Source organism: Spirosoma gilvum, assembly GCF_054776815.1.
In genome coordinates this window covers 634,386-692,056 of sequence record NZ_BAAHBH010000001.1, presented here as the reverse complement: position 1 = coordinate 692,056, position 57,671 = coordinate 634,386, and the positions used below count along the sequence as shown (strand labels likewise).

Sequence of the window (57,671 nt, the reverse complement as noted above, 5' to 3'; positions counted from 1 at the left end):
ATCGGATCTGCGGGATGATTTACGCCGGAAAGGATTACAACGGGCAACTCTCTTCTCCTGGGAAGCCACAGCGGGAAAATTACTCGATGTATATGCCGATTCAGTCAATAAGTACAGTTTAGTGTCATAAACAGCATCATTCTTTTTTCTGTTACCCTATATATATTGGCTTACTCAACTTAATCCTTTCTACGCAGCCTGTGTGGATTGGAAATCACGAAAAATCTCCTTCCCTTACAGATCATGAACGTTTTATCTAACCCTAACTGGATTAAACCTTACGAGTACCCGTTCGAAACCATCGACCAGGTGCCACAGACAGTATTTGATGAGATCAATGCCCGTTTAGATAAACGCATCAGTCGTACACCGCTGGTTTCGGTTGTCATTGCCGCTTTTAACGAAGAGATCAATTTGATCCGTACCATCAGCAGTTTATCAGCAATGGAAACAGCTATTCCATTTGATATCATTGTTGTTAATAATAATTCGTCGGACCGTACCCAGGAGACCATGGAAAAACTGCACATCCAGCGGCTCTTTCAACCCATTCAAGGATGCGGTCCGGCTCGTCAGCTAGGTCAGGAAAAGTCTACCAGTCAGTATATTCTTCTGGCCGATGCAGACTGCTTATATCCTAAAAACTGGCTCAACGAGATGATGAAAAAACTGCAGCAGCCGGGCGTAGTCTGTGTGTATGGCCGGTATTCGTTTATCGCTCCACCCGATATTCCCCGCTGGCAGTTCTCGCTTCACGAAACACTAAAAGATATGATGGCCGAAATTCGTCATATCAAACGCCCATACCTGAATGCTTATGGTATTAGCATGGGCTATGTACGCGAAGCGGGGTTAAAAGCTGGCTATATTATGCATAACACTCGTGGCGACGATGGACGGCTGTGCTTCGATATGATGCAATACGGTCGGGTTGTACAGATGAAAACGAACTCGGCCAGAGTGTGGACAGGTCCCCGAACTATCCTTCAGGAAGGCACGCTCATACATGGGTTAAAAACCCGAATCGGCAAAGAGCTAAAACGGGCATTTTCTTACTTAATGCCCCACCCTCCACACGACACAAAAACATCACAGAATTAAGTACAATTGCTCAATTGGCCAATTTGACTAACACGATGCTTAATAAAGCTTAATTTTATTTAATCTAACACACCTATCAACTGCAACGTACTATTCGTCCACAGCGTACCTAGTAATAATTACCATTCACCATAAGGGCGTTCCGCTTGCATACATGCAACAATTTGACAGCATAGTCTGCCTGGGTCAGACAACCTGGGAAGGAGATTTCCAGAAGGCAGTTGTGCAACTCATGACCGAATTATCTGTTCGGCATAAGATACTGTATGTCGATTATCAATACACATTGAAGGATTGGGCGATGGGCCTTGCCGGACGACACGGAATGCCTATTCGTGAGCTTATTCGGCTGAAAGATCCGCTTACCAAAAAGACATTCGCCAATGGACATGAAGTACATGTCTGGACTCCGCCCCTGATGCTGCCCGTCAACTGGATGCTGCCCAAAGCACACGATTTACTGGTTCAGCAAAATGTAAGTCGTTTGGTGGCGGGCCTTCGCCGGGTCATGCGGCAACTGGACATGAAACACCCGTTGGTTATCAACGGGTTGAACCCAGTCTTTGGCTTACCTATGCTAAAGAAGCTGGATGAGTGTGCTACGATTTATTACTGTTTTGACGAAATCACCATCATCAACTGGATGCGTCGGCATGGTAGTCGCTACGAACCTGACTATCTTCGGCAGGTTGATGCGGTCGTGACAACTTCGGAAACCCTTCGCCGGTCGAAGTCGGGCTTACAGCCCAATGCTTTTTGTGTGAAGAATGGGGTCAACTTCGAGTTGTTCAATCAGGCATTTCAGTTAGCTCAGCAATCGCCACCGACTACCCCAATTGTGGGTTACCTGGGTACGGCCGATAACCGGATCAATATCGACATTGTTGACTACTGTGTGCAGACGATGCCCGATGTCACGTTTCAGTTCATTGGAGAAATACAGGAGCCTGCCATAACCAAACGCCTGTGCACATACCCCAACGTACTTTTTACACCATCACGACAACCTGGAGAGCTTCCGCCCTTACTGGCGCAGATGAGTGCGGCTATGATTCCATTTGTATGTAATGAACACACCTATACTATATATCCGCTAAAAATCAATGAGTACCTGGCGGCCGGTTTGCCGGTTGTGTCAACTCCATTTTCCTTATTAAATGATTTCGATGGCGTAATCGAATTAGCAAACAGTCCGGAAGAGTTTGCCAGAGCATTACGAAAAGCGCTAAGCGATACAACTCCCGCACGAGTAGCTGATCGGGTGACCATGGCAAAAGCCAATTCGTGGGCGCATCGGGCAGAAGAGTTCGAAGCCGTTATTCGTCAGATTCCAGCCGCCTGGCAAGAAGAATCGCTGGCAGGTCAACTATAATTATTTGATTGCTTGTCTGGAGCATCTCAGATAAACAATTCAGCCGCATTACTGCACAGCTATGTACAATAATGCGGCTGAACGATTTTCCACAGAACGGGGAATCCTGATGCAGTTGATCGCTTACAAAAGCCCCTTTCGCATTTCTTTCACCGCGTGGTCGGCAGCCCGTGCCGTAATGGCCATGAACGTTAGCGATGGATTCTGCGTCGATGTGGAGGTCATGCAGGCCCCATCAGTCACAAAGACGTTCTTGCAGGCATGCAACTGGTTCCATTTATTGAGCATTGATGTTTTGGGGTCTTTACCCATCCGTACGCCACCCATTTCGTGGATGTCAAGGCCGGGGGCTTTGTCAGGAACGTCGTGTGTCTGAATATTGGTAAACCCGGCAACCGTCAGCATTTCAGTCATTTGCTCGTGAAAATCCCGAATCATTTTTTCATCGTTATCATCGTAGGCAACGGATATGCGAAGCAGTGGAATACCCCACTGGTCGGTCTGATTCTGATCGAGGGCGACGTAACTGCTTTCTTTCGGAATGGTTTCGCCCATCATGTGCGAGCCCACGCGCCAGTTACCGTATTTGGGCTGCATCAGGCTCGATTTCAGGCTCTCGCCCATTCCTGACGTATCGATATTCGTCATGCGGGATGACCCAAACCCGGCGGCATAACCCCGCAAAAAGTCGGTTTCCTGTTTGAAGACGTTACGGAATCGGGGAATATAACTGCTGTTGGGCCGAATACCTTCGGTTTTGGTATCCTGAAATCCTTCGTGTTCAGCCGATATGGTTGTACGGAAGTTATGAAAGGCGATGTATTTCCCTAACAACCCATTGTCGTTACCAAGTCCATTCGGAAAACGAGTCGAGGTCGAGTTCAGCAGAATCAGGTTTGAGTTCAGGCAGGCAGCATTGACAAAGATGATGCGGGCATAATACTCCGTCATCTGCTTGGTATGCGCATCGATCACCCGAACGCCTGTTGCCTTATTTTTTTTCTCATCGAAAATTATCGAATGCACAACCGAGTCAGGGCGCAGGGTCATTTTACCGGTTTTGGCTGCCCAGGGCAAGGTCGATGAGTTACTGCTGAAATAGCCACCATACGGACAACCGCGCTGGCAAAGAGACCGGTTCTGGCACTGGGCTCTCCCCTGCTGATAATGAATCGGTTGTGGCTTGGTCAGGTGTGCACAGCGACCGATAATGATGGGGCGGGTGCCGTTGTAATGCTTGGCCATCTGATCGGTGAAGTGCTTCTCCACGCACGACTGTTCATGTGGGGGTAAAAACTCGCCATCGGGCAATTGGGGCAGGCCATCCTTGTTGCCCGAGATACCCGCAAACTTCTCTACGTGACTATACCAGGGGGCAATATCGGCATAGCGAATGGGCCAGTCGACGGCAAAACCATCACGGGCAGGGCCGTCAAAATCGTAATCCGACCAGCGTTGCGTTCCCCGCGCCCACATGAGCGATTTACCGCCTACCTGATAGCCACGAATCCAGTCGAAGGGTTTTTCCTGTACATAGGGATGCTCGGCATCTTTCACAAAAAAATGGGTAGCATCTTCCCGGAACGCATAGCACCGACTGGCTATGGGATTGGTCTCCCGCATTTCCCGTGTCAATTGACCCAGATGTTGAAATTCCCAGGGCTGCATCATCGTGGTGGGGTAATCCGTAATGTGTTTGACATCCCGGCCCCGCTCCAGCACCAGTGTTCGTAAACCTTTGCCGGTCAGCTCCTTGGCCGCCCAGCCTCCGCTAATTCCAGAACCAATGACAATAGCATCGAAGCTACGCTCTTTAACCGAATCTATATTGAAGTAAGACATGATAACGAATGAAAAGAAATGATCTGAAACCGGCCTTTATCGGCTGGCATTTTCAATTGGCTTCTGGACAGGCACGCAACCGTGATAAAAACCGGGAGCCATGTTGAACTTTTCCACATTGACCAGGTAATACTCCGAATTCATGTATCCCTGAATGGTCAACCGCTTGGCCATATCGACAAAGAGTTTACCAGCCGGGTCAGTAGAGGTAGACAATTGAGTTAGAATTGCCAGCCGCTGAGTTGGGTCACAATCGACAAATGACCTGGTGTAAGTTTGCTGGGCTGTTGTATCGACCAGCGCCAACCCTTGCTGAAGCGTTGTTTGAGCAGGTAAGCCATAACAATCCCGAATCATCCGTAAGGCAAACTGATGGACTTTTAGCGTCTTAGCCCCCGGCGTTGTAGTTTGGGGAATGAACGTCTCTACGATCTCGCCCAGGAGCGTCTCTTCATCGACCGACACGATGGCTACGGATCCTAGTGATTCGGGTGTCCAGCCAGATGCCCAGGCCGGAAGACTCACCAACCCGCCAACCGTTACGGCTAAGTTTTTTAAGACAGAACGTCGTTGCATAGGTAATTAATTGGTTAATTCTATAGTATCAGGAAACCCGTTGACCGATCCGGTCAAGCAGGAGTTTGGTGGCACGAATACCTTCGTCTTCACTAAGCCGGTTGCCCGAATATTCGATGCCGATATAGCCTTTAAAGGCGGATGTTTTTTCTTTCTTCACAATCTGAAGCAGCCGTTCATAGTCGATCGTTACTTCGTTGCCCTGCTCGTCAAAATCCCGCGATTTTGCACTGACGCCTTTGGCAAAGGGCATCATTTCCTGCACGCCCAGGTAGCGATCATAAACCTCCGTGTCGGACAGTTTAAAATTGTCGAAATCGGGCAAGGTACCGGCATAGGGGTTATTGATCTGCTTCATCACCTGCATGAGCCACTTCCCATCGGACGAGTAGCCGCCGTGATTTTCAACAATAACACCGATCCCTGCTTTGGCTCCGTACTCGGCCAGTCGTCCCAAACCATCGACACTACTTTTAGCGATTTCATCGGCGGTTCCTTTGCCGCGCAGATTAACCCGGATGGAATGACAACCCAGAAACTTAGCTGCATCGATCCACTGATAATGGGATTCAACAGCCTGCTTCCGTTTGGCCTCATCCAGATCAGCCAGTGGCCCGGCCGTATCGATCATGATCAGCACATTTCGAACGCCCAGGTCCTCGGCCCGTTTCTTCAATTCACTCAGGTAAGTCTGGTCCTTGGCTTTGTCCTTGAAAAACTGATCTACATATTCAACGGCACTGATGCCAAAATCCGTCTTCGCTTTCGCCGGAAATTCCATATTCGTCAGCTTACCGGCCTGTAAGGTTCGGTGCAGCGACCATTCGGCCAGTGAAACCTCGAAGAACATCTTTTTGGCCGGAGCCGCCATAAGACTGTCTACCCAAACCGAGTTCAGCAAACCGGCTCCGGCCGATGCCACTCCAAACTGTTTAAGAAACTCACGTCGTGTTGAAAGCATTTGGTTAAGGATTGGAAGGAACAGCGTTTGTTATGTTGATGGTTCTACGCTCCGTATCAGCTATTATCGGGTACAAATTGAATGGCGGAGACACGCATCAGAATCTGGTTGTTTCGGGCGTTGGCATTCCTAAAAACAAAGTAGAGTTTGTGGATGCCTTCAACGCTAGAAATAGTGGCTTTAGCAGGTGCCGGTCTCGTAATCGGTACTGCTTGTGAACCCGCTGGGCGTGTTGGGTCACGAACCACAACAAAGGGCGTTTCACCAATTAGTTTGCCCGAGGGCGAGTCCAGCCGAACCTCAATGGTTCCACCAGCCGCATCCACTTTGGGCGAAGCCTGTACAGCAAAATCTATTTGATGGATTCCTGACAGATCAATGTCGTGATACCCCAGATAGGCTCCTGGTCCAACCACATAAAAGGCTTTCCCCTGAGCGGTAATCAACTCTGTACTTTTCGATTCGTCGGCGGTTTCGGGAGCCACTGTCGGACTTCGCAGGAAAATCAGGCTTTCCGACATGCTGGATGGGATTAGGGATGAGCCTTTATCGGTATAAGCCGCTCGCAGTACAAATGATCCTTTTGCCCGTTCTCCATCTGGAATGCTGGTGGTGTAACTTCCCCTGGTTGGCAGCATTTTCACGGTAGCTTTCTCGTCCGATAGGCTCAGAATATAGTTTACGATCTGGGTTGCGTTGTCCAGCGAAAGACCCGGATGCGGGCTCATGCTCGATTCCCCCCAAACACCCTTTCCTCCAGCTATTACTTTCTTCGCCAGTCGATCTGAGGCACTCTTGTCGCCTTTGTATTTCGCAGCGATCTCTTTGTAAGCAGGCCCAACCGACCGTGTTTCCAGGGAATGACAAGCCTGGCAATCGCTGCCCGCCATTAACTGTTTTGCCGTTGACGCCAGCATGGCCGCAGCATCGGCATACCGGTGACCAGCCGCCAGTTCGACTTTATCGAAGCTTTCAGGCATGTACTGGATATTGACCGCCACTTGACTGGGCGAAATACGACCATCCATCAGGCTCCCATCTTCCTTATCACTCACATCGACAGCATATTCAATCGTTTTGCCCGGAAAGAAGAACGTCTTATTTCCCTTTGTAATGGAAAACGTTACGACAGGCGATTCATTACCCGCCTTCAATTCCAGCGACTTACTGTTTTTAGCCCCTTTTGTATCCGTTACGGTTAGTGTGGCGGTATATAGGCCGGGCTGCTCAAGTGTAAACGTCGGATTGGCTTCAGTCGATGTTTTGGCGACGCCATTTGATGACTTAACTTCCCACTGATATGCCAAGGCATCGCCATCGTAATCCGTTGACCCTTTGGCTGAAAGAGCCACCTGAAATGGAACCGCACCTCCGATTTTATCGGCCGATGCCTGTACGACCGGTTTGCGATTACCCCCATTGTATTCGATGCGTACCAAACGGGCGTTGTCATTTCCGCGAAACCAGTTGCTACCATATTCGAGCAGGTATAGGTCACCAGTGGCACCAAATTTCATATCGATGGGGCTGTCGAATCGTTCGCTGGGTAGAAACCGCTCCATCGACACGTAATTACTCTGCTGATCCATTGTTACGGCCATGATCCAGCCCCGGATAAAATCGGTGATGAACCATTTTCCTTCGTAATAGTCGGGGAAAAGACGCTCAGCATTTTTAAAATCGGCCTTGTGAAAGATTGGTCCGCCTACGGCACTACGTCCTCCGCTACCCATAAGCGGAAACTTCTCAGAAGCCCCGTATGAATACCAGATAAACGCACCCTGTGCGGGCGGAAGCTGATTCAGACCGGTATTGTTGGGCGAATTATTAATGGGTTTAGCCGGATTAAATCGCTCGCCCGATGCTCCGGTAGCAAAGTCCCGATCCCAGTAAGCCGCATTGTCGCCCACGAAGTAGGGCCAGCCAAAATTGCCAGCTTTACGAGCCTGATTGAAATCGTCATATCCATTCGGGCCAATGCCCACCGAATCGCGCATGTCAGGGCCTACTTCGCCCCAGTACAGATACCCCGTCCGGCTATCGATCGACAATCGCCAGGGGTTGCGCAAGCCCATCACGTAAATTTCGGGGCGGGTTTTCGCCAGTCCTTTTCTAAACAGATTACCCGATGGAATGGTATAGGAACCGTTCGGAGTGGGGTGGATGCGGATAATTTTACCCCGAAGATCATTCGAATTAGCCGACGATTTCTGCGCATCCCAGGGCGACCGACCAGATCGTTCGTCGATGGGCGTATAGCCCGTAACGCGCGGGCTGGTATTGTCGCCGGTTGCCAGGTAAAGATTTCCGGAACGATCGAATACCATCCCTCCGCCGGTATGGCAACACTGTTCGCGCTGGGTGGGAATTTCGAGCAACACTTTCCGCGACGACATGATCAGTTCATCCCCACGAAGTTCATAGCGGGCCAGAATGTTTTTAGGCTCATTACCCGCCGGTGAATAATAGAGATAAAGCCAGTGGTTGGTCTCATACTGCGGGTCCTGAACGACGCCCAGAAGTCCATCTTCGGCTTCGGATACGGCCCCCTCACTACTGGTGTATTTGGTACTGACGGGTATGGTAGCGATCAGGTTGATTTTTCCGGTAGCCGGATTGTAACAATGAATTTGCCCCTTCCGCTCGATAAACAGCACCCGCCCATCGTTGAACATCGTCATGGCCATTGGCTCATCTAGCTTATCCGCTAAAACAACCCTGGTAAACCGGTTTTCTTCAGGTGGCTGGCCTGTCTCCATCTGATTTACCCATTGGCCATGATCTACCGACGAGAATGACAATAGGGCAACCAACATGATGAAAGCCAGTAGTGCAGAAGGGAGCTTATGCATGAGGAAGAGTCCAGGTAAAAGCTAATATTTACGTTGAATAGTAAAATTTACCACCCCTCAAAGGTACCTATTTTTGAGAACTGATCTTGCGTAATTTACGTAATCTTATCCTCGTTTTACGTTGACCGCTGGCTGTTTCGCCTTACTGAAGCGTTAACATTTTACGATATTCCTGCGGAGTGCATCCTTTAAGCTCCCGAAACTGACGAGCGAGATTTTTGGCATCCGGGAAGCCACACTCGACAGCTAATTCGTAGATCGATTTATCAGTTTCAAGCAGTTGTCGGGCCAGTTTTTCGATTCGAAGCCGGAGAATGTACTGATAAACGGGCAGGCCAGTCGTGTGCTGAAACCGGATCTCAAATGCACGTCGGGAAAGGGGAACCTGAGTCAGTACGTCGGTAACGCCCATTGGCCGGTCGATATGCTGATGAATATACCGCAGCGCCTGTTGAACATAAACATCAGTTGTTGCAAAAATTGCCGTCGACTCGCGCTCGATAACCTGAACCGGGCGCACCACAATATCAGGTCCAGTGAGGGTTTTGGTGGTGATGAGTTGGTCCAGTAGCGCTGCGGCCTGATACCCTCCCCGCATGGCGTCCAGACTGATACTAGATAAGGAAGGATCGGCAATATTGCAGATAACCTCGTCATTATCAACGCCTAAAACAGCCACCTCTTCGGGAATGCGAATACCGGCCAGTTTGCAGGCTTCGGTAATGTGCTGCCCCTGGTCGTCGTCGCAGGCCATGAGGGCAACGGGCTTGGGAAGCGATTTGAGCCATTGACTAAGCGATGAGGGCTTGTAATACCACAGTTCGCCGGAGCGGGCTTTTTCATGCTCAAAATAATAAACACTATACTTATGCTGCCGGAGCGTTTCTTCAAAGCCCATCGCCCGTTCTCTTGACCAGACAAACGTATTGAAGCCGTAAAATGCAAACTGCGTATAGCCTTTTTGCAGAAAATAGGTTGCGCCTATCTTTCCGGTTTCGTAGTAGTCGCCTGTAATGTTGGGAACGTTGCCGAAGCGTTCTTTTAAATCCTGGGCAATCAGTGGAATGCCTGCCTGGATGATCTGTTCGGCATCATCTTCTTCATAGAGTTGGGCAATTATGCCATCGGCTCCCCACTCGTTTGCCCAGTCGACAATACCCTGTACGCCAACTGTTTCCCGAAAAAAAATAGGCATCCGACAAAATACCCAGGGACCGTGTTCTTTGGCATAAGCCGTTATGCCCCGGAGCAGGCTTTTGCCATAATCTTCTGAGAAATCGGATAATAACATCACTTTAGGCATACAGACATTCGCTTCCGGTTGTTGAAACCCAGTAGCTCAGAGAACGCACAGACGTAATTATTATACCCACCAATGACTTGCTTTTAACTGAAAGCCAGTTCTCAAAGCCCCTGTTTTATACGTCCGTATTTATAAAGAAACGATTATCAAGGTTGTAAAATTGAGGCATTCCAACCGTTGCTGGATAAGCCACTGCCGCCGGATAGCCCTCATCAACCGAAAAACTGTTTATCAACCAGTTATTCGAAGCACCAATTACTGAGCTATCAATCCTATGCGTGCCATCTAGTGAGGGGACCCGAGCAAAATCCTCATCGACTCCTTTGGCTGTTGCTTTGACCAGCGCTTCTTTCCGCGTCCAGAGTTGGTAGAACGTTTCGCCGGGATTGTGGCTTTTGCCAATAAACTGCTGTTCTGGTTGGCTAAAGCTCTGAGCGATAATATCCTGAAAGACGAAACTCGAAACGACCTTTTCCAGATCGACGCCAACCAATTCTCTACCAACAGCTACCAGAATCCAGTTTCCTGAGTGGGACATGTTAAAATGCCAGTCCGCCGAATGGGCTAGTACCGGCTTTCGATTAGTTCCAATCGTCAGGGTAACATCGGCAGGGGGCAGCCCTACATAGGCCCCAAGCAATCGTCGAATGATTCGTCGGCCGTAAACGAACCGATGCCGATCGTCTGCTTGTCGAAATCGCTGCGCCCGGATGATTTCATGGGATTCCAGTTCGGCAGGTTCATCGCAAATCTCGGTTAGCGTTGCCAGGTTAAACCGAAAAACGGCCAAATCATCCGTGTACGAACAAGTAGTCCAATCCTGCCAAGAAAACGCCGGAATCGTTGTACACGAAATGACAGCGGTTGCATCGATTCGGTTAGACATGAATCTAAAAGAGCAACATTAATTAACAAAATAACAAATTTGACACACAAGTAAACAATCCAAACGACCAAATGGTGACCGATCTTGTAGAACCTTGTCTTAATAGATAGGTATGAGATGTGCGGCACGTAAAGTTATCAGAAATAGTCTTCTGCTATCTAATAAGTTACGTTTAGTAATCAGTCTGATTACCTGTTTTTACTATGCCTGTTTCCAGTCGGTAACGGCCCAACAGTGCGCAAATCCCTCCGGCGAGTTACTGGTCAATCAAACTTTTGGCCTGGCTGGGGCTCCCGTTTCGCTTTCGAATCAGACCTCCTATGAATTTGAACCTATCGATTGCCCTGGCGATGGGCAATATGCGGTTTTAGCCTCACTGGATGGCTCCTGCTTTAATTCGACCTGGCATGCCGTCGACCGGGACCATACTTCCAGCAGTGTCCGTGGCAATATGCTGGTGGTCAATGGCGGCAACAAAGCAGGTGTTTTCTATCAGCAGCCTGTTTCGGGCTTATGCAATGGAACCAGTTACGAAATTTCGTTCTGGGTTATGAACCTGCTTCGGACCGAAACCTGCCTGAACGCCCTGATTCCTAACTTATCCATCAGCGTTGAAACCTCCGAAGGATTGGTTTTTCAAACCCTGTCAATCGGGCAGATTCTCCAGACAGATACGCCCACCTGGCGCCGTTGTTCGCTGCTTTTTACAGCCCCGACATCGACCGAAGACGTTGTGATTAAATTGATAAACAATCAGGGCGATTACGGCTGTGGCAACGATATGGCCCTCGACGATTTTCAGGTACGGCAATGTGGCGAATGCCCCGATCAGCCCGAAACCGTTTATGTACCCGATGCATTTACACCGAATAATGATGGACTGAACGACCGACTCACCTTTTTTACGCGGCTCAAAACGACGGGAACGTTTACGATGAAAGTCCTTAACCGGTGGGGAAACCTGATCTTTGCCAGCCAAAACTCAGCCGATACCTGGGATGGAACGTTCAATGGAGCGCCCTGTCCGCCCGACACCTATACCTGGATAGTCACTTACCAGGCTGCGACACCGTCCAAACGGGAGTTTAGCCGGACTGGTCACGTTTTACTCGTTCGCTGATCTATTTTTTCGACTATCTGTGGTACTCCATATGAACCAATAACTCAAAGTAGGACCACTAAGTGTAACGAATTGACGAAAACGAAGTCTTAAGTAAAAAGCCTTATAAGTAGTGAAATTCCGCACCAGCAGTTGTTGCCTTAACCGGTAAGAACTGGATGTAGAAAATTCATCAACCTATACGATTTGCTAACCCATAAGTTTTAAATGAGTAATACACAAAAGGCAATGAACGGGGGCAAGTGGATTACCGTTTCGACGGGCATCGCTACCCTTTTTCAATTCATACAAGTGGCCGTTCTGGCTCGCGTATTAGCGCCTTCCGATTTCGGCATAGTCAGCGTCAGCAACCTGATTCTTGCCTTTTTTCAGGTCTTTGCGAACCTTGGCTTTGCGAACTCCATCATTTATAAGCAGGAGAGCGACCGAAACGTTTTATCGACGCTCTACTACCTGAATCTGCTGGTGGGCTTCGTGATTTTCATTGTTATTCACCTTTCTAGCCCGTCCATTATTGCTTTTTATCACGAGCCCAAGCTGGCCCAGGTTTTAAACTTATCGTCGTATTATTTCGTGATCGTCTATTTCGGGCAAATCTATATGTTCCTGCTCGAAAAAGAACTCCGGTTCAAATCCGTTGCCATTATTGACATCACGGGTTCGGTATTAGGCACAGCGGTTACCGTCACGCTGGCATATAATGGTTACCATGAGTTATCGCTCATAATCGGTTCGCTCGTATCACAAACGACCCGCTCCATTTTGCAGATTGTGTTTGGCTTTCAGTTCTTTACCCCTAAGCTGTATTTCAACATCCGTACCATAAAAGAACACCTGCGATTTGGTTTGTATAACATGGGTGATGGCTTCCTGGGTTACGTTCAATCGAATACGGATAATATTTTTCTGGGCGGTATGCTCGGGGTTAAAATGTTGGGCTATTACACGGTGGCGTACCAGCTTTGTGTGTTTCCGATCATGAAGCTCAACCCGATCATTTTGCAGGTCGCCTACCCGATTCTGGCCCGAATGAAAGAAAATACCAGTGAGCTACGGAAGTCGTATCTGAAGATTCTGGACTTTATCAGCTATTGCAATCTGCCCCTTCTGGCGGGTCTGTTCATTACGGCCGATACCGTTGTTCCGCTAATCTATGGGCCGGGCTGGGAGAAAAGTATTGAGTTGATCCAGATATTCGTGTTCGTCGGTATTTTCATTTGCCTGAGCCACCCATTGTATACCGTCGCCTTTACAAAAGGCAAGCCGAGTCTATTATTTTATCTCAATCTAGGCACCTTGATTGTCAAAATTCCTTTGGTTTACCTGTTCGGTACCTATTGGGGGGTTACGGGAATTGCAATGGCCTTTCTGCTGACGACTTTTCTGAACATGGTCGTGAATTTTGGTATGGTCAACTACCTGATCGGCGACTTTTTCGGCGACTTCCTGAAAAATATTGTCAAACCCATAACGTTTTGCCTGATTATGGTGGCCATTATCAGCCTGTACAAACTACTTATCGGGTACACTGGCCCTGTCAATGCATTCGCCGAAATTGCCATTGGAGGAGCAATTTATGCCGTACTGACACTGGCCTATAAGCTTTCTCTCGACCAGATAAAATCCTACCGCCAGGGCCTTTTATAGCTGTACAACGGAGTGGTACGCTGTTAAATCTATGAGTTGTGAGTGAAGACAGGTTCCTAAACCTGCCTGGTGAGGTCTCTCAAAACCGAACTAAGGACAGATTCTCAAATCTGTCCTCACAAAAGCGTTCTGGTTATAGCCGCTGTAGCTTTACTGATTCGTGTTGCCTGCTGTTACCAGGAAAGGCACGTTGGCCGTAGCTACGTGATGATGGGTGTCGTAGACAAACACAAACAACCGATACGTTCCTGGTTTGAGGGGGAGTGAAAACCCTATCGAATTTGCTCCCTTCGGCCGAATCAACCCATCAACGGACTGAATAGGCGTATCGATGTAGTCGGCCGTTCGTCGGGCAGCAGGCTTGATTTCCCAATAATAGGCTAGCGAATCGGAATCGGGGTCAGTGGCTAAAACCTGAGCCTGATGAATTCCGCTTTTATCGGACCAGCTAGTAGTTAATTTGATTGACCCATCAATGCGTAGTTGTTGAACGATCGGAGCCTGATTAGCGGGAGGTTGTTTGGTCCATAGTTCCTGCATCAGTCCCACTAGCGAGGTTTCCCGGCCCTGTTCATCAAACATGCTGAACCAGGTATGCGTATCCTCCTGCTTGGCACCCCAATAAAACATGTACGATCCAAGGCAATTGGTTGGACGGGAACCGATGTACTGCGTGTATGTTTGCCTGATAAATTCATACTTCTGCTGGCTTGTCGGCTCAATAGTCGTCTCCCAGGGCGTATGTGGCTCTTCCCAGTAGCCTTTGGCCCCAAACTCCGAAATTAGATAGGGTTTCGTCCAGCCGCCTTCTTTCAGGTATTGACTTACCGATGAAATAGTGCCGTACACATTAAACGAAAGGATGTCAATTTCCGGGCAACGCTCGCGCACGAGCCAGATAGCCCGACCACTATCGGGGGCAATGGCTGTTGTGACCGGATGATTGGGATCGAGTTCATGAATCATGGCCGCGATGCGGTTGACTTCATCAAAAACACCGAAATTGTTGGCATCCTGCGCCCACTCGTTCCCTACGCACCACATCAGTAAGGCCGGGTGGTTGCGGTATTTCAGCACCGTTTTTCGGATCTGCTCAAACTGTTGGTCAACCGCCTGTCGGTCATGATAATCGAATCCGTCTGCCTCCTTTCCTACCCAGATACCAAACAACACCGTTAAATCCAGTTGCTGAGCCTGAGCCAACATCTGGTCGGCATCCAGATCGTCCCAGATTCGGATCGAGTTACCCCCGCAGGCTTTCAGACGCTCAAAATGGCTCTTGCCGCCCGCTCCCTGAATAAAATAAGGCTGCCCATTTCGTACTAACTCATACGATTGCCCAGTCCAGCGAATGGCAGTCGGTTTATGAGTCGATGAAGTTTCTGCCTTCGAAGCTGTTGAACTATGGCACCCGGACAGCAGATAGCCCGCCAGCAGCGTGAATATTAGTAGACCAGTTCGTATCAACACAGAGTCAAAATTTATCCTTCATCAATTTTGACTCTGAATATTTTTTAAAGTCATAAAAGATAGGAATTACGCTGTACATTTAACGAATCACGGTTTGCTATACTTCTGACTTTCAAATCGTTGATAAAGGTCAAATCGTACAGCGCAGTTCGGATCTAACCCATATGAACTGGCTTACTTATCTTCACCGTTCACCGAACGCTGACTACAACTTTGCCTATAAAAAAAGTGACAGGCAACCCATTCAGATTCTGATCATCGCGGGTCTGTTGTTTATTGCCGCTTTTTTAGGTGTGTATTTGCAACCAGACACTCGCGGCTATAGCTGGCTGTTTGCCCTGTTGACCGTATCGGTGTGCTTCAAGCTCTTTCGTCTGCTCCACGAATGGTACCATTACTGGCACGTTAAGCCTTCTGTTCCTCCCTCCGTTACCCGAACCTGGCGAGTCGATGTGCTGACGACCTACTGCCCCGGCGAACCGCCCGAGATGGTGATCAATACGCTACGTGCCATCCAGGCAATGGACTATCCGCATACGACCTACCTCTGCGACGAAGCCGATGATCCTTACCTGCGCCGAGTGTGTGCCGAAATGGGCGTGCGGCATGTTACACGAACGGATAAAAAGGATGCGAAAGCGGGTAATATCAACAATGCGCTCCGGCAGGCCACCGGCGAAATCTGCCTGGTCATTGATCCTGACCACGTACCAGCCCCCGACTTTCTGGATCATGTATTACCTCATTTTGAAGATCCAGCCGTAGGCTTTGTTCAGTGTGTACAAGGGTATTACAATCACAAGGAAAGCCTGGTTGCCTATGGGGCCGCCGAACAAACCTATACGTTTTATGGCCCCATGATGACCTGCATGGGCAATTACGGAACAGCACAGGCCATTGGGGCCAACTGTACATTTCGACGGGCTGCGCTAGACTCCATTGGGGGCCATGCCCCAGGCCTGTCGGAAGATATGCACACGGCTATGCTTCTACACGCCAACGGGTGGAAATCTGCGTATGTGCCGCTGCCCCTTTCCTACGGTTTGGTACCCAGTACCTTATCGGCTTATTTTAAGCAGCAGCTCAAATGGGCGCGGGGTACGTTTGAGTTGCTGGTTACGACCTACCCGCGAATCGTTGGGAAGTTATCGTGGCGGCAACGGCTTCATTATCTGACCATGCCCTTGTATTATCTGCTGGGTATGGTGCAACTGCTTGATCTTCTAATTCCAATAATTTCGCTGGTAACGATGCGGCTGCCGCTTCATCTGGACCTCCTGCTGTTTGCTACTGCCTATCTGCCCTTGCTGCTCACCGCGTTTCTGATCCGTCAGTATTCGCAACGATGGCTTATTGAAAAACACGAAGCGGGTTTTCATATTTTCGGGGGCATTTTAAGCAGTGGCACCTGGTGGGTCTATGTTCTGGGGCTGATCTATACCATTTTCCGCGTTGAAGTGCCCTATCTGCCTACGCCCAAACAGGACCAGCCACGAAATAATCTGGTACTTTGCTTACCCAACCTGGTGATGATTGTGCTAACGCTGGGTGCTATTGGCTATAGTATTTACCACTACGGCCGATTTGCGGTCAGCAACATTTATTCACAGCTCATGATTGGTTTCGGGCTGCTCAACGTCGTCATTCTGAGTCTGAATGTGCTGATTGGCCAGGAGGTCTGGCTGGCACGGGTAAAAGCATGGATAGCACCCCGAATTTCGTTTCAGCGTCCGGTTTTCTGGCCCTTACGGATTGCATTCTGGCACCTGCGTTATGGATTTTATCGCTGGCTTCGGCTTTCGGCAGTACCCTTATTTGTCGTATTACTGGTGGGCACAACCGGTTTGGTAGCTTATACCAGTCATAAAAAAACGGCGAAACTTCCGTATGACCTTCGGTATGCAACCACGCAGTCGTTTTATTACGGGCTGGAACCTGCCAACGAACCTGTTCGTAACTCCATTCCAGTACCGGACAAAATCATTGTTCCGCAGCATCTGGCCTGGACCTTCGACGGAAATGGCTCATTGAGCCTACCAGGCTGGCCGACCTCATCCAGTCAATTACCGTTAATTTATCTGGAACCAACCTTTACCCAGGCTCCAGTACACTCGGTTCAGTCGGAGACGGCATTACAGGTCTTTTTGCGTAACCTCTGCCGGGGTAAGTACAACGACAGGTTGACAGGATTTACCAATGCGCTGAAAAATTATAAGCAACCTTTGCTTCTTTGCTTTGCTCCCGAATTTGACGACACTACGCACCATTGGGGTACCCGACAGGAAGAGACGCTGAAATTATACCGGCAAGCCTGGCAGTATCTGGCTCGATATTGTCGCGAACAGCAGCTAACCAATGTAACCTGGGTCTGGTGTCCGACAAAGCCCTCGACCGTTGTAGATTATTATCCAGGAGGGGATTCGATTGATTGGATAGGACTCAATATTACCAATAAGCCCTTTTCGAACGACGATCAGCAGATCCACTCCTTTGCTGCTCTTTATCAGTTAATGCACAATACCATTCGGCTACACATAGCCTACAGCATCCGGCAAAAACCTATTCTGGTTACGCACACGGGCACAAATGCATCAGGATTGGTGGAGCGCAGATGGTTACATGATGCCCTGGCGATGATTAATGAGCGCTATCCCGAAATACGTGGACTGATTCTCAATCCGCAACAGGCCGACGAGTTAAAGCGGAGCCATTACAACGAATGATAGAACCGCACCGGTGCGGTTCTATTTGTTATGCATTATCGAGCGCCTTTTGTAGCGCTTCGGCAAAGGCTTTATCATTAGGCGGCAGGAGCATGAGTTGATGGTCGCCCGGAACACTATGGACGCGTACTCCTTTTCTGGCATATTTTTTCCAGCCCAGGTACTTACTGTCATCTACAAAATAGAGTCGTATCTGCGCTTTAAACAGGTCCACGATACCGTCATAGGGCTTCATGGTGTAATTGGCAAACGCATACTCGTGTTTTTCAATGATCTTATTCAGATGCTCCATACCCACTACTTCAGGTTCGGGCTCCTGACGTTTACCCATTGCTTTTAACAGGTAATCGATTTTCCCTTCTACGTACCCCTGCTGATACTTGAGTGTCTGAACGGGGTTTTGAATCAGTGACCTGGTAAACCAGATAAACTTGGGAAACTGTCGCAATACCTTCCGCACCAACCAGTCGCCAAATGACCGATTCATGTCTGATTCCTGGGCATTGGTATCGAACATAGCCAGCATTTTCACCTCTTTTCCCATGGCTTTCAATTGTCGGGCCATCTCCAGCGCCACGTACCCCCCAAACGAGTAGCCAGCAATAGCATAGGGTCCATCAGGATTTTGTTCCAGTACTTCGCTTAGGTAGAAAGCAGCAATATCGTCCATGTTGTCCAGCGGTTCATCCTTACCATCCAGACCCTTTGCCTGAAGTCCGTAAATAGGCTGCTCCGGGTCCAGATAACTAATCAAACTACTGAAATTCAAGAGATTCAACCCAATTCCATGAATGATATAGAGCGGTACTTTATTGCCTTCGGGCCGAATAGGTACCAGCGATTTCCAGGTAGTCGGCTGATCGTTCGTTTGCAGCAACTGGCCCAGTTTCCGAACTGTCGGATACGTCAGCAATATCGATAAAGGCAGCCGTTTTCCGGTTTCTTTCTCCAGTTGGGTCATTACCTGAACGGCAATCATCGAGTGGCCGCCCAACTCAAAAAAGTCGGTATCAATATCAATCTGGTCGAGCATCAACGCTTCCTGCCAGATAGCGGCAATCACTTTTTCGGTTTCAGTTGACGGAGCCGTGTATTTTCTGTGCTCCACTGCCAACATAGAGACCGGTTTGGGCAGCGCATTTTTATCAATTTTACCATTCGGGGTAATGGGCAACTGGTCTAGACTGACAAAATCCGTCGGAACCATATACGATGGCAAACTTTCCTGTAACTGCGACCGCCAGACCAGAATATGGCTTCGGAAAGCTTCCTCGTTCAATGGCGGATTTGTAACCAGATAGGCAATCAATCGCTGATCGCCGGGTCGGTCTTCGCGAGCTACCACTACCGCTTCGCGAATACCCGGTTGGGTCACCAGCGCATGTTCAATTTCGCCCAATTCGATCCGGTAGCCCCGCACCTTCACCTGCTGGTCGATACGACCCATGCAATGGATTTCGCCACTGGCCATGAACTTACCTAAGTCACCCGTCCGATACATCGTCCCCTTTCCTGACTTATTGAACGGGTTCGGTACGAATTTTTCCTGCGTAAGTTCGGGCCGGTTCAAATAGCCCCGTGCTACACCATCTCCCGCGATATAAAGTTCGCCAACGCTCCCTTCGGGCAACAGATTTAGGTGTTCATCCAGAATATAAACCTGGGTATTCTGAATCGGTCGGCCAATGGTAATGATTTCGTCGCTGGCCAGAATTTGCTTCCCGGTCGAATAGATGGTCGTTTCGGTTGGGCCATACATATTCCAGAGCGACCCGCAACGGGCTGTTACTTTTTGAGCCAGATCTTTCGACATAGGCTCACCACAGCAGAGTATTTTCAACGACAGGGGCTCTTCCCAGCCAGCCGCCAGCATCATTTTATAGGTGATAGGGGTAGCCTGAATGATGCTTACATCAAAAGTTGTAACCGCTTCCAGCAGCGCCCTTCCATCTTTTGCTGTTTCGGAATCGGCCAGCACCAGCGTCGCTCCTACCAGAATGGGCAGATACAACTCCAGCCCGGCAATGTCGAACGAAACTGTGGTCACGGCCAGCAGATTATCGGCCTTCGTAATACCCGGCCAGGCAATCATGCTATAGAGCAGATTCACCAGATTATGATGCTCGATCAAAACCCCTTTGGGCTTCCCGGTCGAACCAGACGTATACAGAATGTAGGCCAGATCCTTCCCCGTCACATCGATAGCCGGAGCCTCCTTTGGATACTGATCCCGTTCGGCCAGTAGATTTTCCAGCAAAACTACCTTCGTACGGCTCCCTTGATTCTCGGCGCTCGGGTAGGTCGTCTGGCCCGCCGAATGGTATTTTTTCGACGTAATCAGCATCGTAGCCGACGAGTCGGCCAGCATAAAGGCAATTCGGTCGTGCGGATATTCGGGGTCGATGGGCACATAAGCAGCCCCGGCTTTCAGGACGGCCAGCAGGGTAATTACCAAATGGGGTGAACGGTCCAGTAAAACACCCACTACAGGGGTACTTCCATTGCCTGTTGCCCCTAGCCCTTGTTTTCGGATCGCATGGGCAATCTGATTCGCCCGTTCGTGCAGTTCACGGTAGGTAACGGATTGCAGTTCTGCCTGCTTTGTAAAAATGAGGGCTGTTTTATCCGAAAACTCCCTGGCCGTTTGCTCCAGCAACTGATGCAGCGAAGCCGTGCGCGGATAGTCGGCGACGGTATTATTCCAGGCTGCCAGTTTCCGAATCTGATCGCCCTCATCAGCTAATAATATGTCTTCAATCTGAATGGAGGGATTGTCGACGATTGTTTTCAGAAGACGCTCAAATTCAGCCATCATCCGGTCGATGGTCGCTTCTTTGAACAATTGGGTATTATACGACCACTCAAAGACTAAAGACGATTTGCCGGTGGCCGCGTCACTTATGTTCAGGAATAGATCAACAGCGCCGAAATCACGGGGGTTGCTAATGAACTGGTAGTCGAGTCCATAAAAGTCCACCCCATTATCGAGCCCCATATCGACGTTGAAAATGACCGGTACCAGCGGAACACGCGAAGGATCACGAGCGATGGGAAGTTTTTTCAGAAGACCTCCAAACGTCAGCCGCTGGTGTTCGTATGCATCGAGTACAGCTTCTTTTCGCTGTTTTAGAAAATCCAGAAAGCTCAGTTCGGGTCGGGGGAAACTTCGTAGGGGCAACAGATTGACGCAATGCCCCACCAACCCCAGATAGCCCGTTGCCGACTGGCCAGACGTTGGCAAGCCCACCACCAGATCGTCCTGACCGGTTACGCGGTGCAAAAACACCTCAAAAGCTGCCATCAATGTCGTGACAAAACTGGCTCCAGCCTGGGTACCCATTTTTTTTACAGCACCCGCAAGGGCATCATTCAAAAGGTGGTCGCGCCGGTCAATGGAATACGTGCGAAGGGATGGACGCGCGAAATCGGTTGGCAAATCAAGAACCGGCACCGTGTCGCTGTACTGATTGAGCCAGAATTCCTCAATCTGACGATACTCATCACTTTGCTCAAATGCAAGCTGTTCCAGCGCATACTGGCTATAGGCGGGTGCCTCTGGCAGTTCAGGAACACGATGCCGGGCATAAGCCGAATATAAAACACTCAAATCCTGGAGCAGAATTCCCAGCGACCAGCCATCGCATACGATATGATGTCCCGTTAGGGTAAAATGATGGTCGGTATCCGATAGTTTAATCAAGCAGACCTTAACCAGAGGGCCCGTCAACAGGTCAAACACATACCGGGCATCCTGCTTCACATAGTCCGCTATGATTTGCTCCTGATCGACCTTGGATTTGCTCGAACAATCCTGATAAACCAGATCGACGGCTACCTCATCGAAAATACAAATCTGTCTGCCATCTGCACTAAAGGCCGAATGCAGTGCCTCATGACGACGCACCAATGCGTGCCAGGCTTTCTCGAAAGCGGCCCGGTCCAATAGCCCATGAAACCGTAACGAAATCGACTCGTTGAATGCCCGACTGGCATCATCGCCACCGAGTTTGCAGGTTGCCCAGATTTCGGTTTGAGGTTCCGTTGCCGGAGCCAGGCTCGCAATTTGAGGTCCCTCAAACGGATCAAAATCAACAGCAATCAGATTGATATTCGTAATGCTTTCCACCATCCGTCATTGATTTAATTCAACCTGAAGGTATTTTCCAGGCTGATCGGGGTTAGGAATAAACCAGGCAGGATTGCCTTGCTGATCCCGGCCAAGTCTGGCACCAGGGGCTGGCGGTGTATTTCTAACAACAGGTTTGCCAATTGTTTCGCTACTGTCAATACGTACTCGATCACTTTTGAAAATACCGACTTCAATCAGTTCCCTGATGCTTTCGGCAAACCGATCTATAATGGTATCGATTTCCTGTTCGGTATGGGCTTCGGTCAAAAAACAGGGAAAACCATCCCAGATGTGAATACCCTTGTTACGCATTAGCGTAAACAGTAATTCACCGTATGGAACCTCTTCCTTAAACTTTATTTTCCATAGCGAACCAAAGTTAACTACAAAGAGAGGCAGTTTCCAGTTGGCGAGGGCGGCATTCAGGCCGTCGGCAAGCCGGTTTGTTTTCCGGGTTAATTGCTGCTGTAAAGCCGGTCCCTGCGCTTTCATATACGTTAACGAGGCTTTGGCAGCCGCTAATGCCAGCGGATGTCGGACAAACGTACCGGCAAAATAGGTCACGCCCACCTCCGGTACTGACGTATCGCCATACTGCCAGAAGCCACCATCGAGCGCGTCCATAAAGGCACGTTTCCCGGCAATAACCCCAATCGGCAAGCCAGCGCCTACCACTTTCCCATAAGTTGCCAGGTCCGCTTTAATCCCAAATAGTGCCTGTGTACCGCCGGGATGGGTACGGAATCCAGTAATCACTTCGTCGAAAATAAGGGCGGTGCCGGATTTTTCGGTAATAGCCCGGACTTGTTTCAGAAACTCAACCGGCACAAACTCGGGGCGACGACTCTGAACAGGCTCAACCAATACAGCCGCTAACTCATGCGCTCGTTCGCGAATGATTTTCAGGCTTTCGTCGGTACCGTACTCCAGAATCAGCATATTCTGCACCGCTTCGGGCATGATACCAGGAGCGGCCGGGAATGATTTCATTTTCCTGGTCCCCCGAACTAGCACTTCATCAGCAATACCGTGGTATGATCCTGTAAAGGCTACAATCAGGGAACGCCCGGTGACGGTTCGGGCAATCCGCATGGCTCCGAGGACTGCCTCCGAACCGGTATTACACAGCGCCGAGCGATCCGTTCCGGTCAGCTCACAAAGTAGCTGCGCAACTTCACCGGCCAGTTCATGCTGCGGCCCTACTTCAAAACCAGCTTCGATCTGGTCGTGCAGCACCTGTTTGAGCCAGTCGGGTTGATAGCCAAACATGTTCGATCCAAACCCATTCAGTGCATCGATATACTCGTTTCCATCGATATCCCAAACCCGACTGCCCACCGACCGATTGACCACCAGCGGATAAACGATCTCTTTGGTAAGCGGTCGGAAACCGGTCACCACCCGAGGGTCGGCCATGTGAGCACGATTTTGCTGGGCGTAAGCCTTACTTTTAGCCGTTTTCAGGTTATACTGTGCTGTAACCTGCGTTAAAAACTGCCGCTGTTTAGGACTTAACTCGGAAGCCTGCCGTTCAATCCGGGCGGTTGCGCCAAAAGGTTTCTTGAGTTCTACTTTCTCCTCAGGGGTTAGATCGGCCGTCTCCATGATCGGATGCCCATTCCTGGCAGAGCTACCGTTAACGGATGATGGTGCAGGCATAACTGGAGGAGTTGGCGGAGCAATAGGCGGTGGTGCCGGTGCATAGCCTGCCTGAAGCAGTTCAATCTGCCTGGCAAATAATTGCAATTGCTGCGCAATGAGGTCCAGCGCTGGATTGGCCGACGGTGCGCCCTGATGTCCGTTTACCGCGATTGGTGCTGTCGGCACCGAAATCGGGGCCGGAGCAGGAGCAGCCTGTTGAGGTTCGGGTGGTAGTTGCTGATCGATATAGTTTGCCAACTGCTCCGGGGATGTGTATTGGCTTGTCAGTTGACGGAAGGTAATGGGTAAGCCAAACTCCTTTTTCAGGGTTAGGGATACCTGAGTCAGTAACAGCGAATCCAGGCCGATTTCCAGGAAACTGGTTTCGGGCGCAATTCCATCCATATCAATACCGGAAGCGTCTTCCAGCAATTGATTGATCCGGTTAATCAGCGTATCTTTTCTCATAGTTTTTGGTGTGGTTGTCGGCAAAACAATTGGTTGTGCTTCTGACAAGCCCTGTTGAGGTTCTTTAAGCACAGCTAACTGACCAACTAAACCTACTTGCTTATTCGTATCAATAGAGGAATGATTCGTTTGTGCAACTGGATCAAGCCAGTACCGTTTCTTCTCAAAGGCGTACGTTGGTGCATTGACCCTTACCCGCCTTTGTCCATTATAAAAAGCTTTCCAGTTGGGCTCTATACCGTTCTGATATACTTGCCCTAAGGTGGTCATCAACGACTGGCAGGCCGACGGCCAGTCGGGTAAGTTGGGCAAACCGGCTAAAACTGGGATTGGCTTCTTCCCGACCTGCTGACGAGCCAGCGTAGCCATCACATGGCCGGGACCTACTTCGAGTAGTAGTGGACTTCCTAACGCGATGATGGTATCCAGCGCATCGGAAAAGCGTACGGTCGCCCGGAGGTGGTTAGCCCAATACATTGAGTCGGTAGCCTGCGCATCGGTTAGCCACGTACCGCTCACCGTCGACACAATCGGTTTTTGCGGCCGATTCAAGGCAACCTGGGTGACGACTTTTGCAAACTCACCCACAATAGGGTCCATCATCATCGAATGAAACGCATGGCTTGTTGCCAGTGGCTGATTCGGAATTTCCTGTTCATCCAGTAGGCGGGCGAAATCGGCAATGTCCTCGTCCGGTCCTGCAACCACACAGAGCGTATGGCTGTTTATGGCAGCTATCGAAATGGTTGCTGGCAGCAATCCGACAATTGTTTCGGCCGATTTGCGTACCGAAAGCATGCTTCCACGCGGCATTTCGCTCACCAGTCGCCCACGAGCGGCTATGAGCTTTAGTGCATCAGGTAACGAAAAAACACCCGCCAGATGGGCCGCTACAAACTCGCCAATGCTATGCCCACAGAATACGGACGGCTCAATTCCCCAACTCATCCATAATTGAGCCAGGGCATATTCAGTCACAAACAGTGCCGGTTGGGTGTAGCGGGTATTCCGAAGCCGTTGCTCAGCCTCCGAATCAGGAGTTTCGGGATACATCACCTGACGAATGTCAAATTCCAGGTACGAACTCAATAGCTCCGCACAGGTATCGACAGCCGTTCTGAAAACCGCTTCGTGCTCATACAGCCCACGGCCCATGTTGATGTATTGTGACCCTTGGCCCGGAAAAAGGAAAACCAGTTCATCGGGTCGCTGGACGGCCTTCGAAACGAAGGGTTTTGCCAGTTCGGCCTGTAGCTTCTTTCCAAATTCCGACGCTGTAGCTGCTACAATAAACCGGCGATGGCCAAAGTCGGCCCGGGTTGTTTGTAAGGTAAATGCCAGATCGGCCAACGTTTGATCGTCAAATTGATCAGCAACTTCAGCCAGCTTTTGCGTATAGGCGTCCAGACTTGCCGACGTTTTTGCCGACCAGCTAATCAGTTGGGCCGGTCGACCTTCGGCCGATACGGGCCGTTCTCCATCAAATTCTTCGAGAACTACGTGGACATTGGTTCCGCCCACACCGAACGAACTGACGCCCGCCCGACGCGGTGAGAGACCATCAGACGCCCAATCGCTCAACTGGGTATTTACAAAAAAGGGCGTGCTGGCGAAGTCGATGGCTGGATTGGGTCTGCTAAAATTGATCGATGCCGGAATCTGCTTATGGTACAATCCCAGCGCCGTTTTGATAAGCCCGGCCACCCCAGCCGCCTGGGTTAAGTGCCCCATATTACTTTTGATTGAGCCGATCGCACAAAACTGCCGTTGGCTCTGCTCGCCAAACGCCTGCGTGAGTCCTTCAATCTCAATCGGGTCGCCTAATGGTGTAGCGGTTCCATGCGCTTCCACATAACTAATGGTGGCTGGATCGATAGCCGCATCCGCAATGGCCATGGCAATAGCACCCGCCTGACCTTCCGAGCTGGGAGCCGTAAAACTCCCTTTACCTCCACCGTCATTGTTTACGCCAACTCCTTTAATGACCGCATAAATCGTATCGCCGTCGCGGAGGGCGGCTTCCCGGCTCTTCAATAATACCACACCTGCGCCATCACTGAATACAGTGCCCTGGGCATCTGCATCGAACGATCGACAATGCCCATCCCGACTTAGCATGGCACCTTCCTGATACAGATGCCCGCTGTTGATAGGCGTTGTAATGCTGGCTCCGCCTGCTAAAGCCACATCACACTGGCCATTGCGAATGCTTTGCACAGCCTGCGTAATGGCCAGCAACGAAGTTGAGCAGGCTGAATACACACTAACAGCGGGGCCTTTCAGATTAAGCTGATAGGCTGTTCGTGAGGCTATATAATCTTTTTCATTCAGGGTCATTACCTGAAACGCTCCCACCTGATCAATAAGGTCTTTATGACCCGGTATATTATTCAGGTAATACGTATTATTGCCACAGCCAGCAAATACACCTACCCGACCGTCGTAATGACGCGGTAAGTATCCTGTCTGTTCCAGCGTTTCCCAGGCAATCTCCAGAAAAATACGCTGCTGCGGGTCCATCAACTGAGCCACTTTGGGCGATAGTCCAAAGAAATTCGCATCGAACTCCTCGGCGCCGTCAATAACACCCCGAGCTTTCACATAAAGCGGATCGGCCTTCAGGCTAGCCGGAATGCTGGCATCCAGTTCCCTCTCAGTAAAGAATCGGGTGGTTTCTTTACCGGCTTTGAGCAATTCCCATAGGGCGTCAATCGTACTGGCACCAGGGAACCGTCCTGCCATACCAATCACGGCAATATCCGAGTCACGAGTCGCATCGCTCCCACTTTGACGCTGCCTTGTAGGTAATCCAATTGCCGAAGCTGATTCCTCCTTAGGCTGTAAATAGGTGGCTATACCAACTATGGTTGGGTATTGATACAGTTTAGTAATCGGCAAGGTAAACTGTTTTTCTTTCAGGAGCGCTACCGTTTTTTGAGCCAGCAGGGAGTTGCCGCCCAGCTCAAAAAAGTTATCGTCTATACCTAGCTGATCAATATCCAGTAGCTCTTCCCAGATTTTGGCAATGGCCTGTTCCAGTGCGGTTTTTGGTTTCCGATAGGCGACCATCAACTCAGGCCGTTTTCGCTCTGGTGCCGGTAATTGCTTTTTATCGACCTTGCCACTTGTTGTTTTCGGCAGTTCATCTAACCACACAAAAGCCGAAGGCATCATGTACTCAGGCAGTTTTTGCGTAAGCAGCGACCGAACCTCTGACGTATTTGTCTGTCCATTGGCCGAGACCAGATAGGCAATAAGCTGCTTTTGCCCTCCCCGGCCCTCGCGAGCGACCACTACCGCCTGCTTAATATCCGGTACCTGGTTAACGACGACCTCTACCTCGCCTAATTCGACCCGGTGTCCGCGAATCTTTACCTGATCATCGCGACGCCCCAGAAAGTCAATAGAGCCATCGGGTAAAAGCCTTCCTAAATCGCCAGTTCGATACACGCGTACCGGCCCATTCTCTGGAACCTCCAGTTGGATAAACTTTTCATTGGTCAGGTCAGGCTGGTTCAGATACCCTTCGGCCACGCAGGCTCCCCCAAAACATAGCTCGCCCGTTTCGCCAATCGGACGGATATTGAGCTTATCGTCAACAACAAACAAACTGACATTATCTATCGGATACCCAATACCGGGCAACGGTGGCCATGCAGCAGGGTTTCCAGTTAGAGCTAACTGGGTAACGACGTGGCATTCGGTAGGGCCATATTGATTGAATAAAACGCAGTTGGGTAAGCCCGAAAAGAACTGAGCTACCTGTGGAGTAATTTTCAACTGCTCACCGGCCGTCATCACCTCCCGAAGCTGGGCTGGGAACACCTGCGTACTGACAGCCGCTTCGGCCAGGTATTGAAGCGCCACGAAGGGCAGAAACAACCGATTAATTGCCTGTTCATCAATAAATCGGAGCAGTGCGTTCAGGTCCAGTCGAAGCGACTCATCGATCAGCATGAGCGTGCCACCGGTAGTCAGCGTGGCAAAAATTTCCTGAAACGAAACGTCGAAACTTAGCGGTGCCAGTTGCAGTGTACGCGTACCAATACCAGCCTGTGAGTGCTTTCCTTGCCATTGCAGGAGGTTTATGAGTGGCCCATGCCCCATGCAAACTCCTTTCGGCTTACCAGTCGAACCGGAGGTATATAACACGTAAGCCATACCCAGTTGCTGTGCCGACACGGCTGGTACGGCAGGCTCACCACCCTCGTATGAAACAACCTGTAAACCTAATCGATCAAAGCGAGTTTTATCAGCCGACGTTGCCAGACACGTCTGTAATCCAGAATCTGCAATGATTTGTTGCAACCGATCATCAGGATAAGCAGGATCGAGCGGCAGATAAGCTTTACCAGCTTTTAAAATAGCCAGTACTCCGATCACCATATCCAGGTTACGGGTAGTGCTTATGCCAATAACGCTGGTCGTTGGGTCAGACTGTACGATAAGCTGGCACAGCGATTCCGCCCGTTCATTAAGCTGACGATAAGTCAGTCGATCGTCGCCAAAGAGTACGGCCACGCGATCCTGATTCGCCTGAGCAACCTGCTCAACAAGCTGTTGAATAAATGACGGGGCAATGACACTCCGACTTATGATAATATCCTTATGAGCACTCATAACTACTCAGTCAATTTCAGATTATTGGGACTCTACAGCTATATAAGGCTACTGAGTGCCCCATACGCTGAAGAATTAAACCGAAACAGATTATGCGCTTTGATTAGAGCGGATTCGTACCGAATGAGCCACTGCTAATCGTACTCCATGATCGTTTGCCCAACCATGGATTCATGAACGACTGATCTGGAATTGATGCTTACATCGCATTACGCTGAGAATACATCGAATTCTCCTGAGCAGGCGGCAATGGCTGAATGGTATCAGCCCGACGCGGCACATCGACATAATCGCCCTCGACCCGGTTCAATACCGTCAGAATAGGTTGATGGGTAACGCGTACATACATGCTCAGGAGTTGTTTCTCAGCCCTTCCCCAAGGGCTGTTGGCATCAATCACTAATAAGGATAAAGCGCTGCTTTTGAGCAGATAAACTGGAATCTGATTATTGATCAGAGCGGGTAATTCAAGAATAATTCGGTCAAACTGCGAGGGTTCGAAGCCGTGGGTATAATCGAGCAGGTAGTCAACCCCTGTAACATTCATGAAATCAGGGCGAATCGTATACGGGAAATAGGTAATTCCCCGCTGCTGGGTACGCTGTTCTTTGCCGGTCACTCGTGGATAACAATAGGCAATCCGTTGGTCGGCATTTTCGTAGAGCTGGTTCAAACCATTGGCGACCCAGGTTTTTCCCTGTTTCGATCGAATGCTAAAAAGGGTAATGATAGGTGGGTACGGCTTGGACGTGTTTTGAGAAACCTCAATGTTGATCGCATTGAAAAGCTGCTCAAACATGCTCCGGGCTGCCATGGTGGCTTTTGTAAAGACATTTGGTTTGCGAACCGTGGGGAACAGGGCCGACACGGGCATACCGATCATCGCTTCGGCCTGCTCCGGCGACTTAATCCGTTTGTCCAGCCAGAACCGTAAGGCCGTGAGCAGCAGTGCAATGAACAGCCCCACGCCGAAACCGATGGCAATCAATTGCCAACGTTTAGAGGGCAGTGGAAGCAATGGAAAATCGGGCGCATCCAGTATTTCCAGCGTTCCGCCAATAGCTACGTCCTGTCGGCGGGTTTTTGACTGATCTACATTTTGTAACAGATCAAAGTATTCTTTTTCGGCTACGGCTAAATCCCGGTTGAGCTGGCGGAGCTGCGAACCCAACGGGCCATACTCATTGGTTTTAGTGTCGTATTCGCTCATCCGCTTCTTATACAACTCCAGCCGTGCCGACGACTCTTCGTACTCCAGCGATTTGACCAGCCGGTCGTTGGCAATCGTTTGAGCCGGAATGGCATCGGTAGAGTTGGTGGCCGCATCGTATTTCTGAGCACTCGCTTTCAGGTCGTCCGATGCTTTATTAACCTGTGCCTGCAACTGGTCGATGGTTGCTTTCGACTGCCCGTATGCTCTGGCATTCGCCAGCTTGTTTTCGGCTTCGGTCAGTTTCTTTTGCTTTTCATTCAGATCATTGTTCGCCGAACGAATACTTCCCTGCTGCCCCATCCGCTGGTTGAGCGCATCCAACGACGCTTTAGCCGCATTTCTGCGCATTAGCTCCTGATTGTATTCTGTTTGCAGAGCTTCTCGTGAGGCAGCTACGTTTTTAGCTTCTTCGTCGTAATCAAGTACCTGATGGCTTTCGCTGAAGTTACGAAGAGCCGTTTCAGCCTGAGCCAGTCTCTCTTTCGCTTTTTCTAACTTCGATTCGTAATACCCGATAACCGAGTTGGTCTCAGAGGTTTTAAGTGTGGCGTAGCGTTGGTTCAAAAACTCAATCGCATACCGCAATGTACGCTGAGCTACCCCTGGGTCATTGGTTTCGTACTCCATCTGGAGCACATCATTGGTATTCTTACGAGGTGTTGCTTTAATGCCTTCGCCCAGGTGCTGGATCGAATAGTACGAATCCGACTTCATCAACAGGCTTTTGATCGGATTATCGTACTGGGATTTGGCCAGACTGTCGACCGTTCGGCGTAACAAGGCTGAATCAGCAGCGATGAAAAACAAGTTTTCCCAACCGGGCGTAATGGCTTTATGTAATTCCTGAAAACCGGCATCACGCAGTACAAGTGTATCGGGATGCTGTAGGCGAAGGTGATCGGTAAGCAAGCTAACGGCCACCTGAATCAGTGTTTCCCGCGAGTTAAGGGTCGTCAGAATATTATCAATGGCGCTGGCCGATCGATCCTGAAAGCCACTTTGCCGATCTGATAAAAGTGAGTAACGAGAAACTAACCCGGTATAAAGTGTGGCCTGAGATCGATAGACTTTAGGCTGATTTCGGGTAACAATAAAAGCCGTTCCTGCTGCTACTACCGGAAGCAGAATGAACCAGAGCAAATACTGTTTCAGCAGGCGTAGAAATACTTCGATTGTCATACCCTTTCCCTTAATTGCGTTTCAAACGTTGAATTGGCATTCCCATTAACGCTTCAAAATAGCGTACATTCTTAATAAAACTACCTTTTGCCTGTTCCGATGCCGTTTTAGCCTGAACGTATCGGCTGGTAGTGGCCGCCATCACATCGGCCGTGATTCGTCCCTTCTGAATATCCGACTCACCTACCCGTAGGGCCGTCAGCGAAGCCTGCTCATCAATCAATAGGATTTTCAATAACTGCTGCGACGTGATCATGTCCTGATAAACGCCGATTAGCTCACGCTTCAACTGCAATTCGATGGTTTCTTTCTGAACTACAGCGGCTTTGTAATTGGAATAAGCCTGCCGAACCTGGTGTTTACGCCCAAATAGTTCATAAAGTGGGAGTCGAAGATCTACGCCTACCCGGTAGCCATTTGCAATCTGTCCGAGGGTACTTGCTCCCTTCGGATCGCCCGAGGAAACCAATATTTGATTACCGCCTGAATAGTTGGCAAATCCTGACACATTTTGTAGTATCTGTAGCTTAGCCACTTCGTGCGCTTCGCTGAGTGAATTGGCCACTTCGTTCTGATACTTAATCAGGGGATAGTGCGCTACAGCAATTTTTATCAGATCTTCAAATGGCAGCAGTTGTCCCGCTACATCCTGATTAATATCGAGATACAACGTATCATCGGCCAGGCCCGACGAAGCTCCAAACGAGACCATACCTCGAGCGTTACGGTTCTGGCCAAAACATATTGTTACTGAAAGTAGCCCGATGAGAAAAAAGAGACTAACCCGATAACTTCTATTTAAATTAAAGTTTACTAAACGGCATGCCATTTTGAACGAATTTACACAAGTCTGTCTCCTCAGGAGCCTTATCAACAAGTTTATTATTGTCTTATTTTGACAATTTATTATATCTTATAAAGCTAATTTATATCGTCTAACTAATTAGCTGCCTTATCCACCCAGGTTAGTAGGCTATTTATCTCTTTTGACTCCTTAATTTCGGCTTTGTCACACAATGGCGTAATTCTCATAAAATAGACAACCCTCTAGGGAGTCTGGGCATCGGGCGAACCAGTGTGGGGGGTATGCATAAAGCGCTTAAAGGCTTTGCGAATATTCAACAAGGCCTTTACGAAGCTTAGTAGCAGTACAGGTATGAACAAAAATTCGCGTACACTTACTCGTTTCCATAAATAAGCAGGTACGGAAATAACCAGGCTAACGCCCATAACCAGCAGCAAAACAAGCGGAATTTGCCAAAGTACTGGGTAAGGTGTCAGTATACCAATGGCTAAGCCCAAAAGCAGTAAACCCAATAAGAGGATTTTCGGCAGGATAATAGCCTGAATAATCTTGAAGCCGCTGGCAAATCGACCATGTAAAATTTCATCTACCCCTTTCCAGAAATAAAATTTCACAAACTGCCACTGAGCCGCTATCCAACGGGTACGCTGATTCTGAAACACCGCCCGATGGGCCACTTTCTCATCATAAATGAAGGCATCCTCAAGATAAGCAATCTTACACCCACTCAGTACAATGTTGGTTTCCAGCTCTTTATCATACCCACCCATGGTATGCTGAGTCGACATAGCTTCTTTCATCAACGCGGGTTCAAACGCCATACCGGACCCGATCGTTGCCGACGACAAGCCTAATACCCGACTCCCCTTCCGAAAGATATGGTTGTTGATTTCTTCGCTGATAGCATCCAGAATAGCAACACTGGTATTGATATTCTTGGCAACCCGATGTCCCTGAACAGCGCGCCACCCCTGCTCAAAAGCGTTATTGATACGGCTCAAAAAATCGGGGGCCATATGGTTATCGGCATCCGACACAACAAGTATATCATATTGACCAAGCGGCAACTTAGACAATGCCATGTTGATCGCTTTCGCTACAGTCGATATTTCAAACGATACTTCAAGAACACGGATCGGGAAGGCAGCAAGCTGGGTTAGGGTTTGCGGTTGAAAGGAATCGGCAATAACGATCAACTCATATCGATCGGATGGATAATGCTGTTTCAGGTTTTCGGTTACCGATTCAATAATTACAGCATCTTCTTTGTAGGCGGGGATTAATACGCCAATTTTTCGGAATGTCAGCGAAGCAGTAGAAGTTGCCCGATCGTCGGCCCTGCCCAATCGACCAGCGATGGCAAATACGACCCAGTACAAAACATTCGAAACAATGATTCCTAAAAAAGTACAATACAGAACGTAAATAACTGACATACAATAATGACGGCATCCAACTTGCCAGGAAAACAATATCGAACAAGCTGCTTAACCGGTTTATACATTAATGGCTAAAAATGGGCTGCTTTACGGTGCGTTACCTTTATTTTATATAAATCGCCGGAACAATCTACCACCTAATCAATATTCATCAGGCCTCCGGGAAGTAGTGATTATGGATGGCTTTTTTCACAAAATAATCCTTTCATCTTTAAGACCAGCGATTCGTTACCAAGTCACAAAAAATGACGCAACCAAAGTGCCTTACTCTCCGTATATAGGGTTATGCGCTACATTGTTGTTTTCGCTCAGGAAGAAATTGGCTACGCCGTGGGGTTTGATCACTCCGCCGACGCTGTTGATTTCTTGTATTGGGGTTACGAAGAATACGACTTGTTGCCGTATGGGATTTTCGATGTTCTGACGGGTGAGGTCTGGCCTTATGAACACCGGGGAGAACGTGTGGTCGATGTTGACGACGAATTAATTAGCCGAACGGCCAAAGACTATTTGAAAGCGGCCATCCGGCAAACAAGGTAGCCCTGTAGGGAGTATTAGGGAATATATGGATTGGGTCACTGGCGAACGTAACCCAATCGCAGACAACCAAAAAGCCGACTTGTCGTGAACAGGTCGGCTTTTTTGATCGTATGAAATGGCTATACCGCCAGAATATCTTTCTCTTTAACAACGAAAGTCTCATCGATGCGGGCGATGAAGGCGTCCGTTAATTTCTGAACCCGTTCTTCACCGACTTTGATGGCATCTTCCGAAACACCGTCTTTCCCCAGTTTACGAATGTCTTCGTTAGTGTCTTTACGGATGTTGCGAACGTTCACTTTCGCCACTTCGACTTCCTGTTTTACTTTCTTGACGAGGTCGCGACGGCGCTCTTCGGTGAGCGGTGGAATATTTAGGCGAATGAGTTCACCATCGTTGTTCGGCGACAAACCGAGGTTCGAATTGCGGATGGCTTTTTCAACTTCGCCGATCAGTTTTTTCTCGAAAGGCTTGACCGCAATTGTACGCGCATCGGGCGTCGTTACGGAAGCTACCTGATTAAGCGGTGTCATAACTCCGTAGTATTCAACCTGAATACCTTCCAGCATTTGGGGAGACGCTTTACCGGCACGGATTTTTGTTAGCTCGATGGCCAGGTGTTTGAGCGCCTTTTCCATCGTATCCTTTGCATCATCGAGAAATAGCTCGATCTCTTCCATATGTTTTTCAATTTTGAATGAGTGAATGATAGAATGAGTGAATAAATACCACCACAATCATTCTATCACTTACTCATTCTATCATTATAGTTTAGTCGTAACAAGGGTACCTACGCTGTCGTCGCCCTGAACCAACTGGAGCAGACTTCCCTGATTGTTCATGTTAAAGACAATGATCGGCAGGTTATTTTCCTGGCAAAGCGTAAAGGCAGTCAGGTCCATTACGTTTAATTTCTTTTCGTAAACGTCATCGAACGTTATCGTCGTATAGCGAGTAGCCGTTTTGTCTTTCATAGGATCGGCGGTATAGACTCCATCCACCTTGGTTCCTTTCAGCACGACATCCGCTTCTACCTCAATAGCCCGCAAAGCTGCGGTTGAATCGGTGGTGAAATAAGGATTACCGGTTCCAGCGCCGAAAATAACAACCCGACCTTTTTCGAGATGGCGAACGGCCCGGCGACGAACGTAAGGTTCACAAACCTGCTCCATTTTGATCGCCGACATTACCCGAGTATACATACCATATTTTTCCAGCGAACTCTGGATAGCCATGGCGTTGATGACGGTTGCCAGCATACCCATGTAATCGCCCTGTACACGGTCGATACCGGAACGCTCACCCGATACGCCCCGGAAGATATTTCCTCCTCCGATAACGATAGCTACCTGTACACCCAGATCAACAATTTGTTTGATTTCTTTACTGTATTGTTCAAGCACAACCGGGTCTATATTGTACCCATTAGGCCCAGCCAATGCCTCCCCGCTCAGCTTGAGCAGGATGCGTTTATACTTTGTCTGTGATGTCATGAAGGGAAGTTTTGCGGGCAAAGATAGGGAAAAGGGAGGAAAGGGAAGAAAGGGACAAATGGGAATAAAGGGATTTTCTTCAACTAGTCTTCCTCCCCTTCCTCCCTTTTTTCCCTTTCCACCTCCATTCTTACGCTTCCTGCCATAGCTCCTTTATTCGATTCATATCGCGTTTCATTGCCGTAAAGACTTCATTCTGAGGCACTGATATTTTTGTATTACCGTGCTCCGCTCCACCGACCGGATACTCGATATGGAGGGTGATGGGCACATTTACAGCGTGCTTCTTCAAAAAGGCAAAATATGTTTTGAAATCGACCATTCCTTCTCCAAGGGGGACATCCTGCACCACCCATTTGTCACCCTTTTTCGCCCAGTGAAAATCTTTGAGTGTGATGGATTTGATCTGCGGCAAGATCAACCGAAGTCCATTGGGCCAGGCTGTCCCCCCTTCAACCGTGGCATGCCGGATGTCGTACTGGACGCCCATGTGTTGTGGATTGGCTTTTTTGAGAATTTCCCAGATCTCCCAGATGTCCGATCCAACGAGTACACCCGCATGATTCTGGTAGCAGCCAGTCAGATTCAATGTCTTATTCAACTCTGCCAATGCCTGAATCTGATTCTGGTAGTGACCAATGGAATCGGGTAGAGAGCGTTTCTCATCGTATTGGTACCACTTCATCCGGTACGACTGAAATCCGAGCCTGGCGGCTGTTTTCAGAAGTCGTTGATCGGTCGTATTAGTTGCGTCGCCCACGGCGGTGGTCATCAACCGGGGAGGAAGGCCCGCTTTTCGAAGGGCTTCGGCAGCTTTCGGCAAATCGTCTTCCACGCGCTCAGGACGCACATGCCCATCGGGCCGTACAGTCAGGTCGACACCGGCAAAGCCCATAGTGGCAGCAGCATCGGCCATGTCCGAATAATTCAGAAACTGCAGGTGTTTCGAAAAGATATGGATTGGTGGCAGCGCAGCTTGCCCGGCAGGAAGGGGTGCCGAAATAGCTTCGGACAGTAAAGGAAAGGCCCCTGCGGCTAAAGCTGTCTGGGCCAGAAAACGGCGACGGGTATAACGAGTAGTCATATCCTTCTAAATACCCGTTCAGGAAAATTCTACCAATACCTGCCCCTTCTCGACACGATCACCTTTGGCTACCCGGATGGTTTTGATACTACCAGCACCAGGCGCTTTCAGCATATTTTCCATCTTCATCGCTTCCAGAATCATCAGGCTATCGCCTTTGTTGATGCTATCGCCGGGCTGTACATTTATCCCAACGATCAATCCAGGCATCGGTGCTTTCAACTCATTCACCTTGGCAATGGCGGCACTGCTCATGCCCATTTTTTCCAGCAGTAGATCGAAGCGATCTTTTAGCTGAAGCTGATGAATATGGCCATTGATTTTCAGGCTGACCGATTTCTCTGCCGCGTTCAGTTCCAGAATTTCGGCCGTGTAAGAACGATTCTGATGAAGAATATGAACGGTTCGATCGGATAATTTCGCTACGTCCCAGACGAATGGTTCGCCATTCAACGTAGGGTTGCCTGACGTAAAATCAATAGTGAATGAGGTTCCGTCGGCTAAGGCAGCGGTGTACATACAGAAATTTGGATGATGTTTGGGTTTCAGGGTTGGCGTTGACTGACAGATGTTTCATTATCAAATCTATCAACTTCGAACCTGGAACTACAAACATCAAACTTATTTATTCCCCAGCCAAATTCACATCAGGAAAATACCCATTCCTTCGTCGGTCAGCATGATTTTTAACATAATAAGAGCGAGGAGTGGGTAATAGGAAACATTCATGCGTCAGCAACTCCTACTACTCGCTCCTACATACTATGCAATAAGTATCTCTTCTGAATAGTGATCGGCAATCTCATCCAGCACAGCACTGACCGCACTATACGAATCAGTTGTCACCAGGCGCATCCGAAACGGTTTGAAATCGGGCAGTCCTTTGAAATAGTTGGCATAATGGCGACGCATTTCGAAAAGGCCAACAATTTCGCCTTTCCAGCGAATCGAGAAATCGAGGTGCTGACGACAAACGGCTACCCGATCGGCAATAGTCGGTGCCGGAAGATGCTGACCCGTTTTGGCAAAATGTTTGATCTCGTTGAAAATCCAGGGATACCCAATGCTGGCCCGACCAATCATAACCCCATCGACACCATACCGATTCTTATACTCCATTGCTTTTTCGGGCGAATCGATATCGCCATTGCCGAAGATCGGAATGTGGATACGCGGGTTATCTTTAATCCGGCCTATGAGGGTCCAGTCGGCTTCGCCCTTATACATCTGCGCCCGAGTCCGGCCGTGAATGGTCAGGGCTTTGATGCCCACATCCTGCAACCGCTCGGCTACTTCGCCAACATTTTTTGTCGAATCATCCCATCCAAGCCGGGTTTTTACCGTCACGGGCAGATGAGTAGCTTTCACGACGGATTCGGTCATACGAGCCATTTTGGGAATGTCCTGAAGCAGGGCTGCTCCCGCTCCCCGGCAAGCCACATTTTTGACCGGGCAACCGTAGTTTATATCGATCAGATCGGGGCTGACTCGACTGGCAATGCGGGCACACTCACCCATGGTTTCGACATCCGAACCAAAGAGCTGAATACCGATAGGACGCTCATACTCAAAGATATCCAGTTTCTGGACGCTCTTTGCCGCATCACGGATTAAGCCTTCCGACGATATAAATTCCGTATACATCAGGTCGGCTCCGTTGGCTTTGCAGACCGCCCGAAACGGCGGATCGCTGACGTCTTCCATGGGAGCCAGCAGCAACGGAAAATCCGGCAGTTGTATGTTGCCAATAGTAACCACGCAGGTATTGATTTGTGAAGTATGTTGACCAAATTACGATTTGTAGCCTTATTTGGTTCCGTTATTTGCCAGGCCGGTTGATTCGTACATCGTCGTTCGTACACCATACGTCCGTATATTTACACAAATTATGCAACCCGTTCATCCTTCAGAAACCTCTACTTCCCGTCCTCCTACCCTTGGTGGCCTGATCATGCTCGTCGGTTTTATCCTCATGGGAGGTGTCGTGAGTACTTATTTGCTGTTCGGTCTACTCGCCGTAACGCGTGGGCTCGACGTTGAGAAAACGCAGGAATACCTGCAATCGCTGGCGGCTAATCCGACGGCGGCACCGGGCAGTTGGTACGAACTCATGCTACTCCAGGCCATCAACCACATAGGTACCTTTCTCCTGCCTTCACTGGCCTACTGGTATTTTATTGAGCGCCGTTCGTGGGGGCAGTTTAATAACCGGCCCGTTTCGGCTGTAGTAGGCTTTAGTCTTGTAACCCTGATTGTCCTGGCGTTCATGCCGTTTGATGGGCTCATCATTGATTGGAACCAGAATCTGCACCTACCCGAAACCCTGGCTCCCCTTGAACAATGGATGCGTGATCAGGAAAAGAAACTAAACGGCATCACCCAATATCTGACTACGTTTAAAACGGTTGGTCAACTGCTGATTGCCCTTCTGGTCGTGGCCGTTATTCCAGCTATTGGCGAAGAAGTCCTGTTTCGGGGTATTTTGCAGCGAAACTTCATCTACTGGACCCGAAACGCCCACGTAGGTATCTGGCTGGCGGCTGCGCTCTTCAGTGCCATTCACGTACAGTTTCTGGGCTTTTTTCCACGGATGCTTCTGGGCGCACTGTTCGGCTATCTTTATTTATGGTCAGGAAACCTTTGGGTACCAATTTTAGCCCATTTTATGAATAATGGGTTTACAGTATTCATGGTCTATTTGTATCAGCAGAAAGTTACCTCTATGAACATCGAAAGTACGGAGTCAGTGCCGATTCTGGGTTCGCTGGTAGGAGCTGTCGTTACCGCTGGACTGTTATATTATTTTAAAACCAGTAATCAGGAGTTAGGAGCGAGAAGAGAGGAGGGCTGACGCCTGCATTTGTTTCGAGTCAACCCTCCTCACTTCTCGCTCCTAACTCCTCGCTTCTTATAGTAATGAACGAAACCTGGGAATCTATTTACGTTACTCCACTGCCTCACCGGGCCGAACTAGCCAAAGCGCTGCTGCTTGAACATGATATTACGGCAGTAGTTATCAACAAACAGAGTAGTAGCTATCCAACCATTGGGTGGGGTAAAAGTGAGGTTCATGTACCGGCCAAGGATGCCATTCTGGCCAAAGTTATTTTAGAGAATGAAGCAACGTTTAGCTAATATGACCAATCTACAGCAGCGAGTGATTGCCGCTGTAATTGGAGTTCCGTTTATTTTATTCCTGATTTGGTACGCCGACTGGACATTTGCCCTCCTGTTCTGCGTGATCAGTGCATTGACCCAGCGCGAATTCTACCGATTGTTAGGTCTGGATGGCTTCGAACCCCTTACAGCCTATGGTACAGTCGTTGGCTGTATGATCTGTATTCTGGCTTATTTTATTGAAACCGACCAGATTGGTATGGGCAATTATTTTCTGATTTGTCCGGCCTCCTCCATGATCTTCCTGATCAAGCTGTACAAAAAGCGCGATATGAAACCGTTTACCAATATCGGTTTCACATTTCTGGGTATCATCTATGTCGCCATGCCCTTCGCCCTGCTGATTATTGTTGCCCTTCGAAACGGTGGTTTTCATCCGTGGATCATTACAGGATGCCTTCTCTTACTGTGGGCCAGCGACATTGGGGCTTATTTTGCCGGTACCAAATTTGGGCGACGGAAGTTATTCGAACGGGTTTCACCTAAGAAATCGTGGGAAGGTGCTCTGGGTGGAGCCGCTGCGGCAACGCTAATAGCTACTGGACTGGCCCTTTTTGCGCCAGAACTTAAACCCTGGCAATGGTACTGTGTAGGAGGCATTATCGTTGTAACGGGCACGTATGGCGATCTGGTCGAATCATTATTTAAGCGAAGTATTGCTATTAAGGATTCGGGCAGCAGCATTCCGGGTCATGGCGGTTTTCTGGACCGTTTCGATGGGCTGTTACTGGCAGCTCCATTCATTATTACCTTCTTAAAGCTGTTTGCCTAAACTCTGTTTAAAAACATGGGGAATGGAATACCTGTTGACTAGCGAAAGTCCTGAAGTAGTCTAAAAAAACGCCCGGTTTCAAGCTGAACCGGGCGTTTTATGTTTTACCGTAACTGTACTTCTTACTAAACTAGTTGCAATAAATTCGTAGAAGATTAGATACCTGACCGGTTAGAAAGTAACGGTTGTCGGTTGCAACACCATATTAAATTTGCCTGACGACCCAAAAATAGCTCGTGGCAATGGGAGTATCGTTGAAGTAAACCACTCATTGGCTCAACTGATCGGATTTGTAATTTTACTCAGTAAGCACCGGAAAAAGCCCATTAAAATACCGGGAAAGGCCCCTTGCTATACATACATAAATGTAAATACATTTGCAAAACCTCTTGAAATCAGAAAAGCTTTCTTTTCACCTACTCAAGTTAAAGCGTCTTAAGTAGTAAGCCCGGCCTGACTAACCGGGCTTTTTTATTCTCTTTTGAAGGCAACGGCTTCTATCTCTACTAAATAATCAGGATTGGCCAGCCCCGCTACAATTACACCGGTAATTATCGGTGGATTCTTTAATCTGGTTAAAAAGCGTTGGGCACCTTCAAACCCCTTTCGAATGTCCTGCCCCTGTACAATATAAATGGTGAGTTTAATTATGTTGTCGATCGTAACATCGCAGGCCCGTAGAGCCGTTTCAATGTTGTTTAATACATGCTCTGTTTGTAAAGCGATATCTCCTTTTCCTATTATATCGAGGTCCTTAGTGATAGCATTCTGCCCGCCAATATAAATTGTGGCTCCGGTTCCCTTGGTAATGACCACTTGTGAGAAGGCCGGATTTTTTAACAACCCATCTGGATTTAGGAATTCTGTGCCTGAGTCCATAGTTTCTTTGCGTTAGGTATTGCGTATACAATCGCTGGCTGGTGCCGTTTGTTTCAGCAACTTACCGTCAATTAGCGGCTCGCAGTATCAACCTGACTTACCGACCAGAAGTCCTTTATTACACAATTTTATCGCATAAGCGTACTACCTATCCGCACAATCCGCGTGAATTAAAATTTCTTAAATTGCTTTTACCATCCTGATCATGTGCATGTGGAATCGTTCAGAATGGGTAGATTTGTGAAGTAAACTTTCTTAAAATTAGGGTAGTCGAAACCATATACTGCCTTTTCCTCGTTTACTTTGTAGTTTATTTGGCGAGTCTATGAAGAAGTCATTGACGTTATTGGTTCTGATTATGGTATTGACTGCCTTAACGGGACTCTATTCAACCGTAAAGGCCCAGGGACAGGACCGACAGGTAACGTTCACGGGCTTTATAACGGGTGGTAAAACGAACGAACCTTTACCTGGTGCCTACATCTATATTCCTAAAGCCGGACGTGGTGTTTTAGCGGCTTCCAATGGTTATTTTGCCCTTCCTGTTTTTCCGGGCGATAGCGTCATTTTCAGCTATGTTGGCTTCCGAACTCAATACCATATTATTCCAACTCGCTTAAATGACCTTACGTATTCGGCCGTGGTGGCGTTGCAGGAAGATGTAAAAACACTGGCCGAGGTAAAAGTTTATCCCTATGCAACCGAGGAACTGTTCAAAGAAGCCTTCGTCAATCTGAAACTCCCGGACGAAAAAGAGCGTGAGAACTTGGCTAAAAATACCAGCCCGGAAGCCATTATGCGTCAGGCGGCTACGATGCCAATGAGTGCGCTGGCCAACCACCAGAACTTCGTCAATCAGCAGTTTTTTGGACGAGAATCTATACTTGGACGTAGTTCGGCCACGACATTTGCGTTTACGAATCCGTTTGCCTGGGCTAACTTCATCCGTTCCGTTAAGCGGGGCGATTTAAAAAACAAAGAGTGGCGCAACGAAATCAATAAAGCCCCACGCGAGAACGTTTCCCGAAAAGATATTCTGCAGGATAATACCAACTAGCTTGGGTAGACTCTTTACTATTGATCAGCCTTTCCAGGTTTGCAGTTGCAAATCATTCCCATCAAACACGGCGTAAGTCTTCGCACCCACCCACTCACCCAGATTAACATACCGACTGTGGTTGTTAACAGCTAAATTGAGCGGTAAATGGCGGTGGCCGAAGATGTAAAAGTCGTGGTGCATTGTTGCTTCTACTTCACGGCAATACTGCATGAGCCATTCGCGGTCTTCACCCAGAAACTGCTCCTCTCCTTTTTTCTGGTTGCTAATTCGGCTCCGGCGCGACCAGGCGTGGGCCAGCCCTATGCCCAAATCCGGGTGAAGCATCCGAAACAACTGATGGGCTACTTTGCTCTCAAAAACCGTTTTCAGACGTTTATAGACAAAGTCGCCGGGACCAAGGCCATCGCCATGCCCTATCAAAAATCGCTTCCCGCCGATCTCATACCGTCGTGGTTCTCGATAGACCGGAATCCCCATTTCTTCCGTAAAGTAATCCTTCATCCACATATCATGATTGCCGGTAAACAGGATAATCCGCATACCGGCATCGGTCAGTTCGGCCAGTTTGCCCTGTAGACGAATAAAACCTTTGGGAATACTGCGCTTGTATTCGAACCAGAAATCGAACACATCACCGACCAGGAAAATCACCTCCGCGTCAGTCCGGATGGTGTTGAGCCAGTCCACAACGGCCTGTTCGCGTTCGCGACTTTGGCTCTGAGACGGTGTACCTAAGTGGAAATCAGAAGCAAAATAAGCCTTTCGGCCAGGAGAAAGTGAAATGGTTTCGATGGCGGACATGGAACGGGGTTATTCAGCACAAAACTACACAACGAACGTCGTTCCCCAGCATTTAGGCTACCGTTCGCTCAGAGAACTTCAGCCGACGTCGTTAAAAAGAGCATCTTTGGTAAGGCTCTACGTTAATCATCATGTCTATGAAAACAAACTGCATATCCATCTTAATAGCTTGGTTTACAGTATCCATCGTACAGGCTCAGGTACGGGTGAATGACCCAGGAAAGGTTGTCGAGCGAAATGTGGAATACCGGGCCAACAGCAAAATTGATCAGGGTATCAACAAAGGGCTCGACAAAGTGGAAGAAGGGGTTATGAGTATCTTCAAAAAGAAAGAGAAGCCTAAACAGACCCAGTCTGGTAACCAAACTGATCCATCGTCCAACAATGCCAGTACCGATAATCCTGACGATGCCCCTGCCCGTACAGGAGGTAGCAATAGTCGTTCTGCGGGTACATCATCTGGTGATGCCGGACGCGACGCCCGAACGCCTACTACCCTGAAATCGTACAGCAAGTTTGACTTTGTACCGGGCGAAAAAGTAGTGGCGGTTGAAGACTTTATGCAGGATGCTATCGGCGATTTTCCTGCCCGCTGGAATTCGAGTGGGACCGGCGAAATAGTAACGCTGGAAGGCAAAACCGGGCATTGGCTGATGCTCTCGAAAAAGGGGGAATACCTGCCGGAATTTATTACGAATCTGCCCGAAAACGCGACCCTCCAGTTTGATCTGGCCTGTAACCCCGAATTCAGTTTCTATTCCAGCGAGTTGTTAGTCAATCTGGTAGCTCTGGCAAAGCCTGCCAAAGAATTCGCCGACTGGGGTCGATCAAATTATGGAAACGAAGGAGTTCGGATACTGCTTCATCCACAAAATGCCGGTAGCACATCTGGTATGACGAAATTCGAAAACTATTCGGCTCATGACCAGATTCTGCGCAATGAAGCCGATATGCACCAGTTTTTTGTAAAAGGGCGAAATTTCGTAAGTGTGGCTATGTGGCGACAAAAGCAGCGACTGCGGGTGTATGTCAACGAAGAGAAGGTATGGGATATACCTCGTGCGTTTCAACCCGGTATCGCTTACAATTCGGTTGTATTTGCTACGGGCGACATGCACAACCCGGAAGATCGGTACTACATCAACAACATCCGACTTGCTATTGGCGCACCCGATACCCGAAACAAACTCATTACGGAAGGTAAGTTCGTAACACACGGCATTCTGTTCGATGTGAATTCCGATAAAATCAAGCCTGAATCGTACGGAGTACTGAAAGATATTGCCAACGTGCTGTCGGAGAATACTACGGTAAAAGTCCGCATTATTGGCCACACCGATTCCGACGGCGACGATGCCTCCAATTTATCCTTATCGAAGAAGCGGGCAACGGCTGTAAAGGCTGAATTGACGAATACATTTGGCATAGATGCCAGCCGAATGGAAACGGACGGGAAAGGTGAAACGCAACCTGCTGGCCCGAACACCTCTGCCGAAGGAAAAGCCAATAATAGACGCGTAGAGTTCGTAAAACTGTAGACTGGTTCTGCGCTGGTCCCGTGAGTTTGACTCCTTACGAGTTTCGCTTCCCGTATTATTGATCCGCTTTCAGCCGATGTAACTGGCCAACGCATCTGAACAAACAGATTGGCAGATCATGGAAAAACATAGGTATCCATAAAATGGTATTTAAGAAAACGCTAATTTTGGCTTTTCTCCAATCATACCATGAAACTAAAGTCACTGATAGTTGCTTTACCTGTACTGTGCTTTGCCTGCAGTAACCCCGGCTCTGACACGTCCGATCCAGCCAGCCAAATGGACGCCAGCCCAATTTTGGCCAAACGACCCACAGGCCTCGGAGCACTCACTACTGATTTTAACTACGACGAACCCTGCAATATTCTGGGTGAAGAATATGTACGCCATACCTTCAACCTTGGCGAAACTGTCAAACTGGAAGAAGGCCATGAACACGGTGGCTGCGATTTTGCCTGGGAAGGCGGTAAGGTTGTTGTATCGTTTGGTGGTGCCAAACCGTATTCATCAACTTTCCTAGCTGAGTATCAATTCGATAAGATGTATCAGGGTAAATCGGACGCTCCGGCTGCTCCAGTAGCCGAAGTACACGAGCAGGAAATGACCAACAGCTCGGAAGGTACAAATCCAGAAGCGATGGTTGCCGACTCAGCCGTTTCGGAACATCCTGCCACCGAAGATCATCAGCCTACGCATGGCGGTGTAACCGCAGCAACTCCTCACCTAACTGCCCCTGCTGTTAGTAAAGGTAATTTTGAAGCAGTAGCGAACGTTGGCGATAAAGCCGTATGGGACGCAACGACTGGTGCCATGCACGTGCTTTACAACAACCACATCATTAATGTGACGGTTGAATCGAAAGACAAATCAGAAGTTAAGAAAGAGCGGGCCGCTTCGTTAGTCGAAGTAATTATCGAGAAGATCAACGAAAAAGAATACATCCGTTATCTGTAAAAATAGAATAAGAGCAAACAGTAAGGCGTGCCACGGTTCGGAACCGTGGCACGCCTTACTGTTTGCTCTTATTCTATTTTTAGTACAAAAAAGCGACTTCCTCTTCAGGAAGTATTTCACTTGAGAATTGAATAAAATTTCCCCAATCTGCATCTATAAACCGATAAGCTACTTCTTTAGCACATAGTGTTCCATTACGCAAATGGGCATAATCTATAAAAGACGAATAAGGCCAATCCTCTGCTCGTTGGACAAGCCCGGCACGAAGTGGATTTTGATGGATATAATTCAGACAAAGTAAGCTGTAATCAATCTTCGTCTCATTACAACTGACAAGTTTGGCTTTTGTATTCTGTGCGAATAACGACCCCGTTCGATTTTCCTGTTTATTGATTCCCTGAGTATAGCTACTCAGCAAATTCCTAAAACCATCGCTAAGCACCGTTTGATCTCCTAAACGATTCGGCTTTAGCACTATAGAATCAGTTGTGGCCTGAAGCAAAAAATGAAAATGATTTGGCATTAAGCAATACGCCAACAAATGACAATTTGGTTTAATAAACCGTCTTAACTTATGTAGAAAGTAGAGGTAATTTTCTGGCTTGTAAAATATGGGCTGCCGATTATTCCCTCTGTTATAAACATGATATAGCTTCCCTTCTACAAAGTGCATAAATTAGCAGCCAATTAGAATCGTTTGGTTTGATCTCTCTAAGACGAAATTTACCTTCAAAAGTCAACCAATAGAAAAGGCGTGCCACAGTTTGAAACCGTGGCACGCCTTACTGTTTTATATAACCACTCTATTAAAGCGGAATTTGCTCGAACACCACGGCGGGTTGATCCCCATTTTTGAAGGATTTTCGGGGGCGGATATTGAGTGTCTGGAATAATTGCTGATCAGCATCTTCGTCAGGATTCGGAGTTGTAAGGAGTTTATCGCCTGCAAAAATCGAATTGGCTCCGGCCAGAAAACACAATGCCTGTTCTTCGGTATTCATCCGTACGCGCCCGGCCGACAGCCGAACCATTGCTTTAGGCATAATAATACGGGCAGTGGCAATCATCCGAACCATTTCCCAGATCGAAACCCGTGGCTGATCTTCCAACGGCGTTCCCTCAACGGGGACCAATGCATTGACGGGGACCGATTCAGGATGTTGAGGCAGTGTAGCCAGGGTGTGCAACATACCGATCCGGTCCTGATCCGACTCGCCCATGCCAATAATACCGCCCGAACAGACCGAAATACCGGCTTTACGCGCATGGCTAAGCGTGTCTAAGCGGTCGTCGTAGGTTCGGGTTGTAATGATGTCGCCATAATATTCTTCGCTGGTGTCAAGGTTGTGGTTGTAGGCATACAAGCCCGCATCTTTCAGGCGTTGAGCCTGGCTTTCGGTAAGCATACCGAGTGTACAGCACACTTCGAGTCCCATTTCATTGACACCCTGCACCATTTCCAGAACTTTATCGAAATCGCGATTGTCGCGCACTTCACGCCAGGCTGCTCCCATACAAAAGCGAGTACTGCCGGTATCCTTAGCCCGTTGTGCGGCATCAAGTACCTCATCGACTTCCATCAGTTTGTGCACCTTTACATTGGTATGGTAGCGAGCCGCCTGTGGGCAGTAAGCGCAATCTTCCGGGCATCCACCGGTCTTAACCGAAAGCAGTGTACACACTTGTACCTCCTGCGGGTCATGATGTTGGCGGTGAACGGTTGCGGCCCGGTAGATTAAATCCAGAACAGGCGAATTATAGATGTCGGTAATTTCAGCGCGGGTCCAATCGGTACGAAGCATGTCGTTGGAAATGAATTGATTCGAGATGTAACGTGAGTTCGACAGTGGAATGGCGGTCCATTTAACAACTACGTACCATTCCCGAATTCAGCTTATGTTGGTAAAAATAGAAGCTTCACCCGAATCAGACAACTTATTTCATGCCAAACAGTACCCTTGTCAACTTAAACGGCCGAATTAGAAGCCCGTAAATGGCAACGCAGCTAACTAATGACGAAAAACTTACCACCAGAAAACCATCATAAATACCCAGACTTGTCCGTGTCAGCACATAGTACCCAATAAGTACGATAACCGTCTGGTGGAGGATATAAAACGGATAAACGGCTTCGTTCAAATACGGCAGAATAGGTTTGCCTTTCCAGAACGGATTCCGATTCAGGTACCGATACCCATAGGCAATGGTCGCTAACACCGAAAACCAGGTTAACGCGATCCGTTCAAAACTGAATAGCGTGGTCCAAAGTCGGGAATGATCAATGGTGTCCATGTTTCCGAATACCCTGATGCTGTACAGAACTCCCGTCAAAATCAGGGTGGCAATCAGATAATACCGTCGCTGATCAGTTAACGTTTGCCAGAATACGCGCCGACTGATGAGCACATAGCCCAGCCAGAACAGCAGCAGGTTTTTCATAAAATACGCCCAGTCATTGACCAGCGCATGGGTTTCATGGGGGAAAAAGCCGCCGAGCACTACATCGTTTAGCCATAAAACTCCTACCAGCCACAGCGCGCCACCCGGTCGGGCAATGAGTTGGCCGATTCGGTCAATAAATCGTTGCCCACTTTCGCTTTGAGCCCATTTGAACACAGGAATACTCAGTAGCGAATACAAAAACAGGTAGCACACAAACCAGAGGTGATGCCAGCTAAAGGCCCCGCCTTTTCCGCCATCCTGATACGGCTGAAACTTGAACACTTCAGGATAGAAATCAGCATAACTCCCCGAGAATTGCCCCCGAAACAACCATTCAATATAAATCTGGGGTGGTACGATCACAAACATGCCGAATACCAGTGGTACAAACAACCGCCGAACGCGCTCACCTGCATACGACCCAAACGACCGTTTTTTCAGGGCGAAAAATGTACCGGCTCCCGAAATAAAAAACAACAGCGGCATTCGCCATAGGTGCAGCCAGCGCATCACCTCTTCCATTGGCTGGCTATGCTGAGCACTTTTGATATGCCAGCCCCAGGATACGTAAATCATGCCCGTATGGTAGAATAGTAACGTTAGGATGGCAATTACCCGGAGCCAGTCGAGGTCATACCGCCGAGTCCCGGTGGTAAGTTGAGCTTTGGAAATAGGTTGTGTTTGCATCATCATTTGAAAGTCTTGTAGTCATTGATGGTCATTAAGTTGTCATTCCTAGTCATTGCCGTAGTTTCTTTGTAAATGACTAGGAATGACCATCAATGACAATGACTGACTATGAACTAGTTAAGGCAGTTTGTAGGCTACAACATAATCGCCAAGTTTCGTCTGTAATTTTCCGTGACCACCAGCCGCAATGACGACGTACTGCTGTCCATTGACCTGATAAGTCATGGGCGTAGCCTGGGCACTGGCGGGTAAGGGTGTTTCCCATTGCAGACTGCCATCTTCTGTTTTGAAAGCCCGTAAATGTCCGTCGAAACTGGCGGCCACAAAGATTAATCCACCCGCCGTTGACATGGCCCCACCGAAATTCAGAGAGCCCCATTGTTTTGCCTGCGGGTATTTTTCCAGATTCATCATATACCCCAGCGGTACCTCCCAGGCCAAGGTGCCTTTCTGCAAATTGAGCGCAACCAGCGTTCCGAAGGGTGGTGGAGTCTGCATCAGCAAACCGCCATCTTTTGGCTGAAACAAATAGCTGCGTTTCATCACATAGGGCGTTCCGGCCTGCATCCCCGTTTCGGCACGCAGCAATTCTTCATTGTTCCGCAGGGAACCGGATAATTCTTCGCGTGGTATCAAACGGATCAGCGCAGCCAGCCTATTCACATTGGTGATCAACAGACCCGATAGCGGATCATAGCTCATTCCACCCCAATGAATACCGCCCACATTGCCGGGCGTGATGATACTTCCTTGCAACGAAGGCGGTGTAAACGCACCCTCATACCGATACGGCTCAATTCGACGCTGAGCGGCTGCTTTGTCTTCGGCGGTTGGTCCCCAGGCTTCCAGTTTCTGAAGCCCTAGCAAGGGCAATGTTTTCGGGAAAGGCTGGGTTGGATGAGCTTCTTCACCTGCTACTGCCGATTTAGGCACGGATCGTTCTTCAACGGGCAACAAGGGTACGCCCGTTTCCCGATGCAGGATAAACACATGCCCCATTTTTGTACCGACCGCTACAGCCGGAATCTGTTTACCATTTTGTGGGAACATGAACAACAGGGGCTGTGCGGCATTGTCGTAATCCCATAGATCGTGGTGGACGGTCTGAAAATGCCAGACAACCTTGCCCGTCGATGCCCGTATCGCGACAATAGAGCTGGCGTATAGATTCTGCCCCAGCCGTTCTCCTCCATAGTAATCCGGGCTAGGACTGGTGGTAGGTACGAAGACCAAATCGCGTTCGGCATCGGCCGAAATCATCGACCAGGCATTGGCAGCACCCGTCTGATGGGCATACGGCCCTTTCCAGGTCTCATAGCCCGCATCGGCTTTCGTTCGGGGAATGGGGTCCCAACTCCAGCGCAAGGCACCACTGATAGCATCGTAGGCCCGTACCACGCCCCGCTCATAATTGAATCGATAATTATCGCCCATCGACGAGCCAACGACGATCGTGTTGCCAATAACCGCTGGGGGCGACGTAACGCTGATGATACCAACGCCCTGCCGTAAATCGACACTGCCCGACTTCCCGAATGAAGGAATGGGTTTACCTGTAGCCGCATCCAGCGCAATCAGCCGTCCGTCGAGCGTAGCTACAAATATGCGTTTGCCAACGCCAGTCGATGCCTGTTTGTCGTTGGGGGCAGGCCATACCGAAACGCCACGCGAGGTGATTTCCGATAATTCCTGGCGCAGATACACTTCAGGATCGTATACCCACTTTTTCTGACCGGTAGCCGCATCGATGGCGAAGACGCGGGATGTAGGCGTACTAAAAAAAAGCGTTCCATCGACCATGACAGGTGTGGCTTCAAAGGCTGCTTTTTCGGTCGCGTTTGTTCCTTTGTAGATTTCTAACTCACCCGTTCGAAACGTCCAGGCCTGGGTAAGCTGCTTTACATTAGTGGTGTTAATTTGCTTCAGCGTTGAGAATCGCATTCCTCCACCATCGTTGCCATAAGCGGGCCACTCGACCGTATTGCTGGTCTGGGCATGTAATAGAGGTTGACAAAAAAGGATTTTGCAGAAACAAAGTGTTAACCCAAGAAGGCTTTTCCTGGCAAAACCAGCCGAGTTGGTTAATGTGTTCATGAGCAGATGCGTTTTGATTCGATGCCTCAAAATTGCGCTCAACCTGTTCAAAACACCCTATCTGCCGATAGAAATGAAGTTCTTGCCGAACGGCACGAAGTTTTTACGCCTTCTGTTCAAGGGATTTTGCCCGGTATTGGGCTGGCGTCAGATTGGTCAGTCGTTTAAACGCCGTATGAAAGGCCGAAGGTGAATTGTAGCCGACCCGCTCCGCAATCTCGTCGATTTTGAGGTTGGTTGTTGCGGGGTCCTGTAGTAATTGCTGGGCTTCGCGTACCCGATAAGTGGCCAGTAAATCAAAAAAATTCTGCGCCAGTCGATCGTTCAGAATTTGAGAAAGATGATGTGGAGTGGTATTCAATCGCTGAGCCAGTTTTGGGAGAGACAGGTCGCTTTCCAGATATGGTTTTTCGGCCTCCATCATCCTATTTAGTTTGCCTAACAACGTCTCCTCTACCTCCTCCGACAACGACGATTTTTCGTACTTCTTTTTGGGTTCAGGTACTGGCAATGACTGTTCGACAATAGCCTCTTCATCACGTAGGCTACTTGACCCCTGCATGACGAGTAGGGTCGTCGCATAAATGGTAAGCGTTAGATAAGCTGCCAGAAAATGATCACCCATGTCTTCATGATACGTAGCTTTGACGACTCCAATCAATACCGGAAAAAAGATGACCAGGGCCGATACATTCCGGGCCATCACCATCGCAACTGGGGCTTTGCCGAAAAAAGGAATCTTTGCCTTTTTGAACGCCCGTCGCACCTCCAGCATAGACATGACGGTATATATCAGACAGCTTAGTAGCGTCAGTTCATTTATATAGTCACGAAGGCCCGTAAAGTCATCAGGCATGTACCGGTCGACATGTACAAACGGTAGTTTGGGATGAAAGGCACTGATGTAGGAGTTGTATTTGAACTCAACTGGTTGTATAATCCAGGTAATAGCATTGACCGACCAGATAGCCGCCGGTAGTAAATGCCAACCCCAGCGTCGGGGCAGTCGGGCGTTTAATTTGGCAAAAACAAAGAAATAAAATAGCGGAGCCAGGGCAAAATTGAACAACTCGCCATAATCGACCAGGGCCAGCATCCGAAACATGTAGTTCGAATATTCCAGCCCGATTTCCAGCATGATGCCCGACACACTTAGCAAATAAAGGCCAAAGCATCGATTTGCCAGGCTCTTCCGTCGTTGACCCGTCAGAAAAAAAACACCTAGAAACACGCCCTGCGCTACGCCTAGAAAAATCAGAAACGCAAACAGGTCAAGGCGGATAGGGAGCGTCTGCATCATAAATCACGATTGCTTCATGCAAGATAAAAAAAAGACCTGTAGCGTTTTAATTCTACAGGTCCACGTCGCCTTATTAGCGCAAAATCTATCGAATGTCAATCTCAAATGGCAGGCGCATCTGGATACCCTGCATCATTTTGAGCTTTTTCAGGTACGCTACATAGGGAGCCAGTTCGCCAAGTTGGGCCTGTACTTTCGACTCTTCATCGCCCGATAATGAGTTCATCAATTGCTCGAAAAACTCTTTTTTGCGGGGCTGGTATTTCAGTCGGTAGTCGCCTTCTTTGAGCTTAGCCGACTGAGCAGCCAGTTTGATGGCATCGTCCAGGCCGCCCAGTTGATCGACCAGACCGATTCCTTTACCCTGCGTACCCGTCCAGACGCGACCACCCGCAATAGCGCGTATGCTATCGACAGGCAACTTCCGGCCAGCCGCTGCTTTACTCGTAAACTGGGCATAGATCCGTTCGGTAGCACGTTGCATGGCCTGTTTCTGGAACGGTGTCATTTCGTGCGTAGCCGTTGGAAAATCGGCGTTGGTATTTGTTTTTACCCGGTCGTAGGTGATACCGAGCTTATCTTTAAAGAAGCCTTCGGTGTTGAATAGGAGTGAAAATACACCAATTGACCCTGTGATCGTATTCGGTTCTGCGACAATCTTGTTACAGCTCATGAGCATGTAATAGCCTCCCGAAGCCGCATAGTCGGACATGGAACCGATGACAGGCTTGGCTTTCTTGGCCAGCTCCACTTCCCGATACATCATATCCGATGCAAGGGCACTTCCACCGCCCGAATTTACCCGCAGCACGATGGCTTTTACTTTTTCGTCCAACCGAGCTTTCCGAAGTTCTTCTACAATGGTTTCGGAACCGATGGTGTTGTCGCCACTTTTGCCCGAATGAATATCGCCCGACGCTACGATTACGGCAATGCGATTCGAACCGCTTCCTTCTGTATCGGAGCTGTTTTTTTCCGAATCCTCGTACTTACTCAGCGAGACATAGTTAATCTTCTTTTTCTCTTCCAGCCCCAACTGTTTGCGAATGACGGCTTCCAGTTCGTCCTGGTACCCAACGTTGGTGATCATTTTCGTACGCAAGGCATCCTGTGCGGTCTGGATCGTCAGGTTATCGGCATACCGCTTGAGGGAATCGACCCGTAGTGCGCGGCTTTGTGCTACCCGAACAAGCATGTGGTCGTTGATCGAATTTAGGAACGAGGTAACCTGACGACGGTTTGGCTCGCTCATATCTTCCCGAATGAAGGGTTCAACGGCACTCTTGAATTCACCCACCCGGAAAATCTCTGGTTTCAGGCCCAGTTTATCGAGCGTACCTTTGAAGAACGACAGTTCGGCCTGAAGCCCGTTCCATTCCAGTTCCCCAACGGGTGCTAGGTAGATTTTATCCGCTACCGATGCCAGATAATAGCCTTTCTCGCTCATATCCTCCGCGTAGGCATACACAAACTTTTTCGAAGCCTTAAAGTCAATGAGTGCGTTACGAATTTCCTCAAGCGAGGCCCATCCTGCTACCGGATTTTCAGTTTGCAGGTAGATACCTTCAATATTCTTATCCTCTTTGGCCTCTTTTAAGGCCTGTTTGAGTTCAATCAGACCAATCGCATCGCCGGTCGACCGGATTGGACCAAAATCGCCAAAGGGATTATTCTGGCTTCGCTCTTCAATGGGCTCATTCAAATTCAACTTAAGCACTGAATTTGAAGCCACAGCCGTTTTCGAGTCGGACGACGAAAATGCCGCTCCCACCCCAATCAACAGCAAAAAACCAACGAAGGAGAAGAGAATCAATCCGACGATGGTGGCTAAAACATATTTAAGAAACTGTCGCATGAATAACTTAACCGTTGTGTGTCGCTACAACTAATACGCAAAAGTAACGTCAAATTGAGGCATTCTGTCGAAAAAATGTTGAGTGCACCATTGGGTGGATAAATGGCATAGGGCAGAGGGCGTATGGCAGAGGGTACTGTTCGCCCCAAGCCATACGCCCTCTGCCCTATGCTTCTAAACGGTACGCTACATCAACTTATAATCGTTGATCGATGTTTGAATAACCTCCCAGGCTTCGGCCTGACCGTATACATTGGCCAGTTCCATCGCGACGGGTTCATCGGGCAGGGTTTTGTAGGTCAGGAAGTAATGGCGCAGGCGTTTCACAACGGCTTCGGGCAATTGTTCCAGTTCAGTATATTGACCATACATGGCATCACCTTTGAGCACGGCAATGATTTTATCGTCGGCTTCGCCTTTATCGATCATACGGAATCCTCCAATGGGAATAGCCTGTAAGATCAGGTCACCGTGGGTGATTTCCCGCTCGGTCAGTACACAAATGTCGAGTGGGTCACCGTCGCCCATCGGCACCACTTTACCCGATTTTTCAGTCGCCAGTTTGGCAATCTGATCACCGCAGTAGGTTTGTGGAATAAAGCCGTACAACGCAGGCAATACGTTGGAATATTGTTGAGGGCGATCTATTTTAAGGAAACCAGTAGTTTTGTCAATTTCATATTTAACGGTGTCGGTCGGTACAATTTCGATAAAGACCGTCACTTGTTTGGGAGCCAAATCCCCAATGGGAATACCATGCCAGGGGTGTGCTTTAAAATTACTCTTCATTCGTGTTGTATATAGAGATTAATTAATTAATGAATAATGTAAAATGGATAATGTAAAATGGGCAATGAACATCAGGAAGATTGAACTGCTCCCCTTTATACATTATGCATTTTTCATTATCCATTTATTCAGACTATCGTTTTTTGATCGATGAAACCGATTCGTTCGGCTACCATTTGGTCACCCGAGCGATTCAGGCTCTGACGGACCAGCATTTCGCCCAGGAAACCCGCCAGAAACAGTTGAACACCCAAAATAATAGCCACCAGCCCAAAAAAGAAAAGCGGATTGTCGGTAACGTTACGAAACTTGACGCCGTTGGCTATATTAATTAATTTTTCGGCGATCAGCCAGACAGCCAGCACTGAACCGATAAAGAACGACAGGGTCCCGAACGTACCGAAAAAGTGCATAGGTCGTTTGCTGAATCGGTGAACAAAAGCGATCACCAATACATCCAGAAAGCCGTTTACGAATCGTTCCAGTCCAAATTTGGTGGTTCCATACTTACGCGCTCGGTGCTGTACTATTTTTTCGCCAATCCGACTAAATCCGTTCCATTTGGCCACAATTGGCAAATTCCGGTGCATATCGCCGTATAAAGCAGGCGCAATGGTTTTTACCACTTTTTGCCGGTATGCTTTCAGTCCGCAGTTAAAATCGTGTAGCTGAACTCCCGAAATCCAGCGCGAAACGGCATTGAACAGTTTCGTCGGTAAGGTTTTCGTAATGGGGTCGTACCGTTTCTGTTTCCACCCCGATACCAGGTCATAGTTATCCTCGGTTACCATCCGGTACAATTCCGGTATTTCGTCGGGGCTATCCTGCAAGTCGGCGTCCATCGTAATAATGATCTGCCCACGTGCTGCCTGGAAGCCCGTTTGCAAGGCCGCCGTTTTACCATAATTCCGGTTAAACCGAATGCCCCGAACGTTCGGATTTACGTTCGATAACTGTTCAACAATAGTCCAGGAATCGTCGGTGCTGCCGTCATCGACAAACAGAATTTCGTAGGTGTAGTGCTGTTCCGTCACGACCCGTACAATCCAGTCGTGCAGCTCGGGCAACGACTCATATTCGTTGTAGAGCGGGATCAGGACGGTCAGTTGAAGTAATTCAGTCATATGCTTCTAAACGCAGATCGCGTAAAGATTATCGCAAAGGTCGCAGAATTTCAGAATATCAGATAATAGTCCTTAAGTAATGACCGAAATTCTGGTGTATAGCTTACACCTGACTTACTCTGTGCATTTAGTTCGTAAATCGTCAATCGTTCATCAACAGGGTCCGACTTAATGAACGAAAAGCCAGTTATCACCCGAAAAAAGGGCTTTTGCTCGTGATGGCGGACCGAAAGTCTCCTTAACGGATATAAACCAGATTGTCGGGCTAACTCAGCCAGTTTGCCGGCTTCGTAAGGTGGTAGTAGCACCCACCATTGTCCATTAGTTTTCATCAACCGAACCACAGCTTCAACCAACTCACCAAACGGCAACTCGTCGGTATGCAACGCCCGATTGACGGCGGCATCGGGCGAACGCAGGTGATTTGTATAAAACGGCGGATTCGTTAGAATGCGGTCATAAACCTGCCCACCTCCGAAATCCTGAATCCGTTCGTGAACAACGGTAACTCGTTTGGCAAATGGACTCGCAGCTACATTTTCAGAAGCCTGCTCAAAAGCGTCTTGATCGACTTCAACAGCATCGATGGTTAGTGTCGGATTCCGCTGAGCCGCCATGAGCGCCAGCAACCCCGTCCCCGTACCAATATCCAACAACCGACTCTCCATAGATTCGGCCGCCGTGGATTCGGCCCCGTCACCTATATCCGCATAGGCTCCCAGCACGCAGGCATCGGTACAGACCTTCATAGCCGTACGATCCTGCCGAATGGTAAATTGCTTGAACGAGAACATCTGAACCGGGATTTTTATGATTTTATTGATTTCACTGATTTTAAGAACAAATCATAGTCGGTCATTATAATCATAAAAATCCCGGTTCTCACTTCCTTCCAAAATCGGCGGGGTTTTCTCCCCAGACGGTTGTCTCCCATTTTAAGACAGGATTGGCATAGCGGTGTGTCTGGAGCCAGGTCTCGGCCCGATCGAGGAGGTCAAATAGTTCGGAATTGCGGTCGGTTTCTTCCAGCTTGGTGTTCGCCTTTTTCTTTTTTACCCAGCCGATCGCCGTTCGAGAATCGGAATAAACCGGGATGTTGCTCCCTTTTTGATGGAGTAGGGCCAACGCATGGACAATCGCCAGAAACTCACCGATGTTGTTGGTACCATCAAGGTACGGGCCTTTCAGAAATAGCCGTTGCCGGGTAGCGAGGTAAATGCCCTGGTATTCCATATCACCCGTCGCGGTGTTCCAGGCCGCATCGACCACCAGACTATCCAATAGTGGCTCACCAACCAGTTCGTTCAGTTTACCCTGTTTGGCAGCAGGTTTTGTCCCTTGTCCCAAATGAAGGTGTGGTTTATCTTTAAATGCCTTCAAGGCGGCTGGCTTGCTGTCGAACGATTTAAATAAAGGCTTAGCAAACCCATCCGTCTGAGCTTTAGCTTCGTCCCAACTGTCGTAGACACCAGGCTTCCGCCCCTGCCAGACAACATAATATTTAGGCTTTTTTTGAGCCATCTATTCTGAAATTCAACGTATACAACGATCAAAAAAACCTAATCGGACAGCAAACTTAACCCATGTTCTGATTAGTTCCTGGTCGATTATCGATCAAAATAACACGTTTCGTTTCAATAATCTAGCGACGTATAGCCCTTTTGATCCGTCTGATCTTACCATCGCTTTTGGTCATGATGTACATTTCCTTTGTCAATCGATTGTAATTGAT

The 57,671-nt window shown here is 48.7% G+C and carries 43 protein-coding genes (2 of these 43 cut by a window edge); 13 read left to right on the top strand and 30 right to left on the bottom strand.

From position 1 onward, the window contains the following. The 3 genes from ACYVFD_RS02780 to ACYVFD_RS02770 all read left to right on the top strand — a co-directional run. A protein-coding gene (locus tag ACYVFD_RS02780) for a glycosyltransferase family 4 protein (protein WP_461088226.1) crosses the window boundary here: on the top strand, positions 1-130 show its end. 1,016 nt of this gene lie to the left of the window's left edge; the window shows 130 of its 1,146 coding nt (coding positions 1,017-1,146); the start codon falls outside the window, past its left edge; the stop codon is at positions 128-130. A 113-nt stretch (positions 131-243) separates the two neighbouring features. Further along, a complete protein-coding gene (locus ACYVFD_RS02775; protein ID WP_461088225.1) occupies positions 244-1,101 on the top strand; it encodes a glycosyltransferase family 2 protein in 858 nt (285 codons plus the stop codon). 154 nt (positions 1,102-1,255) lie between these two features. Further along, positions 1,256-2,473 (top strand): glycosyltransferase, encoded by a 1,218-nt coding sequence (locus tag ACYVFD_RS02770; protein WP_461088224.1) that lies wholly within the window; start codon positions 1,256-1,258, stop codon positions 2,471-2,473. A gap of 123 nt (positions 2,474-2,596) precedes the next feature. Here the strand turns inward: ACYVFD_RS02770 and ACYVFD_RS02765 are convergent, their stop codons facing one another. The 6 genes from ACYVFD_RS02765 to ACYVFD_RS02740 form a co-directional block, all read right to left on the bottom strand. Then, positions 2,597-4,315, bottom strand: a complete 1,719-nt coding sequence (locus ACYVFD_RS02765) for a GMC oxidoreductase (RefSeq protein WP_461088223.1) — start codon at positions 4,313-4,315, stop codon at positions 2,597-2,599. Between the two features lie 36 nt (positions 4,316-4,351). Next, a complete protein-coding gene (locus tag ACYVFD_RS02760; RefSeq protein ID WP_461088222.1) occupies positions 4,352-4,891 on the bottom strand; it encodes a gluconate 2-dehydrogenase subunit 3 family protein in 540 nt (179 codons plus the stop codon). A 28-nt stretch (positions 4,892-4,919) separates the two neighbouring features. Next, positions 4,920-5,852 (bottom strand): sugar phosphate isomerase/epimerase family protein, encoded by a 933-nt coding sequence (locus tag ACYVFD_RS02755; protein WP_461088221.1) that lies wholly within the window; start codon positions 5,850-5,852, stop codon positions 4,920-4,922. A 56-nt stretch (positions 5,853-5,908) separates the two neighbouring features. Continuing rightward, positions 5,909-8,704, bottom strand: a complete 2,796-nt coding sequence (locus ACYVFD_RS02750) for a PQQ-dependent sugar dehydrogenase (protein ID WP_461088220.1) — start codon at positions 8,702-8,704, stop codon at positions 5,909-5,911. A gap of 142 nt (positions 8,705-8,846) precedes the next feature. Further along, complete coding sequence (locus tag ACYVFD_RS02745) at positions 8,847-10,007, bottom strand: XylR family transcriptional regulator (RefSeq protein ID WP_461088219.1); 1,161 nt, start codon at positions 10,005-10,007, stop codon at positions 8,847-8,849. A 115-nt stretch (positions 10,008-10,122) separates the two neighbouring features. Further along, complete coding sequence (locus ACYVFD_RS02740) at positions 10,123-10,893, bottom strand: 4'-phosphopantetheinyl transferase family protein (RefSeq protein ID WP_461088218.1); 771 nt, start codon at positions 10,891-10,893, stop codon at positions 10,123-10,125. A gap of 112 nt (positions 10,894-11,005) precedes the next feature. On the opposite strand from ACYVFD_RS02740, the gene ACYVFD_RS02735 reads away from it, so the two are divergent. Then, on the top strand, positions 11,006-12,013 hold the full coding sequence (locus ACYVFD_RS02735) for a gliding motility-associated C-terminal domain-containing protein (RefSeq protein ID WP_461088217.1): 1,008 nt from the start codon (positions 11,006-11,008) through the stop codon (positions 12,011-12,013). 207 nt (positions 12,014-12,220) lie between these two features. Continuing rightward, positions 12,221-13,660: an MOP flippase family protein gene (locus ACYVFD_RS02730; protein ID WP_461088216.1), complete on the top strand. Its 1,440-nt coding sequence runs from the start codon at positions 12,221-12,223 to the stop codon at positions 13,658-13,660. Positions 13,661-13,810: 150 nt separating this feature from the next. Here ACYVFD_RS02730 and ACYVFD_RS02725 read toward each other — a convergent pair whose 3' ends face one another. Further along, entirely contained in the window at positions 13,811-15,130 is a 1,320-nt protein-coding gene (locus tag ACYVFD_RS02725) for a glycoside hydrolase family 2 TIM barrel-domain containing protein (protein ID WP_461088215.1), read from the bottom strand. 164 nt (positions 15,131-15,294) lie between these two features. Here ACYVFD_RS02725 and ACYVFD_RS02720 point away from each other — a divergent pair, with 164 nt between their 5' ends. Further along, positions 15,295-17,853: a glycosyltransferase family 2 protein gene (locus ACYVFD_RS02720; RefSeq protein WP_461088214.1), complete on the top strand. Its 2,559-nt coding sequence runs from the start codon at positions 15,295-15,297 to the stop codon at positions 17,851-17,853. Between the two features lie 28 nt (positions 17,854-17,881). On the opposite strand, the gene ACYVFD_RS02715 is transcribed toward ACYVFD_RS02720, so the two are convergent. The 5 genes from ACYVFD_RS02715 to ACYVFD_RS02695 form a co-directional block, all read right to left on the bottom strand. Beyond that, the gene (locus ACYVFD_RS02715; protein ID WP_461088213.1) at positions 17,882-21,982 is read right to left on the bottom strand and encodes a non-ribosomal peptide synthetase; all 4,101 of its coding nucleotides are present in this window, start codon (positions 21,980-21,982) and stop codon (positions 17,882-17,884) included. 3 nt (positions 21,983-21,985) lie between these two features. After that, the gene (locus tag ACYVFD_RS02710) at positions 21,986-28,711 is read right to left on the bottom strand and encodes an amino acid adenylation domain-containing protein (RefSeq protein WP_461088212.1); all 6,726 of its coding nucleotides are present in this window, start codon (positions 28,709-28,711) and stop codon (positions 21,986-21,988) included. A gap of 199 nt (positions 28,712-28,910) precedes the next feature. Then, positions 28,911-31,103, bottom strand: a complete 2,193-nt coding sequence (locus tag ACYVFD_RS02705) for a GumC family protein (RefSeq protein WP_461088211.1) — start codon at positions 31,101-31,103, stop codon at positions 28,911-28,913. 10 nt (positions 31,104-31,113) lie between these two features. Next, a complete protein-coding gene (locus ACYVFD_RS02700) occupies positions 31,114-31,815 on the bottom strand; it encodes a TolC family protein (RefSeq protein WP_461088210.1) in 702 nt (233 codons plus the stop codon). Between the two features lie 335 nt (positions 31,816-32,150). Beyond that, positions 32,151-33,344 carry a glycosyltransferase family 2 protein gene (locus ACYVFD_RS02695; RefSeq protein ID WP_461088209.1) on the bottom strand — a complete coding sequence of 398 codons (1,194 nt, stop codon included), beginning with the start codon at positions 33,342-33,344 and terminating at the stop codon, positions 32,151-32,153. 288 nt (positions 33,345-33,632) lie between these two features. On the opposite strand from ACYVFD_RS02695, the gene ACYVFD_RS02690 reads away from it, so the two are divergent. Then, positions 33,633-33,887: a hypothetical protein gene (locus tag ACYVFD_RS02690; RefSeq protein ID WP_461088208.1), complete on the top strand. Its 255-nt coding sequence runs from the start codon at positions 33,633-33,635 to the stop codon at positions 33,885-33,887. 119 nt (positions 33,888-34,006) lie between these two features. On the opposite strand, the gene frr is transcribed toward ACYVFD_RS02690, so the two are convergent. From frr to dusB, 5 genes are all read right to left on the bottom strand, one after another. Beyond that, positions 34,007-34,567 (bottom strand): ribosome recycling factor, encoded by a 561-nt coding sequence (frr, locus tag ACYVFD_RS02685; protein ID WP_461088207.1) that lies wholly within the window; start codon positions 34,565-34,567, stop codon positions 34,007-34,009. Between the two features lie 84 nt (positions 34,568-34,651). Further along, positions 34,652-35,380, bottom strand: coding sequence for a UMP kinase (gene pyrH, locus ACYVFD_RS02680; protein ID WP_461088206.1), 729 nt, complete (start codon positions 35,378-35,380; stop codon positions 34,652-34,654). 130 nt (positions 35,381-35,510) lie between these two features. Beyond that, positions 35,511-36,464 carry a sugar phosphate isomerase/epimerase family protein gene (locus tag ACYVFD_RS02675; protein ID WP_461088205.1) on the bottom strand — a complete coding sequence of 318 codons (954 nt, stop codon included), beginning with the start codon at positions 36,462-36,464 and terminating at the stop codon, positions 35,511-35,513. Positions 36,465-36,482: 18 nt separating this feature from the next. Further along, positions 36,483-36,983 carry an acyl-CoA carboxylase biotin carboxyl carrier protein subunit gene (locus ACYVFD_RS02670; RefSeq protein WP_461088204.1) on the bottom strand — a complete coding sequence of 167 codons (501 nt, stop codon included), beginning with the start codon at positions 36,981-36,983 and terminating at the stop codon, positions 36,483-36,485. 243 nt (positions 36,984-37,226) lie between these two features. Beyond that, positions 37,227-38,222: a tRNA dihydrouridine synthase DusB gene (gene dusB, locus ACYVFD_RS02665; protein WP_461088203.1), complete on the bottom strand. Its 996-nt coding sequence runs from the start codon at positions 38,220-38,222 to the stop codon at positions 37,227-37,229. 193 nt (positions 38,223-38,415) lie between these two features. Between dusB and ACYVFD_RS02660 the strand changes: the two genes are divergently transcribed. The 3 genes from ACYVFD_RS02660 (at position 38,416) to ACYVFD_RS02650 (ending at position 40,413) form a co-directional block, all read left to right on the top strand. Further along, complete coding sequence (locus ACYVFD_RS02660; protein ID WP_461088608.1) at positions 38,416-39,315, top strand: lysostaphin resistance A-like protein; 900 nt, start codon at positions 38,416-38,418, stop codon at positions 39,313-39,315. 65 nt (positions 39,316-39,380) lie between these two features. Then, positions 39,381-39,599, top strand: coding sequence for a putative signal transducing protein (locus ACYVFD_RS02655; RefSeq protein ID WP_461088202.1), 219 nt, complete (start codon positions 39,381-39,383; stop codon positions 39,597-39,599). After that, entirely contained in the window at positions 39,580-40,413 is an 834-nt protein-coding gene (locus tag ACYVFD_RS02650; RefSeq protein ID WP_461088201.1) for a phosphatidate cytidylyltransferase, read from the top strand. The genes ACYVFD_RS02655 and ACYVFD_RS02650 overlap by 20 nt, the downstream gene beginning before the upstream one ends. 471 nt (positions 40,414-40,884) lie before the next feature. Here the strand turns inward: ACYVFD_RS02650 and ACYVFD_RS02645 are convergent, their stop codons facing one another. Next, positions 40,885-41,292: a RidA family protein gene (locus ACYVFD_RS02645; RefSeq protein ID WP_461088200.1), complete on the bottom strand. Its 408-nt coding sequence runs from the start codon at positions 41,290-41,292 to the stop codon at positions 40,885-40,887. A gap of 325 nt (positions 41,293-41,617) precedes the next feature. On the opposite strand from ACYVFD_RS02645, the gene ACYVFD_RS02640 reads away from it, so the two are divergent. Next, on the top strand, positions 41,618-42,349 hold the full coding sequence (locus ACYVFD_RS02640; RefSeq protein WP_461088199.1) for a carboxypeptidase-like regulatory domain-containing protein: 732 nt from the start codon (positions 41,618-41,620) through the stop codon (positions 42,347-42,349). 24 nt (positions 42,350-42,373) lie between these two features. On the opposite strand, the gene ACYVFD_RS02635 is transcribed toward ACYVFD_RS02640, so the two are convergent. Then, positions 42,374-43,153: a UDP-2,3-diacylglucosamine diphosphatase gene (locus ACYVFD_RS02635; protein WP_461088198.1), complete on the bottom strand. Its 780-nt coding sequence runs from the start codon at positions 43,151-43,153 to the stop codon at positions 42,374-42,376. Positions 43,154-43,290: 137 nt separating this feature from the next. Between ACYVFD_RS02635 and ACYVFD_RS02630 the strand changes: the two genes are divergently transcribed. Continuing rightward, on the top strand, positions 43,291-44,691 hold the full coding sequence (locus ACYVFD_RS02630; RefSeq protein WP_461088197.1) for an OmpA family protein: 1,401 nt from the start codon (positions 43,291-43,293) through the stop codon (positions 44,689-44,691). 189 nt (positions 44,692-44,880) lie between these two features. After that, the gene (locus tag ACYVFD_RS02625; protein ID WP_461088196.1) at positions 44,881-45,645 is read left to right on the top strand and encodes a hypothetical protein; all 765 of its coding nucleotides are present in this window, start codon (positions 44,881-44,883) and stop codon (positions 45,643-45,645) included. A gap of 79 nt (positions 45,646-45,724) precedes the next feature. Here ACYVFD_RS02625 and ACYVFD_RS02620 read toward each other — a convergent pair whose 3' ends face one another. The 11 genes from ACYVFD_RS02620 to ACYVFD_RS02570 all read right to left on the bottom strand — a co-directional run. Next, complete coding sequence (locus ACYVFD_RS02620) at positions 45,725-46,147, bottom strand: transposase (protein ID WP_461088195.1); 423 nt, start codon at positions 46,145-46,147, stop codon at positions 45,725-45,727. Positions 46,148-46,451: 304 nt separating this feature from the next. Continuing rightward, positions 46,452-47,447: a biotin synthase BioB gene (gene bioB, locus ACYVFD_RS02615; protein WP_461088194.1), complete on the bottom strand. Its 996-nt coding sequence runs from the start codon at positions 47,445-47,447 to the stop codon at positions 46,452-46,454. Positions 47,448-47,580: 133 nt separating this feature from the next. Continuing rightward, on the bottom strand, positions 47,581-48,774 hold the full coding sequence (locus ACYVFD_RS02610) for an acyltransferase family protein (RefSeq protein ID WP_461088193.1): 1,194 nt from the start codon (positions 48,772-48,774) through the stop codon (positions 47,581-47,583). Between the two features lie 120 nt (positions 48,775-48,894). Further along, a complete protein-coding gene (locus ACYVFD_RS02605; RefSeq protein ID WP_461088192.1) occupies positions 48,895-50,871 on the bottom strand; it encodes a pyrroloquinoline quinone-dependent dehydrogenase in 1,977 nt (658 codons plus the stop codon). 103 nt (positions 50,872-50,974) lie between these two features. Next, a complete protein-coding gene (locus ACYVFD_RS02600; RefSeq protein ID WP_461088191.1) occupies positions 50,975-52,171 on the bottom strand; it encodes a helix-turn-helix domain-containing protein in 1,197 nt (398 codons plus the stop codon). Positions 52,172-52,256: 85 nt separating this feature from the next. Then, positions 52,257-54,026: a signal peptide peptidase SppA gene (gene sppA / locus ACYVFD_RS02595; protein WP_461088190.1), complete on the bottom strand. Its 1,770-nt coding sequence runs from the start codon at positions 54,024-54,026 to the stop codon at positions 52,257-52,259. A gap of 186 nt (positions 54,027-54,212) precedes the next feature. Continuing rightward, positions 54,213-54,815: an inorganic pyrophosphatase gene (locus tag ACYVFD_RS02590; RefSeq protein WP_461088189.1), complete on the bottom strand. Its 603-nt coding sequence runs from the start codon at positions 54,813-54,815 to the stop codon at positions 54,213-54,215. Positions 54,816-54,943: 128 nt separating this feature from the next. Further along, entirely contained in the window at positions 54,944-55,939 is a 996-nt protein-coding gene (locus ACYVFD_RS02585; protein ID WP_461088188.1) for a glycosyltransferase family 2 protein, read from the bottom strand. A gap of 50 nt (positions 55,940-55,989) precedes the next feature. Continuing rightward, positions 55,990-56,733 (bottom strand): tRNA1(Val) (adenine(37)-N6)-methyltransferase, encoded by a 744-nt coding sequence (locus ACYVFD_RS02580; RefSeq protein WP_461088187.1) that lies wholly within the window; start codon positions 56,731-56,733, stop codon positions 55,990-55,992. Between the two features lie 88 nt (positions 56,734-56,821). Next, on the bottom strand, positions 56,822-57,460 hold the full coding sequence (locus ACYVFD_RS02575; RefSeq protein WP_461088186.1) for a ribonuclease H1 domain-containing protein: 639 nt from the start codon (positions 57,458-57,460) through the stop codon (positions 56,822-56,824). 121 nt (positions 57,461-57,581) lie between these two features. Further along, positions 57,582-57,671, bottom strand: partial view of a PQQ-dependent sugar dehydrogenase gene (locus ACYVFD_RS02570; protein ID WP_461088185.1) — the final stretch only. Its footprint extends 1,629 nt past the window's final position; the window shows 90 of its 1,719 coding nt (coding positions 1,630-1,719); its start codon lies beyond the right edge, outside the window — the gene reads right to left on this strand; it ends in the stop codon at positions 57,582-57,584.

What these genes read in the sequence shown, in the direction of transcription:
- ACYVFD_RS02700 (WP_461088210.1), bottom strand. Translation starts at nt 31,815, where the DNA reads ATGGTCTCGTTTGGAGCTTCGTCGGGCCTGGCCGATGATACGTTGTAT.
- ACYVFD_RS02720 (WP_461088214.1), top strand. Translation starts at nt 15,295, where the DNA reads ATGAACTGGCTTACTTATCTTCACCGTTCACCGAACGCTGACTACAAC.
- bioB (WP_461088194.1), bottom strand. Translation starts at nt 47,447, where the DNA reads ATGCTTCGTACCGATTGGACCCGCGCTGAAATTACCGACATCTATAAT.
- ACYVFD_RS02600 (WP_461088191.1), bottom strand. Translation starts at nt 52,171, where the DNA reads ATGATGCAGACGCTCCCTATCCGCCTTGACCTGTTTGCGTTTCTGATT.
- ACYVFD_RS02625 (WP_461088196.1), top strand. Translation starts at nt 44,881, where the DNA reads ATGAAACTAAAGTCACTGATAGTTGCTTTACCTGTACTGTGCTTTGCC.
- frr (WP_461088207.1), bottom strand. Translation starts at nt 34,567, where the DNA reads ATGGAAGAGATCGAGCTATTTCTCGATGATGCAAAGGATACGATGGAA.
- ACYVFD_RS02765 (WP_461088223.1), bottom strand. Translation starts at nt 4,315, where the DNA reads ATGTCTTACTTCAATATAGATTCGGTTAAAGAGCGTAGCTTCGATGCT.
- ACYVFD_RS02585 (WP_461088188.1), bottom strand. Translation starts at nt 55,939, where the DNA reads ATGACTGAATTACTTCAACTGACCGTCCTGATCCCGCTCTACAACGAA.
- ACYVFD_RS02635 (WP_461088198.1), bottom strand. Translation starts at nt 43,153, where the DNA reads ATGTCCGCCATCGAAACCATTTCACTTTCTCCTGGCCGAAAGGCTTAT.
- ACYVFD_RS02670 (WP_461088204.1), bottom strand. Translation starts at nt 36,983, where the DNA reads ATGTACACCGCTGCCTTAGCCGACGGAACCTCATTCACTATTGATTTT.
- ACYVFD_RS02655 (WP_461088202.1), top strand. Translation starts at nt 39,381, where the DNA reads ATGAACGAAACCTGGGAATCTATTTACGTTACTCCACTGCCTCACCGG.
- ACYVFD_RS02630 (WP_461088197.1), top strand. Translation starts at nt 43,291, where the DNA reads ATGAAAACAAACTGCATATCCATCTTAATAGCTTGGTTTACAGTATCC.
- ACYVFD_RS02675 (WP_461088205.1), bottom strand. Translation starts at nt 36,464, where the DNA reads ATGACTACTCGTTATACCCGTCGCCGTTTTCTGGCCCAGACAGCTTTA.
- ACYVFD_RS02690 (WP_461088208.1), top strand. Translation starts at nt 33,633, where the DNA reads ATGCGCTACATTGTTGTTTTCGCTCAGGAAGAAATTGGCTACGCCGTG.
- ACYVFD_RS02580 (WP_461088187.1), bottom strand. Translation starts at nt 56,733, where the DNA reads ATGTTCTCGTTCAAGCAATTTACCATTCGGCAGGATCGTACGGCTATG.
- ACYVFD_RS02730 (WP_461088216.1), top strand. Translation starts at nt 12,221, where the DNA reads ATGAGTAATACACAAAAGGCAATGAACGGGGGCAAGTGGATTACCGTT.
- pyrH (WP_461088206.1), bottom strand. Translation starts at nt 35,380, where the DNA reads ATGACATCACAGACAAAGTATAAACGCATCCTGCTCAAGCTGAGCGGG.
- ACYVFD_RS02710 (WP_461088212.1), bottom strand. Translation starts at nt 28,711, where the DNA reads ATGAGTGCTCATAAGGATATTATCATAAGTCGGAGTGTCATTGCCCCG.
- ACYVFD_RS02650 (WP_461088201.1), top strand. Translation starts at nt 39,580, where the DNA reads ATGAAGCAACGTTTAGCTAATATGACCAATCTACAGCAGCGAGTGATT.
- ACYVFD_RS02705 (WP_461088211.1), bottom strand. Translation starts at nt 31,103, where the DNA reads ATGACAATCGAAGTATTTCTACGCCTGCTGAAACAGTATTTGCTCTGG.
- ACYVFD_RS02745 (WP_461088219.1), bottom strand. Translation starts at nt 10,007, where the DNA reads ATGCCTAAAGTGATGTTATTATCCGATTTCTCAGAAGATTATGGCAAA.
- ACYVFD_RS02715 (WP_461088213.1), bottom strand. Translation starts at nt 21,982, where the DNA reads ATGGTGGAAAGCATTACGAATATCAATCTGATTGCTGTTGATTTTGAT.
- ACYVFD_RS02590 (WP_461088189.1), bottom strand. Translation starts at nt 54,815, where the DNA reads ATGAAGAGTAATTTTAAAGCACACCCCTGGCATGGTATTCCCATTGGG.
- ACYVFD_RS02645 (WP_461088200.1), bottom strand. Translation starts at nt 41,292, where the DNA reads ATGGACTCAGGCACAGAATTCCTAAATCCAGATGGGTTGTTAAAAAAT.
- ACYVFD_RS02775 (WP_461088225.1), top strand. Translation starts at nt 244, where the DNA reads ATGAACGTTTTATCTAACCCTAACTGGATTAAACCTTACGAGTACCCG.
- ACYVFD_RS02660 (WP_461088608.1), top strand. Translation starts at nt 38,416, where the DNA reads ATGCTCGTCGGTTTTATCCTCATGGGAGGTGTCGTGAGTACTTATTTG.
- ACYVFD_RS02695 (WP_461088209.1), bottom strand. Translation starts at nt 33,344, where the DNA reads ATGTCAGTTATTTACGTTCTGTATTGTACTTTTTTAGGAATCATTGTT.
- ACYVFD_RS02610 (WP_461088193.1), bottom strand. Translation starts at nt 48,774, where the DNA reads ATGCAAACACAACCTATTTCCAAAGCTCAACTTACCACCGGGACTCGG.
- ACYVFD_RS02740 (WP_461088218.1), bottom strand. Translation starts at nt 10,893, where the DNA reads ATGTCTAACCGAATCGATGCAACCGCTGTCATTTCGTGTACAACGATT.
- ACYVFD_RS02750 (WP_461088220.1), bottom strand. Translation starts at nt 8,704, where the DNA reads ATGCATAAGCTCCCTTCTGCACTACTGGCTTTCATCATGTTGGTTGCC.
- sppA (WP_461088190.1), bottom strand. Translation starts at nt 54,026, where the DNA reads ATGCGACAGTTTCTTAAATATGTTTTAGCCACCATCGTCGGATTGATT.
- ACYVFD_RS02640 (WP_461088199.1), top strand. Translation starts at nt 41,618, where the DNA reads ATGAAGAAGTCATTGACGTTATTGGTTCTGATTATGGTATTGACTGCC.
- ACYVFD_RS02735 (WP_461088217.1), top strand. Translation starts at nt 11,006, where the DNA reads ATGAGATGTGCGGCACGTAAAGTTATCAGAAATAGTCTTCTGCTATCT.
- ACYVFD_RS02575 (WP_461088186.1), bottom strand. Translation starts at nt 57,460, where the DNA reads ATGGCTCAAAAAAAGCCTAAATATTATGTTGTCTGGCAGGGGCGGAAG.
- ACYVFD_RS02760 (WP_461088222.1), bottom strand. Translation starts at nt 4,891, where the DNA reads ATGCAACGACGTTCTGTCTTAAAAAACTTAGCCGTAACGGTTGGCGGG.
- ACYVFD_RS02770 (WP_461088224.1), top strand. Translation starts at nt 1,256, where the DNA reads ATGCAACAATTTGACAGCATAGTCTGCCTGGGTCAGACAACCTGGGAA.
- ACYVFD_RS02755 (WP_461088221.1), bottom strand. Translation starts at nt 5,852, where the DNA reads ATGCTTTCAACACGACGTGAGTTTCTTAAACAGTTTGGAGTGGCATCG.
- ACYVFD_RS02605 (WP_461088192.1), bottom strand. Translation starts at nt 50,871, where the DNA reads ATGAACACATTAACCAACTCGGCTGGTTTTGCCAGGAAAAGCCTTCTT.